General features: G+C 68.6%; 29 protein-coding genes. 11 read left to right on the forward strand and 18 right to left on the reverse strand.

The annotated features are described in order from the left end of the window. Positions 1 to 187: 187 nt before the first annotated feature. The 8 genes from ACEL92_RS27105 to ACEL92_RS27140 form a co-directional block, all read right to left on the reverse strand. Positions 188 to 382 carry a hypothetical protein gene (locus ACEL92_RS27105; protein WP_374023620.1) on the reverse strand — a complete coding sequence of 65 codons (195 nt, stop codon included), beginning with the start codon at positions 380 to 382 and terminating at the stop codon, positions 188 to 190. 659 nt (positions 383 to 1,041) lie between these two features. Then, entirely contained in the window at positions 1,042 to 1,602 is a 561-nt protein-coding gene (locus ACEL92_RS27110; RefSeq protein WP_374026410.1) for a hypothetical protein, read from the reverse strand. 703 nt (positions 1,603 to 2,305) lie between these two features. Continuing rightward, entirely contained in the window at positions 2,306 to 17,503 is a 15,198-nt protein-coding gene (locus tag ACEL92_RS27115; RefSeq protein WP_374023621.1) for an amino acid adenylation domain-containing protein, read from the reverse strand. A 101-nt stretch (positions 17,504 to 17,604) separates the two neighbouring features. Continuing rightward, entirely contained in the window at positions 17,605 to 19,083 is a 1,479-nt protein-coding gene (locus ACEL92_RS27120) for a DHA2 family efflux MFS transporter permease subunit (RefSeq protein WP_374023622.1), read from the reverse strand. Positions 19,084 to 19,104: 21 nt separating this feature from the next. Continuing rightward, the gene (locus tag ACEL92_RS27125) at positions 19,105 to 20,043 is read right to left on the reverse strand and encodes a methionyl-tRNA formyltransferase (RefSeq protein WP_374023623.1); all 939 of its coding nucleotides are present in this window, start codon (positions 20,041 to 20,043) and stop codon (positions 19,105 to 19,107) included. A gap of 271 nt (positions 20,044 to 20,314) precedes the next feature. Then, the gene (locus tag ACEL92_RS27130) at positions 20,315 to 20,644 is read right to left on the reverse strand and encodes a DUF2563 family protein (RefSeq protein ID WP_374023624.1); all 330 of its coding nucleotides are present in this window, start codon (positions 20,642 to 20,644) and stop codon (positions 20,315 to 20,317) included. A 112-nt stretch (positions 20,645 to 20,756) separates the two neighbouring features. Beyond that, complete coding sequence (locus ACEL92_RS27135; protein WP_374023625.1) at positions 20,757 to 21,266, reverse strand: pullulanase; 510 nt, start codon at positions 21,264 to 21,266, stop codon at positions 20,757 to 20,759. A 24-nt stretch (positions 21,267 to 21,290) separates the two neighbouring features. After that, entirely contained in the window at positions 21,291 to 22,727 is a 1,437-nt protein-coding gene (locus tag ACEL92_RS27140) for a CCA tRNA nucleotidyltransferase (RefSeq protein ID WP_374023626.1), read from the reverse strand. 142 nt (positions 22,728 to 22,869) lie between these two features. Between ACEL92_RS27140 and ACEL92_RS27145 the strand changes: the two genes are divergently transcribed. From ACEL92_RS27145 to ACEL92_RS27195, 11 genes are all read left to right on the forward strand, one after another. Continuing rightward, complete coding sequence (locus ACEL92_RS27145; RefSeq protein WP_374023627.1) at positions 22,870 to 23,931, forward strand: hypothetical protein; 1,062 nt, start codon at positions 22,870 to 22,872, stop codon at positions 23,929 to 23,931. A gap of 504 nt (positions 23,932 to 24,435) precedes the next feature. Further along, positions 24,436 to 24,762 carry a hypothetical protein gene (locus ACEL92_RS27150; protein ID WP_374023628.1) on the forward strand — a complete coding sequence of 109 codons (327 nt, stop codon included), beginning with the start codon at positions 24,436 to 24,438 and terminating at the stop codon, positions 24,760 to 24,762. 11 nt (positions 24,763 to 24,773) lie between these two features. Further along, positions 24,774 to 25,073 carry a hypothetical protein gene (locus ACEL92_RS27155; protein ID WP_374023629.1) on the forward strand — a complete coding sequence of 100 codons (300 nt, stop codon included), beginning with the start codon at positions 24,774 to 24,776 and terminating at the stop codon, positions 25,071 to 25,073. Between the two features lie 84 nt (positions 25,074 to 25,157). Then, on the forward strand, positions 25,158 to 25,892 hold the full coding sequence (locus ACEL92_RS27160; protein ID WP_374023630.1) for an NUDIX hydrolase: 735 nt from the start codon (positions 25,158 to 25,160) through the stop codon (positions 25,890 to 25,892). Then, complete coding sequence (locus ACEL92_RS27165) at positions 25,889 to 28,273, forward strand: hypothetical protein (protein ID WP_374023631.1); 2,385 nt, start codon at positions 25,889 to 25,891, stop codon at positions 28,271 to 28,273. The genes ACEL92_RS27160 and ACEL92_RS27165 overlap by 4 nt, the downstream gene beginning before the upstream one ends. Continuing rightward, the gene (locus tag ACEL92_RS27170) at positions 28,270 to 31,881 is read left to right on the forward strand and encodes a lipid II flippase MurJ (RefSeq protein ID WP_374023632.1); all 3,612 of its coding nucleotides are present in this window, start codon (positions 28,270 to 28,272) and stop codon (positions 31,879 to 31,881) included. The genes ACEL92_RS27165 and ACEL92_RS27170 overlap by 4 nt, the downstream gene beginning before the upstream one ends. 63 nt (positions 31,882 to 31,944) lie before the next feature. After that, complete coding sequence (sigM, locus tag ACEL92_RS27175; RefSeq protein WP_374023633.1) at positions 31,945 to 32,556, forward strand: RNA polymerase sigma factor SigM; 612 nt, start codon at positions 31,945 to 31,947, stop codon at positions 32,554 to 32,556. After that, complete coding sequence (locus ACEL92_RS27180) at positions 32,549 to 33,277, forward strand: hypothetical protein (protein ID WP_374023634.1); 729 nt, start codon at positions 32,549 to 32,551, stop codon at positions 33,275 to 33,277. Before sigM ends, ACEL92_RS27180 begins: the two co-directional genes overlap by 8 nt. A 90-nt stretch (positions 33,278 to 33,367) precedes the next feature. Beyond that, a complete protein-coding gene (gene trxB, locus ACEL92_RS27185) occupies positions 33,368 to 34,375 on the forward strand; it encodes a thioredoxin-disulfide reductase (protein ID WP_374023635.1) in 1,008 nt (335 codons plus the stop codon). Beyond that, positions 34,372 to 34,725 carry a thioredoxin gene (gene trxA / locus ACEL92_RS27190; protein WP_374023636.1) on the forward strand — a complete coding sequence of 118 codons (354 nt, stop codon included), beginning with the start codon at positions 34,372 to 34,374 and terminating at the stop codon, positions 34,723 to 34,725. Before trxB ends, trxA begins: the two co-directional genes overlap by 4 nt. A 132-nt stretch (positions 34,726 to 34,857) precedes the next feature. Continuing rightward, on the forward strand, positions 34,858 to 36,078 hold the full coding sequence (locus tag ACEL92_RS27195) for an N-acetylmuramoyl-L-alanine amidase (protein ID WP_374023637.1): 1,221 nt from the start codon (positions 34,858 to 34,860) through the stop codon (positions 36,076 to 36,078). Here the strand turns inward: ACEL92_RS27195 and ACEL92_RS27200 are convergent. From ACEL92_RS27200 to rpmH, 10 genes are all read right to left on the reverse strand, one after another. After that, positions 36,075 to 36,827: an acetyltransferase gene (locus tag ACEL92_RS27200; RefSeq protein WP_374023638.1), complete on the reverse strand. Its 753-nt coding sequence runs from the start codon at positions 36,825 to 36,827 to the stop codon at positions 36,075 to 36,077. The genes ACEL92_RS27195 and ACEL92_RS27200 overlap by 4 nt on opposite strands. 149 nt (positions 36,828 to 36,976) lie before the next feature. Beyond that, positions 36,977 to 37,054, reverse strand: a complete 78-nt coding sequence (locus ACEL92_RS27205; RefSeq protein WP_374026411.1) for a phage DNA packaging protein J — start codon at positions 37,052 to 37,054, stop codon at positions 36,977 to 36,979. Between the two features lie 27 nt (positions 37,055 to 37,081). Beyond that, entirely contained in the window at positions 37,082 to 38,065 is a 984-nt protein-coding gene (locus ACEL92_RS27210) for a ParB/RepB/Spo0J family partition protein (RefSeq protein WP_374023639.1), read from the reverse strand. A 22-nt stretch (positions 38,066 to 38,087) separates the two neighbouring features. Then, complete coding sequence (locus ACEL92_RS27215) at positions 38,088 to 39,089, reverse strand: ParA family protein (RefSeq protein WP_374023640.1); 1,002 nt, start codon at positions 39,087 to 39,089, stop codon at positions 38,088 to 38,090. Next, positions 39,086 to 39,823, reverse strand: a complete 738-nt coding sequence (gene rsmG / locus ACEL92_RS27220) for a 16S rRNA (guanine(527)-N(7))-methyltransferase RsmG (RefSeq protein WP_374023641.1) — start codon at positions 39,821 to 39,823, stop codon at positions 39,086 to 39,088. The genes ACEL92_RS27215 and rsmG overlap by 4 nt, the downstream gene beginning before the upstream one ends. 61 nt (positions 39,824 to 39,884) lie before the next feature. After that, positions 39,885 to 40,448, reverse strand: coding sequence for a protein jag (locus ACEL92_RS27225; RefSeq protein WP_374023642.1), 564 nt, complete (start codon positions 40,446 to 40,448; stop codon positions 39,885 to 39,887). Between the two features lie 81 nt (positions 40,449 to 40,529). Beyond that, a complete protein-coding gene (yidC, locus tag ACEL92_RS27230) occupies positions 40,530 to 41,630 on the reverse strand; it encodes a membrane protein insertase YidC (protein ID WP_374023643.1) in 1,101 nt (366 codons plus the stop codon). After that, complete coding sequence (yidD, locus tag ACEL92_RS27235; protein WP_374023644.1) at positions 41,614 to 41,949, reverse strand: membrane protein insertion efficiency factor YidD; 336 nt, start codon at positions 41,947 to 41,949, stop codon at positions 41,614 to 41,616. Before yidD ends, yidC begins: the two co-directional genes overlap by 17 nt. Further along, positions 41,946 to 42,308, reverse strand: coding sequence for a ribonuclease P protein component (gene rnpA / locus ACEL92_RS27240; protein WP_374023645.1), 363 nt, complete (start codon positions 42,306 to 42,308; stop codon positions 41,946 to 41,948). The genes yidD and rnpA overlap by 4 nt, the downstream gene beginning before the upstream one ends. Before the next feature lie 23 nt (positions 42,309 to 42,331). Then, complete coding sequence (gene rpmH, locus ACEL92_RS27245) at positions 42,332 to 42,475, reverse strand: 50S ribosomal protein L34 (RefSeq protein ID WP_073880743.1); 144 nt, start codon at positions 42,473 to 42,475, stop codon at positions 42,332 to 42,334. Between the last annotated feature and the right edge of the window lie 603 nt (positions 42,476 to 43,078).

Here is a 43,078-nt window from a genome sequence, read left to right on the forward strand (position 1 = left end):
CAGGTCGTCCGCCGTGTGACCCTGGTTGCTCGCCGCGACCATCATCCACTGACTGCGCAGATTCTGCGAAAATAACTGCTGCTCTGCGCATGCTTGACTCCAATGCTGAGCGGCGCCGCGAAGGCCCGTTGATGGCATCGGCCACCACGGTCCGATCAACGCCGCTGTCCACTTACCAGGCGGAAGGTCAACCGCCACCGCAAACCTTTTTCACAGCCGCATCTTTCGAAATTGCGTCATTAAGTGCCGACTGATATTCGGCATCGGTTGCCACCCCAGCGCTGCCCTTTGCGGTAAGGGTGCCGTATGCCATCGCTAGTGCGTCCGCCGCGTCTCGGTGTTTCGCGTCGATAATCGGATTAGCCGCCGCCATCTCGAGCAACAGGGCACCATTAGTTGTAGCGATGCGTGCTAGCGCCTTGTCGGTTCCGGCCGTGTCGACCTGGGCCGCCTGAGCCGCCAGTTTGTAGACGTCACAAAGCTGCTGTTGAGCGGCGGCGATTTCCGTCGGGTCAGGCGTGGGCGCTGTAACGGTGGCAGACGGGCTCGTGGCCGGAGGGTGCGTTAGGGCAAGGATTAGAGCACCCACCGCTACGGCGGCAGTCAATGCTAAAGCGATCGCCTGCCATCGGCGTGAGCGTGATGCAGGCTGCCAGTCACTCGGTGGCCAATTCCACCAAGGTTGGCGGGCCGTCGGTCCATGAGCGGTACCGCCGGGCCCGTTTCCCACAGTGCGTCCTCCTCACAGCCGCTATACGTTAGAGACTCTGCAAAGACCGCTTGTATCTCCCCGCTCCATACTGAAACAGCGGACTGCTAGACGGCAATTCACCAGTATCGCGACCTGGTTCCAAACCTCCGTGCCCAGAGTCGGCATGCGGATTGCTTGATGGGCCGCCAGCACCGGGCGCTGGCCGCAGCATGACACCACCCGCCGTCCACGGCCGCTTCTCCGCCGGCTTCTACTCCTTGATGAGATGCCGAAAACCTCAGACTCGCAGTACAATTGGTATCACCGCCGCCCACGCCATCTCTGGAATCTCATGTGCCACCGCAAATTCTCTGCATGGCGGCGTCCTTCCCGTTCGCGTCGCTGAGCGCTGCTTGCCAAGCGGGGTCGTCGCTTCCCGTCGCCAAACTCGATACGGCTGCAACATTGCTGTACGACTCAGCCAGCGCAAGGGCAGCAATGCGATCCGCGGGTGCGGTCGCCGGATTCGCATTCACCGCCTCTTCGAGCATCACCGCCCCGTTCACGGTCGATATACCCGCGCGCTCCGGGCTTTTGCCGTTTGTGTCGATTTGGACGGCACGACCTGCCAGCCTGTAGGCGTCACACAGCTTCTGGTGCGCAGCCGCAGTTTGCTCCGCGGTGTACGCAGGTGTCGTTGGTGTGGCGGTGGGCGGACCGGATGAGCCACTTGTCGGCCGCGTCATCGCAACAACCAAGGCGGCGACGCTGAGTGCGGCGGCTACCGATGCCAGGGCGATTGCTGGCCATGTGCGTGCAGGCTTGATGGGTTGAGGTGGGTAAGCAGGCCGCCACTGCACAGGTGGCGGGCCCGCTGATTCCCCGCTGAAGTTTGAAGGCGGATCTCCCATGAAGCCCTCCTCATTGCCCATACCCCGGGACATATTCGCTTGGGGCATCCGAGCGTGTCGCGCTACAACCTCGAAAAGGTACCCCCGAGGCGCGCGGACCTCACTCACGCGCCCACCCTAAATCTAGTAACCAATCGTTCGATTGAAGGGCTTAATCCGGGATTCTGGCGCATCTGCCGCTCGGAGAGGTCCTTTTGACGCCGGCTCACCGTGGGCTGGCGGCGCCAACGTTGACCGCCAGCGGCAGGTCCTTGGTGCGAGTTCCGTTATCGATGACGAAGAGGATTCGTCGTGGTCGCAGGTCGCTGAGGTTGCGAATGTCATGCACTCCTGCGTATCGCATCAGTTCCCCGCGCCGCACGAGTTCCGCGGTAGTCCATGCCGGCCAGTCGGTGGCGTCCTCCGGGCATCGCTGGTGGCGTTTTCTGCCATCCCGGCACGAAGGATGGTGGCGTCTACGAGGAGGCAGTGTTTTCTGGTCGGGAACCGTGCCGGCGACTGCCACCTGCAGGTGGTTTTCGCCGTTGTGAAGCCGCCTGCGCCTCCATCGCAGCATCTCTTCCGACTCGCATGCCGCATCATCTCTTTGCGGGCCTGTCACGCGCAGCGCATCGCTCGCCCTCACCGGCGATCTTCTTCACGAATCATCTACTCGATCACCGTGTTCGATACGATCAGTTTCCGGCCGAACCAGACCTAGATCCTAGAGCAGCCCCAGCCGCTCCAAGCCGAGCACGTAGTGCACGACGACCGCCGGCGTCACATGCGGAATGTCGTTGTCAGGGCCCACTTTCGCGTCTTGCACAGCCGCGCGGAATCGATCAGTGGACGCGAAGCGGGAGTGCGGATCGGCCGGCTGCAGCGCGGTGCCGTTCGCCGCGAGCAGCACGCCCAGAACGGAGTGCTCACGCACGCGGTCCGGCAACGCGCGCAGCCTCTCCTCGAACACCCGCAGCCACTCATCGAAATCGTCGACGCGCTCGATCGGATAGCCCGCCTCGATCAACCAGTCGACATATTCGTCCAGCCCGACGCCGTCATCGTGCGAGTTCATGACGTGATAGGTCTCGACCCCGTCGACGACCTGAGCACCCAGCGTTGCGATCGCCTCGGCGACGAATTCCACGGGCAGACCGTCGTAATGTGCGCGCTGCCGGTTCCCCTGCGAGTCAAGGCGATAGAACGACTTGGGCGCGAGCCCGGTCGCCACGACGCTGAGCACCATCCGGGTGACCAGATCCGACAGGTTGAGCTGGCCCACGTAGGTGGTGTCGGCCAGGATCATTCCGCTGCGGAATACGGCAACCGGTAGGCCGCACTGGTCGTGCGCCTCGCGCAGCAACACCTCCCCGGCCCACTTGCTGTTGCCATAGCCGTTGACGCGGCTGCCGTCGTTTTTGCGCGTGGGGCTGATGACCCGGATGTCGGCGTCTTCGAGGAACGCCGACGGTTCGATCGGGTCGCCCACGTTGGCCGTCGACACGTAGTTGACAGGCTTGAGCCTGGTGGTCAGCGCCAACCGGATCAATTCGGCGGTTCCGACCACGTTCGGGACGAAAAGTTCGCTGTAGGGCAACGCGCCGTTGACCACCGCCGCCGCATCGACGATCAGGTCGACGGTGTTGGCCAGGCGTTGCCAATCCTGCTGGGACAGGCCAAGGTTGGGTTGGCCCTTGTCTCCGGCGATGACCTCGAGGTGATCGGCGGCCAACTCGTGGAAGTACATAGCCAGCCGCGGATCCCCGCTGTCGAACGTCTGCTCCAGACGGCGCCGCGCGTCCTCGTCCGACGCGGCCCGTACCAGGCAGATCAGCTTCCCGTCGGCCAATTCCAGCCGTTCGAGCCACTGCAGCGTCAGATACCGCCCGAGGAATCCAGTTGCCCCGGTTAACAACACCGTGCGCACGTGGGCGCTGGGTCCGGGCAGTGACGACGCACCGGCCAGCGTCGTGGCGTCGAGGAACTTGTCCAGCGTCAGGTCGCGCGCGTGCACCTCCGCTGCGGCGCAGCCGTGCACGGCCACGAAGCGCGGGTCTTCGGCATGATGGTGCACGCGCTGGCTCAAGCCGGCGACCGTAGGGGTGTCGAACAGCGTGCGTACCGTCAGATGGGTGTTGAGGGTCTTGTTGAGGGTGGCGATGAGGCGCATCGCGGACAGCGAGTCGCCGCCGAGGTCGAAGAAGGAGTCGTCGATTCCCACCCGATCCAGTCCCAGCACCTCGGCGTAGGTGTCGGCGAGCAGGCATTCGAGGTCGTTGCCGGGTGCCCGATACTCGGCGTCGCGGTAAGCGGGCACCGGCAGCGCGCGGGTGTCTAGCTTGCCGTTGACCGTCAACGGCAGCGCCTCGATCACCACGAGCGCAGCCGGAATCATATAGGGCGGCAAGCTTTGTCGTAGCTGTGCCCGGGCGGCCGCGACGTCGAGCGCGCCCGGCGAAGACTCCGTGACGTAACCGACCAGACGCTTGTCATCGCGACGGTCCTCGCGAACGATGACCACAGCCTGGTCGACGGCATCCACGGCGGCCAACGCGGCCTGGATCTCACCGAGCTCGATACGGTAGCCGCGGATCTTCACCTGTTCGTCGATGCGGCCCAGATAATCCAATTGCCCGTCAGCGCGCCACCGCACCAAATCGCCGGTGCGATACATCCGCTGACCGGGCATGCCGAACGGGCACGCCACGAACCGCGACGCGGTCAACCCCGGGCGGCGCAGGTAGCCCGCCCCCAATCCGTGCCCGGCCACGTACAACTCACCGACGGTGCCCATCGGCACCTGCCCTAGCCACGGATCGAGGACGAAGAACGCCGCCCCGGGCACCGGCGCGCCGATCGGCGGCGTTCCCGTCCCGGCGCTCAACGGCGGGCTGACCGCCACACACATCGTGGTTTCGGTTGGGCCGTAGGCGTTGGTCATCACCCGGCCCGGCGCCCACCGATCGACCAGCTCCGCCGAACACGCCTCGGCAGCCACCACCAACGCCACCGACTCCAGCACCCGCGGGGACAGCGCCGAGACCGCCGAAGGGGTCTGGTGCAACACCGTGACGCCTTCGTCGATCAGCAACGCTTGCAGGTCGTCCGGCAGCGCGGCGACCGTTTCGGGCACGATCACCAGTCGCGAGCCATGCAGCAGCGCCCCCCAGATTTCCTCGACGGAGGCGTCGAAGGCGTAGGAATACCATTGCGACCACGCCTGATTCGTCCCCGAGGGCAATCCGGCGTGCAGCGAGCCGAGCAGCTGGGTCACGTTCGCGTGCGTGGTGGCCACGCCCTTGGGCACACCGGTCGTGCCCGAGGTGTAAATGATGTGCGCGATGTCGTCGGCGGCCGGCGGCGGTAACGCGTTCTCGGGCATGGCCCGGACGGCGGGGGCGTCGGCATCGATGACCGGCATGCCGTGGCCGGCGAACCGGGACGCCAACGCGGCTGTGGTCAGCGCCGCGACCGGGCCGGCGTCGGCGATCACGAAGTCGACGCGCGCGTCGGGCACCGCCGGATCGATCGGCAGGTACGCCGCCCCGGACTTCAGGACCGCCAGGATCGCCACGATCGCCGCCGCCGAGCGCGGGAACGAGATCGCCACGCACTCCCCCGGCCCTGCGCCCAGCCCGACGAGGTGATGCGCCAACCGATTTGCGGCCACGTCCAACTCGCGGTACGTCATCGTCGCGCCGGTCACGCTGAGTGCCACCGCGTCCGGGGTGCGGGCCACCTGGGCGGCGAACAGCTCGGGCACCGACGCCGCGGGCGCCGGCTGGCCGAGCATGGCCCGATTGCCGATCAGGTCAAGGCGCGGCCGCTCGGTGTCGTCGAGCACGTCCACCGACGACAGCCGTCGCGTCGGGTCGGCGGTCAGCCCCGTCAACACGCGCTCCAGCCGGTCCACAAGCAGCGCAACGGTTTCGGGGTCGAACAGATCCGTGCGGAACTCCACTCCACCGCCGATGCCCGCGGGTTCGCCGTCCGCGCCGAAGCGTTCGCCGAGCGAGAACGTCAAATCCATGCGGGCCGCGTGGCTCTCGAGCGGTAGCTGGGCGACGCGCAGGTCGCCCAGGTTCAGGCCCGCGGCCGGGTCGTTGCCGTGCTCGCGTAGGTTCTGCCAGGTCACCGACACCTGGACGAGCGGGTGGTGGCTCAGCGACCGGATCGGGTTGAGCCGCTCGACGAGCAACTCGAAGGGCACGTCCTGGTGTTCGAGGGCCTCCAGGCTGCGGGTGCGGACCTGGGCAAGAAAATCGGAGACCGTGGCGTCTCCGGTGGCGTTTACGCGCAGGATCAACGTGTTGACGAAGAAGCCCACCAACCGATCCAGCGCGGCGTCACGTCGGCCCGCGACGGCGAAACCCACCGAAACATCTTCGGTCGCAGTGACTTTGGAAAGCAGCAGGGCCAGGGCCGCCTGGACCACCATGAAGCTGGTCGCGTTGTGCTGACGGGCCGCCGCGCGCACCTGCCGCTGCAGCCGCGCGGGCCAGTCCACGGCCACCCGCGCCCCCCGGTGGTCGGCGGTCGAGGGATAGGGCCGGTCGGTGGGCAGCTGCAGCCGCTCGGGCATTTCCGCCAGCATGCCCTGCCAGTACGCCAGCTCGGTCGCGAGGTGGCTGGTGGGGTCGTCCAGATCGCCGAATTGCGCGCGCTGCCACAGCGTGTAGTCGGCGTACTGCACGGGCAGCGGCGCCCACTGCGGGGCGCGCCCGGCGCACCGGCTGGTGTAGGCCGCCGCCAGGTCGCTCACCAGCGGGGCCACCGACCAGCCGTCGGCCGCGATGTGGTGCACCACCGCCACCAGGACGTGCTCGTCCTCGGACACCGCGAAAAGCTGTGCATATAACGGCATTTCGCGCGACAGGTCGAAGGTGTGGCGCGCGACGGCGCCGATGCTCTCGGTCACCCGTTGCTGCGGCCATGCGGTGGCATCGACGACGCCCCAGCCGAAGTCCGCGTGCTCGGGCGCGACCACGTCCTGATAGGGCACGCCGTCGCGGTGGGGAAACACCGTGCGCAGCGATTCATGGCGGCCGACCACGTCGGCCAGGGCCGCGCCCAGCGCACCGACGTCCAGGTGGCCGGTCAGTTCGAGCGCCACGGCCATGTTGAATACCGCTGAGGGGCCGGTAAATTGGTCCAGGAACCACAACCGGCTCTGACCAAAGGACAGCGGGATCACGGCGGGCCGATCACCGGCCACCAGGGGTTGCAGCGCACCACCGTCGGTGTGGACTCTGGGTGCCAGCCCGGCAATAGTGGGCGTGTCGAACAGGGCGCGTACGCCCAGGCGCCCGTTCAGGGACTTGTTGACCGCGGCGATCAGCCGCATCGCGGTCAGCGAGTCGCCGCCGAGATCGAAGAACGAGTCGTCCACGCCGACCCGCTCCAGGCCGAGGATATCGGCATAGGTGTCGGCCAGGATTTCTTCGATGGCGTTGCCGGGGGCGCGATAGGGGGCGTCGCGGTACTCCGGCGCCGGCAGCGCCCGGCTGTCCAGCTTGCCGGTGATCGTCAGAGGCAACGCGTCGAGCGCCACGATCGCGGCCGGCACCAGATAAGCCGGCAACTGCTTTGCCAGCTCCGCCCGCACAGCCAGCGGATCGGCGGTGCCGGTGATGTAGCCCACGAGGCGCATGTCACCGGGCCGGTCCTCGCGCGCGATGACCGCCGCGGCGTCCACACCCGCCAACGCGGCCAGCGCGGAGCGGATTTCGCCCAGTTCGATGCGATAGCCGCGGATCTTGACCTGCTCGTCGGCGCGGCCGACGTAGTGCAGTTGCCCGTCGGCGCGCCACCGCACCAGGTCGCCGGTCCGGTACATGCGGGCGCCGGGCGCGTCCGCGCCCGCGAACGGGCACGCGATGAATCGGGAGGCGGTCAGCGACGCCCTGCCCAGATAGCCCAGGCCGACACCGCGACCCGCGACGTACAACTCACCGACCACGCCCCGCGGCACGGGCCGCAACCCCGCGTCGAGCACGAACAGCGCGGCGCCCGCGACCGGTTTCCCGATGGGTACCTCGTCGGCGCCCGCCTCGAGCGGGGAGCTGACGGTCACGTCGACCGTGGTTTCGGTGGGACCGTAGGCGTTGCGCATCACGCGGCCCGGCGCCCACCGCTGCACCAACTCGGCCGGGCACGCCTCGCCACCGACGATCAGTTCGGCCGACTCCAATCCCTCGGGGGACAACGCCGCCAACGCGGACGGTGTTTGGCTCAGCACACCGACCTGCTCGCGAATCAAGAGCGCGCGCAAATCCTCCGGCGATCCGGCCGCCGCCTCGGGAACCACGACCAACCGCCCGCCGTGCAGCAGGGCACCCCAGATCTCCCGCACCGACGCGTCGAACGCGTAGGAGTGCCACTGCGTCGACACCTTGGCTGGGCCCGGTGGGGCCAGGCCGGCATCCAGGCCTTCCATCAGTTGGGTGACGTTGCGATGCGTGACCGCAGCGCCTTTCGGGGCGCCGGTCGTGCCCGAGGTGTAGATGATGTGGGCGAGGTTGTCGGCGCCCGGCGCCGGTGGCGCGGAGCTGGGATAGGAACCCAACGGCGCGTCGAGGTCGATGACCCGCAGGTCGTATCGGTGCAGCCGGCCGGCCAAGCCCGCGGTCGTGATCGCGACGACGGGGTCGGCGTCGGCGACGAGGAATTCGAGCCGGGCGTCCGGCACGGCGGGGTTGATCGGCAGGTACGCCGCCCCGGTCTTCAACACGGCCAGGATCGCCACGATCGCGTCGGCCGAGCGTGGGATGAGCAGCGCGACAACGCGGCCCGCCCGCGCACCGTGGCCGGCCAACAGGTGCGCGAGGCGATTCGCGGAGCGCTCCAGCTCGCGGTAGGTCATCGAGCGGTCCGCGCAGCACAACGCGGTTGAGTCGGGAGTGCGAAGCACTTGTGCGGCAAAGAGTTCCGGTATGGAGGCGCCGCCGTCGGCGCGCGTCAAGACCGCGCGGTTACCCGCCTCGTCCAGCCACGCGTGTTCGCGTTCGTCGAGCACGTCGATGGTCGACAACCGGCGGGCGGGGTCGGCGGTCATGGCGAGCACGACCCGCTCCAACCGCGTGATCAGCGCCTCGACGCTGGCGGCGTCGAACACGTCGGTGCGGAATTCCACCGCCCCGGTGATGCCCGCGGGCTCACCGCCCTGGGTCCACCGTTCGGCCAGCGAGAAGGTGAGGTCCATCCGCGCGGTGTGGGTGTCCAGCGGGATCGGGGTGATCTGCAGGTCGCCCAACCTCAGCCCCGCGGCCGGGTCGTCGTGCTGTCCGGGCAGGTTCTGCCAGGCCAGCGCCACCTGAACCAACGGGTGATGGGCCATCGATCGGGTTGGATTAAGCCGCTCCACCAGGACATCGAAAGGCAGATCCTGGTGCTCGTAGGCCGCAAGGCTGCGAGCGCGCACCTGGGCCAGCGTCTCGGCGATCGTGGGATCACCGGCGAGTTCGACCCGTAGCACCAACCTATTGACGAAGAATCCGACCAGCTCGTCCAACGCGGGATCGGGGCGTCCGGCGACCGGGAACCCCACCGCCACATCGGCGGTCGCGCACAGCTTGCTCAGCAGGACGGCCAAAGCGGCCTGCAGCACCATGAAACTGGTCGCGTCGTGGTCACGGGCCAGCGCGCGGATCCGGCGCTGCAGCTCCGCGGGCCACTGCACCACGGCGGTGGCGCCCCGGTAGTCGGCGACGGGCGGGTACGGCCGGTCGGTCGGCAGGTGCAACCGCTCGGGCATCCCGGCCAACGCCTGCCGCCAGTACGCCAGTTGGGCGGCGATGGGGCCGTCGCTGTCGTCGATGTCACCGAATCGGGCGCGCTCCCAGAGCGCGTAATCGGCGTATTGCACCGCCAAGGGCTCCCAGTCGGGGGCGCGCCCGTCGCACCGGCTTGCGTAGGCCACGCCTAGGTCGCGCACCAGCGGGGTCACCGACCAGCCGTCGGCGGCGATGTGGTGCACGGTCGCCACCAACACATGGTCGTCGTCGGCAACGGTGAAAAGCATTGCGCGTAGCGGGGTTTCGGTCTCTAAGTCGAACACGTGACGCGCCACGGCGTCCATGGCGTCAGCCAACTGGGCTTGCGACCACCCACGGGCATCGACCGTGCCCCAGCCCAGTTCCACCTGGTCGGCCGGCACCACGTCCTGGTAGGGCACCCCGTCGATGTGGGGAAACACCGTGCGCAGCGATTCGTGGCGGCCCACCACATCCGTCAGCGCGGCGCCCAGCGCCTCGGCGTTCAGGCGACCGCGCAGCCGCAGACCCACCGTCATGTTGTACACCGGCGACGGGCCGTGCAACTGGCCGAGGAACCACAGTCGATTCTGCGCGAACGACAACGGTATTCGCGAAGGCCGCGTAACGGCGACCAGCGGCGGGCCCTCGCCCGCGCTCGGGTGGAGCCGGGGCGCGAGCTGGGCGACGGTGGGCGCGGCGAACAAGGTGCGCACCGTCAGATTTGTGCGCAGCGTCTTGTTGACGGTGGCGATGAGGCGCATCGCCGACAGGGAATCCCCGCCGAGGTCGAAGAACGAGTCGTCGACGCCGACGCGCTCCAGCCCGAGGATTTGGGCGTAGATCCCGGTGAGGATGTCCTCGGCGGCGTTCGACGGGGCGCGATACGCGGCGTCGCGGTAGTGCGGCTGCGGCAGGGCGCGGGTGTCCAGTTTACCGTTGACCGTCAGGGGCAGCGCCGGGACCGCCACGACGGCGGCCGGCACCATGTAGGCCGGCAGCCGCTCGGCCAGCCGGGTGCGTGCCGCGGCGACATCGACTGCGCCGGGCGCGGTTTCGGTGACGTAGCCGACCAGGCGTTTGTCGCCGGGGCGGTCTTCACGAACGATGACCACCGCCTGTTCGACGTGCTCGACGTTGGTCAGCGCAGCCTGGATCTCGCCTAGCTCGATGCGATAGCCGCGGATCTTGACCTGTTCGTCGGCGCGGCCTAGGTAGCGCAGCTGGCCGTCGGCGACCCAGGAGACGAGGTCCCCGGTGCGGTACATGCGCTGTCCCGGCGCGAAGGGACACGCTACGAAGCGCGACGCCGTCAGCCCGGGTCGGCGGACATAGCCGACGCCGACCCCGCGTCCCGCCACGTACAACTCCCCGACCACACCCGGCGGCACCGGGCGCAACCACCCGTCCAGCACGAACAGTGCCGCACCGGGTATCGGCACACCGATGGGCGCCACCCCGGCGCCGGCCGCCAACGGCACGCTGACCGTGACGCATAGCGTGGTTTCCGTCGGTCCGTAGGCGTTGGTCATGATCCGGCCCGGCGCCCATCGGTCCACGAGTTCCACCGCGCACGGCTCGGCGGCCACCACCACGGCCGTCGACTCCAGGCCCTGAGGCGACAGCGCCGCGAGGGCCGACGGCGTCTGGTGCAGCACGCTGATCCGCTCGTCGACGATCAGCGCCTGAAAGTCCTCCGGCACCGCGGCGACCGACTCGGGCACCACCACCAGGCGGCTGCCGTGCAGCAACGCGCCCCAGATCTCTTCCACCGAGGCGTCGAACGCGTACGAATACCATTGCGTCCACACGCCGTTCGGCCCCGACGGCAGTCCCTCGTGCAGCGGCTCCAGTAGCTGGGTCACGTTGTGGTGGGTGGTCGCCACGCCCTTCGGCACTCCCGTGGTTCCCGACGTGTAGACGATGTGGGCGATGTCGTCACCGGCCGACAACGGCAGCGCGACTTCTGCGCCAGGAGCGTCGGCGTCGACGTCGACGTCGACGTCGACCACGGTGATCCCGCGGCCGGCGAAGCGGGGGGCCAGCTCCGGTGTGGTCACCGCCGCGACCGGTGTGGCGTCGCCGAGTACGAAGTCGATCCGCGCGTTGGGGACGGCGGGGTCGATGGGCAGGTACGCGGCCCCGGACTTGAGCACCGCCAAGATCGCCACGATCGCGTCGGCGGACCTGCCGAACATCACCGCGACGCATTGCCCGGCGCGCGCGCCTTGGGCGATCAGCTTGCGCGCCAACCGATGTGAATCCCGGTCCAGCTCGCGGTAGGTCAAGCTGCGGGCACCACACGTCAACGCCACCGCCTCGGGGGTCCGGTGCACCTGCGCGGCGAACAGCTGCGGGATCGACGCCCCGGTCGCCGGTTGCCCAAGCACCGCGACGTTGCCGAACCGTTCGAGGCGGGCACGCTCGTCCGCGGCCAGCACGTCCACCGCCGACAACCGCCGCGACGGGTCGGCGGCCATGGCCGACAAGATTCGCTCCAGCCGGTCGGCCAGGGCCGCAACGGTTTCGGGGTCGAACGCGTCGCAGTCGTACTCGATGGCCAGCGCCAGCTCGGGGCCCGGCGTCGCCTGCAGGGTCAGCGGGTAGTGGGTGGACTCGTGGCTGGTGAAATCGGTGATGGTCAGCTCGCCGAGTGTCATCGAGGCCGCCGCGTCAAGCGGGTAGTTCTCGAAGACGAACAAGGTGTCGAACAGCTGATCGTGCCCGGTGACGCGGTGAATCTCGTTGAGCGCCAAGTGTTCATGATCCAGCGTCTGCTGATAAGAGCGGTGCAGCTGATCGAGCAGGTCGGCGACCGTGGTCTCCGCGCTCACCCGCGCCCGGACCGGGACGGTGTTGATCAGCAGACCCACCATCGATTCAATGCCCACGATATCGGCCGCGCGGCCCGAGACCGTGGCGCCGAAGACCACGTCGTGTTGCCCGGTCAGCGACACCAGCAGCTGCGCCCACCCGGCGCGCAGCACGGTGTTGACGGTAGTGCGGTGCGCGCGGGCCAGTCGTTGGAGCGCCTCACTGGCCCGCTCGGAGAGCCTGCGCGACTGCACGCCGCGCTGCCCTCGCTGCTGCCGGTGTGGCGATCCGACGAGCGTGGGAGTGTCGAATCCGGCCAAGGCTTCTCGCCATGCCGCGTGGGCGGCGACGAGGTCGCGCTGCGCGTGCCAAGTCACGTATCTGTGGTACGGAACGGGCGCGGCGAGGCGCTGCGCGTGGTAGGCGGCGAAGATCTCCTGCAGCAGGATCGGCAGCGACGAGCCGTCGAGCACGACGTGGTGGTTGGTCAGCACGAGTCGGTGGTGGTCGGGGGCGGTGCGGATCAGCGCCACCCGGAACAGCGGCGGGTCGCTCAGGTCGCAGACCGCGGCGCGTTCGGCCGCGCACAGCTGCCGGACCTGTTCGCCGAAATCGGGGTCGGTGGCGTCGAATTCGGCGTCGCGCCAAGGCACTTCGGCGACGGAGGGGATGACCTGCATGGGCGGGTCGATCTCCGGGCAGAACCGGGCGGCCAGGTTGGGGTGCCGGGTGACGACGGTGCGCGCCGCCGCACGCATCCGCTGCGGGGCGAGGGGGCCGGCGATGCCGATGGTCAGCTGGACGGCGTAGAGGTCGACGCCCTCGGCAAGGGCGGCCGTGGCGTGATAGAACAGCCCCTGCTGCAACGGGGTCAGCGGCAGGACGTCGGCCACGCGACCGTGCTGTTCCAGATCGTCGAGCTGCGCCTGGGTCAGGCGCGCGGGGAGGACGTCCGACGGGGTCAGGCCACCGCCGCCGCCGCGCACGTGCGCGCAGATGCCCCTCAACGCCTCGAGCCACAAGTCGCTCAACCGCTCGAGCTGATCCGCGTCGAACGCGGAGGTCGCCCACGTCCATTCGGCGTGCAGGTGGGGACCGTCCTCGTCGTCGAGGATGCCGGCGTTGAGCGCTACGGTGTGGGTCAGCGGCGTGGGCACCGCGGTCGCGACGGCGCTGGCCGACACGCTGTCGAAGTCCGGGCGCCAGATGTCGTCGGGCAGGCCGGCGGTGCCGGCCAGTCGGCCCAGGTAGTTGAACGCAACCGTCGGGTCGCGATCGTCCAGTTTGGGGTTGAGGTAGCGCAGCAGTCCGTAGGTGAGGCCGGCGGGCAGGGCGCGCAGTTGCTCCTTGGCGGCCTTGACCACCGTTGCCACGGCGGCCCCGCCGTCGAGGACTCGCGCCCAGTCCAGCGCGCCCACCGTCAGGGCGACCGGGTATTTGGCCGTGAACCATCCGACGGTGCGCGACAGGTCGATGCCGGCGCCCCAATCCGCTTCCCGCCCATGGCTTTCGACGTCGATACCGACGGCCGTGCGAGGACTGCCGGTAAAGTTTGCGATCGCCATGCCGAATGCGATCAGGAGGATGTCCTGCGTGCCGGCGTGAAACGCCGCGGGCACGTCGCCGAGCAGCATGCGAGTGGTGTCGGCGTCCAGTCGGGCCGACCTGCGTCCGGCGGTGGCGTAGGTGTCGACGGTGCCGGGCGCCGGCAGTGCGGCGGGTGTGGCCGCCACGCGCCGCCAAGTCTCGGCTTGGGCCAGCACTTCGGGGCGGCGCGCGTACTCGTCGAGCAGGAAGGACCAGCGGGCGAACGAGGTGCCGCCCGGCGGCAGCGTCACGGGTTGACCGGCGCGACGCGCGGCCCACGCGATGTTGAGGTCCTCCACCAGGATTCGCCAGGAGACCCCGTCGACGGCGAGGTGGTGAACGATGAGCGCCAATTGTCGGGCCGGCGGCACCCACAGCGCACTGAGCAGCACCCCGGCGCCCGGGTTCAGCCGCGACCGGGCGCCGATCAGCGCCTGCTCGGACAGCACGGGCGACACCTGCAGGCACGCGGAGGCGTCCACGGTGCCGGCCTCCGGCACGGCGAGCGACCACCTTCCCGCGCCGTCGTCGTCGACCCGCACTCGCAGCATGGCGTGCCGATCGAGCAGGGCCTGCAGCAGCGCTACGACATCGTTCTTCTCGACCCCGGCGGGGGTCTGCAGCACCATGGTCTGGTTGAACTGGTCGACCGGTCCGTCGATGCCGTGCAGCCACCGCATGATCGGGGTCGCCAGCACCTCGCCCACGCCCGCGTCGTCCGGGCGCTCGTCGCCGACGGCCACGGTGGCGGTGCTCGCCAGGCGCGCCACGGTCTGCTCGACGAAAATGTCTCGCGGACGGACGATTACGCCGGCGGCACGCGCGCGGGACACCACCTGCAGCGACATGATGCTGTCGCCGCCCAGGTCGAAGAACGAGTCATCGGCGCCGACCCGGTGCAGGCCCAGGACTTCGGCGTAGATCCCGGCCAGCACCTCTTCGAGGGCGCCGGATGGTGCGCGATAGGCGCCGGCGGCGAATTCCGGTGCGGGCAGGGCCCGGACGTCGAGTTTGCCGTTCGGGGTGAGCGGCAGCGCGTCGAGGACGACGATGGCCGCCGGCACCAGGTAGGCGGGCAGGCGCTCGGCCAGTCGGCCGCGCAGTTGCGCGGGGTCGGCGGTTCCGGTGACGTAACCCACCAGGCGCCTGTCGTGGGCGGCTTCCCCGCGGGCGACCGCCACCGCGTGCCGCACGCCGTCGCATGCGGCCAAGGCGGCCTGGACTTCGCCCAGTTCGATGCGGTAACCGCGAATCTTGACCTGGTCGTCGGCGCGGCCCACGAAACGCAGCTGCCCGTCCGGGTCCCAACACGCGCGGTCGCCCGTGCGGTACATCCGCGTTCCGGCCGGCCCGTAGGGGTTGGCCACGAAGCGCTCCGCGGTCAGGTCGACCCGGCCCACATACCCGCGCGCCAGCGCGGGGCCGCCAAGGTACACCTCGCCCACCACCCCGATGGGCGCCGGGTTCAGCCGGGCGTCGAGCACGATCGCGCGCATCCCGGGAATGGGCGCACCGATGCGCACCGCGTGCTGCGGCGACAGCGGCGCGCTGCAGGTGGCCCAGATGGTGGCCTCGGTTGGCCCGTAGGCGTTGAGCATGCGGCGGCCCACCGACCAGGCGGCCGCGAGCTCCGGAGGGCAGGCCTCCCCGGCGGTGAGCAGCGTGTCAATCCCCTGCAGCCACACCGGGTCCAGCGAGGCCAGCACCGTCGGCGTCAGGACCGCCGCAGTGACCCGGTGAGCCGCCAGCAACGCGGTCAACGCGTCGCCGGCGTACACGTCGCGCGGCGCCACGACCAGCGCCGCCCCCGAACCCGCCGCCCAGAGCAGCTCGAAGACCGACGCGTCGAAGATCGGTGCGGCCACCATCAACACCCGCGCGTCCGCACCCACGCCGAGCAGCGAGCGCTGCGCCGCGGCCACCCCGGTCAGGCCGGCGTGCGTGACGGCCACCCCTTTCGGGGTGCCGGTGGACCCGGACGTGAAGATCACGTAGGCGGTGGTGTCCACCCGCAACGGCGCCAACCGGTCCGCGTCGGTGATGGGGTCCGCCCGCCGACTGGACAGGTCCACGGTGCCCAGGTCCAGCGTGGGGCGATCCGCGGTCCCGGCGAGAGTGCCGCCGCCGCAGGTCAATACGCAGACGGCGTCGACCGCGTCCAGCACCGTCGTGATGCGCTCGACCGGCTGGGAGCGATCGACCGGCACGTACGCCCCGCCGGCCTTGGCCACCGCCCACCACGCGACCACCAGTTCCACGGATCGATCCACCGCCACCGCCACCGCGCGCTCGGGGCCCACCCCGGCGTCGATGAGTACCCGCGCCAATCGCGTTGACCAGTCGTCGATCTCGCGGTAGGACCATTCCCGGTCGCCGTCGACGACGGCCGTCGCCGCGGGACGTGCCTGGGCCGCCGCGGTCAGCAGCGGCGGCGCCCCCACCGGTGCGGCCGCGTCGGCACCCGACCACCGGGCCAGCAACAGGTCGCGCTCGGCGCGGTCCAGCAGCGGCACCTGGCTCAGCGGCAGCGACGGGTCCGCCATCAGGATGCGGTCGAACAGCGATTCCAGGCGGGCGAGGTGCCGGTCGATCTCGCCCGCGCTGTATCGCTCGGGGTTCCACGCGAACTGGATTCTGGGCGTGCCGCCGCCCAGGGGCGGATAGATGTTGACGGCGACGTCCTGGATGGGCAGGGTCGTCAGCACGGTGCACGTCGGCTCGGAGGGCCCGAAACGCAGGGGTTCGGCGAAACCGAAAACGTTGACCACTTGGCCGAATTCGAGGTTGGTGTCGACGGGCGTCGCATCCCCGACGAGGCCCGGCCAACCCCGGAACTGTTGGTGCCGCAGGGCGCCGATCACGGCGGTGCCGACCCGGTCGGTGAGCTCTGCGACGGTGTCGCCCTCCTCGACGGTGACGACCAGCGGCACGAGGTTCGACACCATGCCGGCACTGTTCTTCAGCGCGGCGGTGGTGCGCGCCGACACGGGCAGCGACAACGAAACCCGCTGCCGGCCCGTGGTCTTCGCGATGAATGCGGCCATCGCGGCGACGACCCTGGCCACGTCGAACCGGTCCTGCCCCGTCTCGAGAAGGCGGTGCGCGCAGCGCAATTCACGCACCAGCGGGTGCCGCGGGGGCACCGACCGCTGCGTGCCCGCCAGGTCGGTGACCGCCACCGGCTCGCGCAGGACCGTCTTCCAGTACGCGGCGTCGGCGGCGCTGCGGGACGACTGTTGATACTTCGCGTCCGCATCGCGGATGAGCGCGAACGCGGAGAAGTCGACCGCACCGGTGTGGGCGTCGGCGCCGGAGTAGACGGCCGCGACATGCCGGATGATGTTGTGCGCGCCGTAGCCGTCGACGAGCACGTGGTGCGTGCGCAGGTAGAAGTAGGACAGGTCGTCGGCGAGCCGCAGCAGGGCGAAGTTGACGAGCCGGTCGGCGAGTAGGTCGAGCGGTCGGCGATAGTCGTCGTCGATCCAGCGCAGCGCGGCGCCGCGCGGGTCGGCTTCGGCGCGCAGGTCCACACAGCACAGGGTCAGCGGGAAGGAGCGGTCCACCACGAAGACCGGTTCGCCGTTGTCGAGGGCCAGCCGCGCACACGGTGTGCCGAACCGGGCGACCGCCGATTCGCAGGCGGCCATGAGTCGGTCGGCGTCGACGTGGTGGTCGATCGCCAGGTAACCGGCGAAGTTGTACGGGACGTCGGGCCGGAGCTGCTGCGCGGCCCAGATCGCGCGCTGGGCCGCGGTGAGCGGTCCCAACATGTCCGGTTGAGTACCGTAATCGAGCATTCGACGACGAACTTTCTAGTCAGGCGGGCGCCGCCACGCCCGCGAGGTTGGCCTGCATGCGTCACAACCGGCCGTCAAAGTGGTTGCGCCGCATCGCGTTTGTCCGGTGGGGTCATCGGCAGGAACGCCGCCGCGATGCTTGCGCCGATCGCCAGCACGGTGGCCACGGCGAACACCGCCGTGTAGGCGTGGGTCAGGTGCTGGGCGGCCCTAGTGCGATCCGTCAGCAGCACCGTCATCAGGGCGGCCCCGACAGCTCCGCCCAGCTGGTTGTTGACGCTGCGCAACGTGGTGCCGCGGGCGATCTGGTGCGGGGCCAGCGGTTGGACGCACGCCGCGGAAACCGGTGTGGCGGCACAGCCCACCCCCATGCCGACGACCAGGAGGCCGGCCAGCAGTGTCGGCGCATAGCCGGCGTGGTGGGCGACTCCGAACGTGAATACGCCCAGGCCCGCCGCCATCAGGGGGAAGGCGATCAGCACGATCTTGCTCGGCCCGTCCTTGTCCATCAGGGCCCCGGCGAACGGCGTCGTCACCGCGATGCCGATTCCCATGGCGACCAAGTGCAGTCCCGATTGCAGCGGCGTCTGATGAAGCGCCACCTGCAGGTAGCTCGGGATGAGCAGCAACACCCCGATGTAGGTCACGGCGAAGATCAGCAGCGTCACGTTGGCCTGCCTGACGACGCGGTTCTTGAGCAATCTCAGGTCGATCAGCGGGCCTTCCGCCCGGCGCCAGGCGTGCCGGACGAAGCCCGCGATCAATGCCGCGCCGATCAGCGTCGGCAGCAGGACATGACGGTCGGCGACGGTGCCCCGCCCCGGCACGGACGACAGCCCGGCCAGCAGGGCCGCCATGCCGGGTGACAGCAGCAGCATGCCGGTGACGTCGAGCCTCTCCGCCGGCGCGGGCCGATCCTTCGGGAACATCAGGGCGGCGAGCGCGACGGTGCCGAGCCCGATCGGCACATTGATCAAAAAGATCCACCGCCAGCCGTAAGTGCCGATCAACCAGCCGCCCAAAATCGGTCCACCGATCGGGCCCAGCAGGAAAGGCACCGCACCTACGGCGACCAACCGGCCGAGCCGCTTCGGGCCGGACTCGCGGGTCAAGACCACGAAGCTCAGCGGTGTCATGATGCCGCAGCCGCAGCCCTGGACAACCCGGAAGACGATCAGCCACCACATGTTCGGGGCCACGGTGCACAGCACGGACGCCACGGTGAATACCAGGACACCGCCGGCGAAGAGCCGCTTGGTGCCGAATCGGTCTGCGGCCCAACCGGTGACCGGGACCACGGCGGCGAACGCCAGCATGTAGCCGGCCATGGTCCACGACACGACGGCCTGCGTGGACCCGAACTCGGCGAGGAAGGTCCGTTGCGCGACGGCGACCGCGGTGCCGTCCAGGTGGCCCATCATGCCGGCCAGGCCGCAGGTCGCGCCGATCCACAGCAGCCGGGCGTCGATCTTGTCCGGATAGTCGAGCGGCCCCGGTTCCGGTGGCGCAACGGCCGGCGCCGGGGCCGGCGGTACGCCAGAGGCGTTATTCATAGCGTTACCCGACGCGGCCGCTCACGGCTGGCTGGTCAGGTAGCCGCCGCGCCGGAAGAATTTTTCGCCGTTGCACTCGACGCCGTCCGCGGAGCGGACGCGGGTGATCACCAGGCCCCGGTTGCCGCCGCGATGTGGGTCGGCGCCGCAGACCACGACGCCGCCTTCCTCTTGGACGATCACGCGGCCCGGAGTGCCACCGTAGCCGGCGTCGGAGACGTGTGCCTCGAGGACCTCGATCCGCTCGCCGCGGTAGAACGTGAAGGCGCGCGGGTACGGATCGGACAGCGCGCGCACGAACCGCGCGAGGGCCGCCGCCGACCAGCTCCAGTCGAGCAGGCTGTCGCGTTCCGAGCGCTTGTGGAAGAAGGTCCGCTCGGCCTTGTTCTGGGGCCGCCAGATCGCGGTGCCGGATTCCAGCGCGGTCAGGGCCTCGGTCAGTACGTCCGGGATCAGGTCCATTCCCCGCAACACCAATTCGGTGCCGGTGTCGGTGGGGCCGATCGGCACCGACCGCTGCACCAGGATGTCCCCGGTGTCGAGGCCGTCGTCCATCCGGTGCACGGTCAACCCGAACTCGGACTCGCCGCTGATCAACGCCCACAGGACCGGAGAGAACCCGGTGAACCTGGGCAGCAGCGAATCGTGGAAGTTCAGGGTGCCGTGCCGCGGCAGGTTATACAGCTCCGCCGGCATTCGGTAATACCAGCTGTTGACCACAATGACGTCGGGTTCGGCGCGCTTGACCAGGTCGATCGTCTCGGCGTCCACCCGCTCGGTCAGGTGCAGCGGGATACCGTGCTCACGCGCGAGCTCGTCGACCGGCGCCGCCCAGATCGCCTTGTAGGACTCGTCGCTGAAGGGGTGGCTGACGGCGAGGACCACCTGGTGATCCGTGTCGATCAACGCCTGCAGCGTCTTGTAACCCCACGTCTGGAACCCGAAGAAGACGACGCGCATACGTCAACAACCCCTTTGTTTCATCGACGGTCAACGGCCCGTGCCCGGCCACAGCAAACCTCACGCGCAGCTGACCTTACGGTAGCCTTACCTAAGTTGCATAATTGGGCGGGTGCTGAAGCCCACGCCGTGAGGCGTTGATGATGTTGTCGCCTACACGTTTGGCTCTAGCGCCGCGCAACACCGCGGAAGCCGCCGGCGGCCCCGCTCTCCACTCGGCGAGGTCTTACGCCGCAGCGCACTCGCTGGAAGGAAGCGCCTGGCTAATTACTCACACCCGCGACGTCGAAGGCCCGGCCCCCGGGCGCACCGCCTCCATGTCACCGGCATTCTGTTGGTCCATGCTGGTGAAGCCTTTGGCCGCGTGATGGGCTTTGGCGCCGACATCGGTCAGCGTCTGCCGGTGACCCTGCAGGATCTGCACGTGCTTCGTGTGCGCCGCGGTGACCGCCCCGTGGAATGCGTCGGCGGCGGCGAAGTCACCGAACATCCCCGCCGCCAGCGGCCCCCGCGCCAGCTGGTCGGCCCCCTCTTGCGCGTGTCCCCCGGCCCGGTGCGATTCGTTGCCCCCGGAGTGCAAAAGCTCGGTGTCGACGAACATAGCCACCCCTTCCCGATCGACCGCGGCGACGACTGCGTGGACCAGTCGGGCCGTTATTGGCCAGGCTAAATACGCCAGGCGTGGCGGTCAATTCACTTCGCCTCGACTGCCGCTATAGCGCGCTGGCGCCGTCGGCAAGACCGTCACCGTCCGAATCGGTCAGCCGCACGTTCCACTTGCCGTCGCCGTCGGTGTCGACGTATGCCGTCGCGCCGCCGTCACCGGTGGACAACACCCGGTCGGCCAGCCCGTCGCCGTCGGTATCGAATAGCCGGTCGTCTGCACCGCCGTGGCCGTCAAAGTCGACCAGCGGGCCACCGGTGTGCTCGACACCGTCGAGGCCGAACCAGCGCAGTTGTCGGCCCTGCTCCGTCGCCACGCCCCACGTCCCCGATCCGTCATCGGTGAAGTACGCCTCGGGAGAGCCGTCGTTGTCGAGATCGAGCACCGCGTGGTCGGCGATGCCGTCGCCGTCGAGGTCCGCGAATGCGTCGTCGCGCAGCCCGTCACCATCGAAGTCCAGCCCGAAAGCGTCGAGCCGGCCGTCGCCATCAAGGTCGAGATCGAGGTCATGCTGCCAGATGGAAGCCGTGCCGTCGTCGCCTGCCGCGCAATAGTCCATGCACGATCCGACGCGCGATCCTCGCTACGGGTTCCCTCGCGAGCGCCACCAGTTCAGCAGTTCCGCGGTCGCCTCGTCGGTCGTCAACGGCCCGCGCTCCAACCGCAGCTCTTTGAGGAAACGCCACGCCTCACCGACCTGCGGGCCAGCCGGAATGTCGAGCAACTCCATGATCTGGTTGCCGTCGAGGTCGGGCCGCACCCGCGCCAGATCCTCCTGCGCGGCCAGCTCGGCGATCCGCGCCTCCAATCGGTCATAGCTCGCCTGCAGCCGCGCGGCCCGGCGCTTGTTTCGGGTCGTGCAGTCGGCCCGCACCAGCTTGTGCAGCTTCGGCAACAAAGGCCCGGCGTCGGTGACGTAGCGGCGCACCGCGGAATCGGTCCACTTGCCGTCACCGTAGCCATGGAACCGCAGATGCAGATACACCAGCTGCGAGACGTCGTCGACCATCTGCTTGGAATACTTCAACGCGCGCAACCGCTTTCGGGCCATCTTGGCGCCAACCACCTCGTGATGGTGGAAACTCACGCCACCGTTCGGCTCGTGCCGCCGGGTGGCGGGTTTGCCGATGTCGTGCAGCAGCGCGGCCCACCGCAGCACCAGATCCGGGCCGTCGTCCTCCAGCGCGATCGCCTGCCGCAGCACCGTCAGCGAATGCTGGTAGACGTCCTTGTGTTGGTGGTGTTCGTCGATGGCCATCTGCATGCCGCCGACCTCGGGCAGCACCACCTCACCCATGCCGGTCTGCACCAGCAGGTCGATGCCGGACACCGGGTCGTCGCCGAGCAGCAGCTTGTCCAGCTCGGCGGCCACCCGCTCGGCGCTGATCCGGCCCAGCTCGGGGGCCATCTCCTCGATCGCGTCACGCACCCGCGGGGCGACGGCGAAGCCGAGCTGCGAGACGAACCTTGCCGCGCGCAGCATCCGCAGCGGGTCGTCGCCGAAGGACACCTCCGGGGCGGCCGGGGTGTCGAGCACCCGCTCGCGCAACGCGGCCAAACCCCCCAGCGGATCGAGGAATTCACCCGGCCCGTCGGGAGTGATGCGCACGGCCATCGCGTTGGCCGTGAAGTCGCGGCGCACCAGATCGTCGTCGAGCTTCGAGCCGAACTGCACCTCGGGCTTGCGCGAGACCCGGTCGTAGGCGTCCGCGCGGAACGTGGTGATTTCCAAGCGGTGGCCGCCCTTGCCGACGCCGACGGTGCCGAACTCGATGCCGGTGTCCCACAGGTTGTCGGCCCAGCGCCGCAAGATCTGTTGAACCTGCTCGGGGCGCGCGTCGGTGGTGAAATCCAGGTCGGGACTCAGCCTGCCCAGCAGCGCATCTCGCACCGAACCGCCGACGAGATACAACTCGTGGCCGGCCGCATCGAACGCCGACCCCAGCTCGCGCAGCATGGGCGCGTGTTGATTCAGGGCAACCGCGGCGGCGGCAAGCAGCTCGACATCGGCTTCGGACACGTTCGATCAGCGTAGTCGGCCGGGACCGGAAACCTTGTGTGAGGAGCCTCGCACCCGCTGCGGGCGGCATCGGCGACAAGCAAGAAAAGGTGAATTGACCGTCCGACGTGCGCTAGTAGCGTTACGCGCGACGAGAAGGGGTGTGGACGGCGGGGGCGGTGCGGTGCATCTCCGATACATAAGCAAGGCCGCGCTCATCATGTTCGCCGGCGGAGATCCGTGGCAGATCAACGGAACATTGCAGAGCGGCCGCCCGGGACAGATTTCCACGCTTGCGCAAGCGTTTCATGACGCAGGCCAGTCCACGACGGAGGCCGAGGCGTCTTTCCGTCAGGCACGGGACCGCTTCGATAAGGCCTGGATTCAGGAGAACGGCGAGAATCCGATGAACAACTCCGCCGAGGTGCAGCGGGCCACCAAGTCGCTCGGCGTGCAAGCTGCTCAGTTGCCCCAGGTCGCGGCCGATCTGGAAACTGTTGCGGCCGCGTTGGCCGAAGCTCAACGATCCGGGCGAGCCGAAATCTCGGCGCTGGAAGAACAACTGCAGGGTATCGACGATCAGATTGGCGAGGCCGTGGAGCTGGAGAAAAGCCCCGATCTCGCCGCGTCGGAACGAAAGCTCCTCGACCACTACATCGACGGCCTCGAGAGGCATGCGATCGGCGACACCAAGGCCTCGCTAACTAAGGTCACGCGAATCCGTGATCAGTATTCTCAACAGCTGCAAGCATCGTTGGCCAACCTGCGTAAGTACGACCGATATGAGCCACCGATTCAGGCTTTCGACGGCAACATCTCGCAAGCGCCACCAGCTAACGCAGAGGAACGGCGCAACCAAATTGAGGCATTCAAACAAGTCTTTGGCCGCGACCCGACATCCGCCGCCGACTGGGAGACGGCGGCGGCTCTCGACCCGCAAACGTACGATCCGAAGTTCAACGGCGCCAAATCGGAGGTCCGGGTTGTGAAGATTGGACCCGTCCCCGGCCAGGGAGTGGTGCGTGTCTCGCAGTGGATCGAGCAACGCGACGTGACGGGCTTTCCTTTCTGGAAGCGAGATCTGGGAAACAATCGGGGTCCCAATCCTAATTTCGACCCGGAAGACACCAAAGTAACAACGTATATCGACTACGAGAATGGCATCGTCGTCTTAAGGCAGAATCCGTCAGTCGAGGAAAACTCGACCGGGGGCCAGGTCAGGTGAAAGTCGGCATACCAAAAGGCAGCGTCACCCAACTTCCAGACGGATCGGTCCGGATCAAATACGACGCGGGAAACCCTTTCGCACCGGGCATTACGGCGGATCCCAACGGGCCGTTTGCGGACCACACCGTAACGGTCAACGGCGACCTCGTTTTCACACCAGGGCCAGGAGGCGTGCGAGTCAACGGCACGCGCACCGACTACCCTTCCTTGGAGATTTATCAGGACTTGCCCAACGCCGGCACCCGCACAGTGCTTATCGATCCCGCCCAATCGGGCCGATCGTGGGGCCCGGCATTCAATCTGCCTGGCCACCACGACGTCGGGCCCATCGGCGGCAAGGCGTTCGCACCATTCGACACCGGTGGGTGGGACCCGAAATACGACGTTCGGGCACCGCTGCCAGCCACCAACTTCGGCCCAGTCACCGACATTCCTTCCGTGCCGCCCTTGCCCACAGGCAGTGCAGCTCCTGCATAAGGTGAACAACTGAAGGAAGCGACAGATGCCATTTCGAATTCGTGACCTGGATGCCCAAGCCTGGCGCACGGCGACCTTGTTGGCGCCGTGCGTCGTGCAGATCATCCTGGGTTTGCTGCTCGCAACCATGTGGGCGCTAGGCAAGGCGTTCTTTGCCACCGAGAGTGGCCGCGGCGAACGCGGATGGATGCTGACCGCCACTGTCATCACAACGTTGGTGTCTATTGCGCTCGCCGCCGCACTCTTGCGTTCGCGCGCCCCGCGTAATCATGGTCTTGCGCTTAGCATTGCGGGATCTTCTGGGGTTGTTCTTATCGGCGGGATTGTTTACGCCTACTTGGTCTTGCGCTGAAAGGTGTTGTGATGGCCGATCAGTCGGTGGTCCGCAAGTCAAACTCTCCCTATGGCCCCATTACGTTCCTGACGGCGGTGCTACATATCTTCGTCGTCGAGTTCGCCACTTGGCTCTTCATGCCGTACTCGATCGTGTTCGTGCTTCCGGTCGTACTCGTCTATATGGCAGTCTCGGCGCTCGTGATGCGGGCTCCTGGGCGGATTGGCCAGATCGGCCGTGGGATGCTTTTCGGCAGCCTGTCCGGGCCGCTCTCACTCCTTATCTTTGGTGCGGTATGGGCTGTCGCCAAAGCGATCGGCCCGATCTGAGCAGATCAGTCCTGATCCATCGCAGGGCCGGCTAGCGGCGAGTATGTCCAGGGAGACTATGCCGTGCCAGCTACTATCGCTTGGGTGTCGGACGGCGAACAGGGCAAGCCACGTCGGCGCCGGGGGCGGCGGCGCGGTCGTGGCGCTGCGAGTTCGACCGAAAGCCCGACCAACGGCCAAGCGCCCGCCGACTCGACGGCGACGAAGTCGCGCCGATCCCGCTCGCCTCGTCGCGGGCCGGATCGGCTGCGGACCGTGCACGAAACATCCGCTGGTGGACTGGTCGTCGACGGCCTCGACGGGCCACGCGATTCTCAGGTCGCGGCACTCATCGGCCGTGTCGACCGGCGGGGGCGGATGTTGTGGTCGCTGCCCAAGGGGCACATCGAAATGGGCGAGACCGCCGAGCAGACCGCGATAAGAGAGGTCGCCGAGGAGACCGGCATCCGCGGCAGCGTGCTGGCCGCCCTCGGCCGGATTGACTACTGGTTCGTCACCGACGGCCGCCGGGTGCATAAGACGGTGCACCACTATTTACTGCGCTTCTCCGGCGGCGAGTTGTCCGACGAGGACCTCGAGGTCGCCGAGGTGGCCTGGGTTCCGGTGCACGAGCTGCCGTCGAAGCTCGCCTACGCCGACGAACGGCGGCTGGCCCGGGTGGCCGATGAGCTGATCGACAAGCTGCAGACCGACGGACCCGCCGCCCTGCCGCCGCTGCCACCCACCGCTCCGCGGCGCCGCCCGCAAACCCATTCGCGCACCCGGCACGCCGACAAACCGGCCACCAGCCGCAAGAACGGCCACGGGCCAGGGCCGTGACGACATCCCGGCTCTGCTTGTTGCGCCTCGCGGCAGTGATCGGCATTGTGGCCGGGTTCGCGGTGCTCACCTGGCCCGCCACGCCGCGCGCGGCCGCCGGCGAACCCGGCGTCACGCCGTTCGTCCGGGTACGCATCGACCAAGTCACGCCGGACGTGGTCACCACGTCCAGCCAGCCCGTCGTCACCGTCACCGGCATGGTGGCCAACATCGGCGACCGCCCGGTCCGGGACGTGATGGTCCGGCTCGAACACGCGGGCGCCGTCACCGCATCGGCGGGCTTACGGACCGCCCTGGACGGCGACACTGACCAGTACCAACCGGCCGCCGACTTCCTCACGGTCGCTCCCGAACTGCAGCGCGGGCAACAAGTCGGCTTCACCCTGTCGGCCCCGCTGCGCTCGCTCACCAAGCAGTCGCTGGGAATCGACAAGCCGGGCATCTACCCCGTCCTGGTCAATGTGAACGGCACACCGGACTACGGCGCCCCCGCACGGCTCGACAACGCGCGCTTCCTGCTGCCGGTCGTCGGGGTGCCTCCCGACCAGGGCGGCGATCTGGGCTCCGCTGTCGCGCCCGACACCTCTAAACCCGTGTGGATGACCATGCTCTGGCCGCTGGCCGACCGGCCGCGGCTGGCGCCCGGCGTGCCCGGCGGCACCATCCCGGTCCGCCTTGTCGACGACGACCTGGCCGCCTCGTTGGCCAGCGGCGGTCGCCTGGACATTTTGCTGTCGGCGGCCGAGGTGGCCACCAGCCACGACGTCGACCCTGATGGCGCGGTGGGCCGAGCGCTGTGTCTGGCCGTCGACCCCGACCTGCTCGTCACCGTCAACGCGATGACCGCCGGCTACGTGGTGTCCGACTCCCCCGACGGGCCAGCGCAGCTTCCCGGAACTCCGACCCACGCCGGCGCCGGGCAGGCCGCGGCCGTCGAGTGGCTCAACCGGCTGCGCGCCCTGGCGCACCGCACCTGCGTGGCACCGCTGCCGTACGCCCAAGCCGACCTGGACGCCCTGCAACGCGTCAACGACCGCGGCCTCAGCGCCACCGCGACCGCCGGCGTCAACAGCATCGTCGACCGCATCCTCGACGTCGCTTCCGTCCGCGGCGCCACGCTGCTCCCCGACGGCCCGTTGACCAGCCGCGCGGTCAACCTGCTCGGCGGCAACGAAAGCACCGTCGCGATAGCCGCCGCCGAACTGTCCGCCCCGGACGGGCAAGCTTCCTCCGACATCACCGTCGACACCGCGCCGCGGCGGCTCTCCCCGCAGGTCGTGCTCGCACCGTTCGACCCGGCGGTGGGCGCGGCGCTGGCCGGGGCGGGCAGCTCGCCTTCCGTCCCCACCTACCTGGATTCCTCGCTGACCGTCCGGCTTGCGCACGACTCGGTGACCGCACGCCGCCAGGACGCGTTGGGGTCCATGTTCTGGCACGCCTTGCAGCAGGACGACACGCCCCGCACACAGGTCCTGGTGCCGCCGGCGACGTGGAACCTGCAGGCCGACGACGCGCACGTCATCATGACCGCGCTGACCACCACCATCCGGTCCGGCCTGGCGGTCCCGCGACCGTTGCCGGCGGTCATCGCCGAGGCCGCGGCCCGCACCGAGCCGCCATCCGAACAGGTGGGCGCCTACACCTCCGCCCGCGGCCGTTTCGGCGACGACATCACCGCCCTGGTAGCCGGCCAGGTGGGTCGGCTATGGGGGCTCACGTCGGCGCTGAGCACCGACGACCGCACCGGGCTGACCGGCATCCAGTACACCGCCCCGCTGCGCGAAGACATGCTGCGCGCGCTGAGCGAGTCCCAGCCCCCGGACACCCGCAGCGGGATGGCCCAGCAACGCCTGGCCGTCGTCGGCAAGACGATCAACGACTTGTTCGGCGCGGTCACGATCGTCAACCCGGGCGGCTCCTACACCCTGGCCACCGAGCACAGCCCGCTGCCGCTGGCGCTGCACAACGGCCTGGCCGTCCCGATCCGGGTGCGGCTGCAGGTCGACGCCCCGCCGGGCATGACGGTCACTGATGTCGGCCAGATCGAGCTGCCGCCCGGATACCTGCCGCTGCGGGTGCCGATCGAAGTCAACTTCACCCAGCGGGTCGCCATCGACGTGTCGCTGCGGACCCCCGACGGCCTGCGGCTGGGCGACCCGGTGCGGCTGTCGGTGCACTCCAACGCCTACGGCAAGGTGCTGTTCACGATCACCATGACGGCCGCGGCCGTGCTGGTGTTGCTGGCCGGACGGCGCCTGTGGCACCGCTTCCGCGGCCAACCCGACCCCGCCGACCTGGACCGGCCCGACCCGCCCCGCGCCCGATCCGCGGGGGTGGACGCCGGGGCCGATGACCGGGTCCAACAAGAGCATCGAGTATGAAGCCCGCCCACCGGCAGGCCGCACCGCAGTCCCACCGCCTGCCAGAGCCGCCGCGGCGACACCGCAACCCCGGCTCGCCCCCCACGGGTCCCCTGCCGCCGGTCCCCGCGGGGATCGACCGCCGACGGCCCGAACTCTCCGACGCCGCCCTGGTGTCGCGGTCGTGGGCGATGGCCCTCGCCACGCTGGTCAGCCGGCTCACGGGGTTCGCCCGGGTCGTCCTCCTGGCGGCGATCCTGGGTGCCGCGCTGTCGAGTGCGTTCTCGGTGGCCAACCAGCTGCCGAACCTGGTGGCCGCGCTGGTGCTCGAAGCGACCTTCACCGCGATCTTCGTGCCGGTGCTGGCCCGCGCCGAGCAGAGTGACCCCGACGGCGGCACGGCGTTCGTGCGGCGCCTGGTCACCCTGACGACAGCGCTGCTGGTGTTGGCGACGGCGTTGTCGGTGCTCGCCGCGCCGCTGCTGGTCCGGTTGATGCTGGGCCGGGTTCCGCAGGTCAACGAGCCGCTGACGACCGCGTTCGCCTACCTGCTGCTTCCCCAGGTGCTCGCCTACGGCCTCACGTCGGTGTTCATGGCAATCCTCAACACCCGGAACGTGTTCGGGCCGACGGCGTGGGCGCCCGTCGTCAACAACGTCGTCGCGCTCGCAACCCTGGCGGTGTACGCAGCCGTGCCCGGCGAGCTGTCGGTCGACCCCGTCCGGATGGGCAACACCAAGCTGCTGGTCCTCGGCGTCGGCACCACGCTGGGCGTGTTCGCGCAGACCGCGGTGCTGCTGGTGGCGCTGCGCCGGCAACGCGTCGACCTGCGCCCGCTGTGGGGAATCGACGAACGCCTCAAGCGCTTCGGAACCATGGCCGCCGCGATGGTGCTCTACGTGCTGATCAGCCAGCTCGGCCTGGTGGTCGGTAACCAGATCGCCAGCACGGCGGCGGCGTCGGGCCCGGCGATCTACAACTACACGTGGCTGGTCCTGATGCTGCCGTTCGGCATGATCGGCGTCACCGTGCTGACGGTCGTGATGCCGCGGCTGAGCCGCAACGCCGCCGCCGACGACACCAAGGCGGTGCTCGCCGACCTGTCGCTGGCCACCCGCCTGACCTTGGTCACGCTGATCCCGATCGTCGCGGTCATGACCGTCGGCGGCCCGGCGATCGGCAGCGCGCTGTTCGCCTACGGCCACTTCGGCGGCGTCGACGCCGGATACCTGGGCGCCGCGATCGCCCTGTCGGCGTTCACGCTGATCCCCTACGGGCTGGTGCTGCTGCAGCTGCGGGTCTTCTACGCGCGCGAGCAGCCCTGGACGCCGATCGTCATCATCCTCGTCATCACGGCCGTCAAGATCGTCGGATCCGTCCTGGCGCCGCACCTCACCGACGATCCCAAGCTGGTGGCCGGTTACCTGGGGCTGGCCAACGGCATCGGTTTTCTGGCGGGCGCGATCATCGGTTACCTGCTGTTGCGGCACACCCTGCTACCCGCGGGCGGCCAGTTGATCGGCAGAGGCGAGCTCCGCACGATCCTGGTGACGATCACCGCCTCGATGCTCGCCGGTTTGGTGGCCCACGTGGCCGACCGGCTGTTGGGGCTGGACGCGCTGACCGCGCACGGCGGCGGCGCGGGCTCGCTGCTGCGCCTGCTGATCCTGGCGGCGATCATGCTGCCGATCCTGGCCGCGGTCATGCTGCGCGCCCGTGTCCCGGAGGCACAGGCCGCGCTGGACGTCGTCCGCCGGCGCTTCGGCGGTCGCGCGGCGATGCCCCGCAAACCGGCGACGAAGGACCGATCGTCTCGCCGGGCCCCCGTCACGTACCCTGAGCAGAGGAATTCGTCCCCGCCTGGGGTAAATGCGGTCCAGGAGCCGATCCGGCGCAGACCTCCGGAGCGGGCAACCCAAGCCCGGCTAGCGAAAGGACCGGAGGTGACCGACCGCCCCATCGAGAGTGCCGCGTCGGATGCCGAGCTGCCACGACCGGTTGCCGACGACTTCCAGCCCGACATTCCGGCCGAGCGCGCGCCGGCGTCCCCGGCCGCGCGCCCCTCCAATGGCGACCTACCCCCGGAGTCGCGGCGCGCTCCTGCCCCGTTCGACGCCCCGCGGGACCGCGGCGGGGACCCGTCCAGCGACGACGTCCACTTGGTTCCCGGCGCCCGCATCGCCGGCGGCCGCTACCGGCTGCTGGTCTTCCACGGCGGGGCGCCGCCCCTGCAGTTCTGGCAAGCGCTGGACACCGCGCTGGACCGGCAGGTGGCGCTGACGTTCGTCGACCCGGACGGGGCATTGCCCAACGACGTGCTGCAGGAGATCCTGTCCCGCACGCTGCGCCTGAGCCGGATCGACAAGCCCGGCATTGCCCGGGTGCTCGACGTGGTCCACACCGGGCACGGTGGCCTGGTGGTCTCCGAGTGGGTGCGCGGCGGTTCGCTGCAGGAGGTCGCCGACACCGCGCCGTCGCCGGTCGGCGCCGTCCGGGCCATGCAGTCGCTGGCCGCGGCCGCCGATGCGGCCCACCGGGCCGGCGTCGCGTTGTCGATCGACCACCCGAGCCGGGTCCGGGTCAGCATCGAGGGCGACGTCGTCCTCGCTTACCCGGCCACCATGCCCGACGCCAACCCGCAGGCCGACATCCGCGGCATTGGGGCCGCGCTGTATGCCCTGCTGGTCAATCGGTGGCCGCTCGCGGAGTCCAGCGTGCGCAGCGGGCTCGCCCCGGCCGAACGCGATTCGACGGGCCAGCCGGTGGAACCCATGATCATCGACCGCGGCATTCCGTTCCAAATCTCCGCCGTGGCGGTGCGGGCGGTTCAGGAGGACGGCGGGATACGCAGCGCCTCTACGCTTTTGAACTTGCTGCAGCAAGCCACCGCGGTGGCCGACCGCACCGAGGTGCTTGGTCCGATCGACGATTCGCCAGCGCCGCCCGCCGCACGTGAATCCGCGGCCCCGGACGAGGCGGCGTTCGCGCGCAGGCGCCGCAACCTGCTGATCGGTATGGGCGCAGCCCTTGCCGTGATCATCGTGGCCCTACTGGTTTTGGCGTCGGTGGTGAGCAAGATCTTCGGCAACGTCGGCGGCGGCCTGAACAAGGACGAGCTCGGGCTCAACGGCCCGTCGTCTTCCACCTCGGCGTCGGCCACCAGTTCCGCGGTCGCCGGCAGCGTCGTCAAGCCGACCAAGGCGACGGTCTACTCCCCCGACGGTGACGCCGACAACGCGAGCACGGCCGGCCAGGCGATCGACGGCGACCCCTCCACCGCCTGGGCCACCGAGGTCTACACCGACGCCGTCCCGTTCCCCAGCTTCAAGCAGGGCGAAGGGCTCATGCTGCAGCTGCCGAGCGCGACGGTGATCGGCCAGGTCGCCATTGACACACCCAGCACCGGCACCAAGGTCGAGATCCGCTCGTCGGCCACGGCGTCGCCGGCATCGCTGAACGACACCACCGTGCTGGCGCCGGCGTTCACGCTCAAGCCCGGCCACAACGTCATTCCGGTGCGGGCCGGTTCCCCGACCTCGAACCTGCTGGTGTGGATCTCCACGTTGGGAACCACCAACGGCAAGAGCCAGGCGGGTTTTTTCGAGATCACGGTCCAGGCCGCTTCCTGACGCGCTCACAGATCCGTCCCGTGGTGAAGTGCCGCCCCACACCGGATTGGTTACTGTCCGGCCGTGGGCTCCCGGGGAGACAGCCAGCGCGAACGCAGTGATGCCGAGCTGCTCGCAGCACATGTCGCCGGCGACCGCCACGCCTTCGGCGAACTGTTCCTGCGCCACCAACGGCAGCTGCACCGCCTCGCCCGGCTAACCACCCGCACCGCCGAGGACGCCGAGGACGCGTTGCAGGACGCCATGCTCTCGGCGCACCGCGGTGCCGGCGCGTTCCGCCATGACGCCGCCGTCGGCAGCTGGCTGCACCGCATCGTCGTCAACGCGTGCCTGGACCGGCTGCGACGCATCAAGGCTCACCCGACCGTCCCGCTGGAGGACGCCTACGCGGTGGCCGACCGGACCGCCCAAGTCGAGACAGCGATCATGGTGCAGCGCGCCTTGATGCGGCTGCCCGTCGAGCAGCGGGCCGCGGTGGTGGCAGTCGACATGCAGGGCTACTCGGTGGCCGACACCGCCGCGATGTTGGGCGTCGCGGAGGGCACCGTCAAGAGCCGATGCGCCCGGGCCCGCGTGCGGCTCGCGGAACTCCTCGGCTACCTGAACGCCGCGCCCGACCCGGCCCCACCCATCGCCGTCAAGCACCCCATGACGGACACTGGGGCGGATGGGTGAAGCCGACGACCAAGGCGACGAGCCGCCCCTGACGGTTGAGCTTCTCGCCGACCTGCAGGCCGGCCTGCTCGACGACGAATCCGCGGCCCGCGTGCGTCAACGGGTCCGCGACAACCCGGAAGCCGAGCAGATCCTGCGCGCACTCAACCGGGCCCGCAGCGACGTGGCGACGCTGGGCGCCGGGCCGGCGCCCGACGTCCCGCCCGAGGTGACCGCCCGGATCGCGGCGGCGCTGGAATCGGCGGAAGCGGGCCAGCCCGTCGCGCACTCCGCCCGGCCACGGGTTCGGCCCGCGCGGGTGGTCGCCGGGGTGGCCGGCGTCGGCGCGCTGCTCGCGGCGGTCGGCGTGGGGACCGCGGCGCTGATCAGCGCGCCCCAGCCCGCACCCAGCACCGGCGTGACCGCCGAGCACATCACGGTCTCGACGCCGCCGATGGCGATCCCGTTGTCGCAGGACGAGATCCTCGGCCTGCTTGCCCAAGCCCCGGATTACGGCCCACTGGCCGACCCGGCGCGGCGTGCATCCTGCCTCACCGGCCTCGGCTACCCGGCGTCCACGCAGGTGCTCGGCGCGCGGCCGGTCGAGGTCAACGCTCGCCCCGGCGTCGTGCTGGTCGTGCCGGGCGACACCCCTCGCAGCCTGGCGGTTTATGCGGTCGCGCTGAACTGCAGCGCCGCCGACACCGGCCTGTTGGCCAACACCGAAATCAAGCGCCCCTAGTGTGGTGCGATGGGTTGCCCGACGCCCGGGAACAGCTGTGCCTACGCTGGCGTTTGTAGGGATCCAGGGACGATTTCTTGAAAGGCTTCTATGACCGCCGACACTGTGCACGACGTGATCATCATCGGTTCGGGTCCCGCCGGGTACACCGCTGCGTTGTATACGGCGCGCGCGCAGCTGGCCCCACTGGCGTTCGAGGGAACGTCGTTTGGTGGCGCGTTGATGACCACCACTGAGGTGGAGAATTTCCCGGGTTTCCGTGACGGCATCACCGGCCCGGAGCTGATGGACCAGATGCGCGAGCAGGCGCTGCGGTTCGGGGCCGACCTGCGGATGGAAGACGTCGAGTCGGTGTCGCTGGATGGGCCGGTCAAGTCGGTGACCACCGCGGAGGGCGAGACCTTCCGCGCGCGGGCGATCATCTTGGCCATGGGCGCGGCGGCTCGGTATCTGGGGGTGCCCGGTGAGCAGGAGCTGCTGGGGCGCGGCGTGAGCTCGTGTGCGACGTGTGATGGGTTCTTCTTCAAAGATCAAGACATCGCGGTCATCGGTGGGGGCGACTCCGCGATGGAAGAGGCGACCTTCTTGACCCGGTTCGCGCGCAGCGTCACGCTGGTGCACCGCCGCGACGAATTCCGCGCGTCTCGCATCATGCTCGAACGCGCCCGGGACAACGACAAGATCACCATCCTGACCAACAAGGCCGTGCTGGCGGTCGAAGGAGACCAGACCGTGACCGGCTTGCGGTTGCGCGACACCGTGACTGGGGAGGAATCCACCCTGCCCGTCACGGGCGTCTTCGTGGCGATCGGTCATGACCCGCGCTCGGAGTTGGTCCGCGATGTGCTCGACACCGACCCCGACGGTTACGTATTGGTCAAGGGCCACACCACCGCCACGTCGATCGAAGGCGTGTTCGCCGCGGGCGACCTAGTGGACCGCACCTATCGCCAGGCCGTCACCGCCGCCGGCAGCGGCTGCTCGGCGGCCATCGACGCCGAACGCTGGCTGGCCGACCACGTCGAATCAAGCTCGGCCGCCCAAAGCGACGCAACCGAATTTCCTGGCAGTACTGAAATGATTGGAGCACCTCAATGACCGGAGCCGAAAAAGCCGGGGCCACAGTCGAAGTCTCTGACGCATCGTTCTCCACCGAGGTGTTGTCCAGCAATAAGCCTGTGCTGGTTGACTTTTGGGCCACGTGGTGTGGGCCGTGCAAGATGGTCGCGCCGGTTCTCGAGGAGATCGCCAGTGAGCGAGCCGAGCAGCTCACCATCGCCAAGCTCGACGTCGATGCCAATCCGGTGACGGCGCGTGATTTCCAGGTCGTCTCGATTCCGACCATGATCCTGTTCAAAGACGGCCAGCCAGTGAAGCGGATCGTCGGTGCCAAGGGCAAGGCGGCGCTGCTGCGTGAACTCTCGGATGCCGTTCCCAACCTGAGCTGATCCTGGATCAAACGCCACACCACGCCCCGCGTTCAGCCTGGGGTTTTCCCGATTAGGCAAACCATCTGCGACAATTGCTGTTAGCTGTTGCCCAGATGTGAGCCTGTCAATGTGTCCCGGAGGGCCTTTGGTATGTCGAGTCCGCGCCGCGAATACGGCGACGCGCTGCGCTGTGGTGACCGCAGCGCAGCTGTGACCGAGATCCGGGCGACGCTGGCAACGCTAGGTCTGCTGGACACGCCGGAGGAAGACCTCACCACCGGCCGGCTTGTGCCCCCCGAGCTCTTCGACGCCGAGCTCGACCAGGCGGTGCGGGCGTTCCAACAGCACCGCGGCCTGCTGGTAGACGGCATCGTCGGCGAGGCCACCTACCGCGCGTTGAAGGAAGCGTCGTACCGGCTGGGTGCGCGCACGCTGTATCACCAGTTCGGCGCACCGCTCTATGGTGACGACGTCGCCACGCTGCAGGCCCGGCTCCAGGACCTCGGTTTCTACACCGGACTGGTCGATGGGCACTTCGGATTGCAGACGCACAATGCCCTGATGTCGTACCAGCGTGAGTACGGGCTGGCTGCCGACGGCATTTGTGGCCCGGAAACGTTGCGCTCCTTGTACTTTCTGAGCTCCCGCGTCACGGGCGGCTCCCCCCACGCGATTCGCGAGGAGGAGCTGGTCCGCCGCTCAGGGCCCAAGCTGTCAGGCAAGCGGATCATCATCGATCCGGGCCGCGGGGGCACCGACCTCGGGGAGCTGATGCACGGTCCGTCGGGTCCGATCAGCGAAGCAGATGTGTTGTGGGACTTGGCGAGCCGGCTCGAGGGGCGGATGACCGCCATCGGCATGGAGACTTTCCTGTCGCGACCGGTCAACCGCAGCCCGTCCGACGCCGAGCGCGCCGCCACGGCCAACAACGTGGGGGCGGACCTGATGATCAGCTTGCGCTGCGAGAACCAGCCCAGCCCGGCGGCCAACGGCGTCGCTTCCTTTCATTTCGGGAACTCACACGGGTCGGTCTCCACGATCGGGCGCAACCTCGCGGACTTCATCCAACGAGAAGTGGTGGCCCGCACTGGGTTACGCGATTGCCGAACGCATGGCCGGACCTGGGACCTGTTACGCCTGACCCGAATGCCGACGGTGCAGGTTGACGTCGGCTACATCACCAACCCGCACGATCGCGCGATGCTGGTCTCCACCCAGACCCGCGACGCCATCGCCGAAGGAATTCTCGCCGCGGTCAAGCGGCTCTACCTGCTGGGCAAGAACGACCGGCCCACCGGCACCTTCACCTTCGCCGAACTGTTGGCTCACGAATTGTCGGTGGAGCGGGCCACCCGGCTCGGCGGCTCCTAGCCGATCTCGGCGCCCCGCAACGTATTTCCCGCCGCGGTCCCCGCTCCGACCGGCTCCTGCAACTGGGCGTTTTCCAGCAGTCGCTCCAAGGCCGCCTCCACCTCGGCCTTCCATCCCAGGCCCTTGTCCAACTCGAGCCGCAGCCGCGGAAAGTACGGATGTGGCGCCACCACAACGAAACCCGCGTCCTGCAAGAATTCAGCGTCCAGCACGCAGTGGTCCACCGAGCAGTCGCCGACGGCCTCCAGCACCGGCCGCACGTCCGGGTTTGCCGCCTGCGGATCCTGCAACTCCGACGCCGCCGGTGTGCGCCCAAACGCTTCCAGGGCGCGCACTCCGCGCCGGACCAGTTCGTCGATCACCCGGGCGAGGAGACCGTGCGGCAGGTCGTCGGCGGCCTGCCCCGGCTCGATACCCATCGATGTCAAAAGCACGGCATCCGCGGACACCGGCGCGGTGGGGAATCGCTGGGCGCGCGGTACCGCCCGCGGGGGCGCGTAGAAGACATAACCGAGGCACGGTGGTTCGCTTTGGCTTCGGTCGTCGGTGGCCGCGGTCGCGACCTGACCGCACGAGCCCCACTCCAGCATGACCATCGACAGCCAGGCTTCCTTCTCGAATTCGGGATCCGCGAGGTGGTCCTGGTTACCGAGGGTCGCCGGGTCGACCTCCCAGTACACGCAGCGGCGCGCATGCTTGGGAAGCTGCTCGAAGGCCTCGAGGCGCAACGGTGTGATTCGAGCGGACACTAGCCTCCTGGCTCCTGTGCGGTACTGCAGCCAATGGCACCGGCAACCCCTCCAGGATAGGAGAGTAAGTCGCCATCGGGCCAGCTTTGGCCTCGAGGCGCCGGTCACGGCGCGGGCACACGGGGTGCGTGACCGTCCCGACCGATTCGTTACCGAAAAGCCTTGAAACGCATGCCCTTCCGTAATCCCCCGGTGCCGACAGCCGGTTGTGGCCGCTCCGGTGTCACAGTGACGTAATTACAGGCTATGGCGGGTCACGCCTTCGCGGCGGTCATCATGTCGATAATGCGCTGCAGATCGTCGACGGACCCGAATTCCACGACGATCTTCCCCTTGCGCTTGCCCAGGCTGACCGTCACCCGCGTATCGAAGGCGTTCGACAAGCGCTCGGCTACCTCTTGAAGGCCGGGCATCTGGATCGGCTTGCGCCGCTGGGGTGCGGGGGTGCTCGCGTCGGCCCGGTTCGCCAGCGTGACCGCCTCCTCGGTCGCCCGCACCGAGAGGCCCTCCGCGACGATCCGGCTGGCCAGTTCCTCCTGCGCCTCGGGCCCGGCTTCAAGCGACAACAGGGCGCGGGCATGGCCGGCCGACAGCACGCCCGCCGCCACCCGCCGCTGCACCGGAATCGGCAGCTTGAGCAAGCGGATCATGTTGGTGATCAGTGGCCGGGAACGACCGATCCGCGACGCGAGTTCGTCGTGGGTCACGCCGAATTCGTCCAGCAGCTGTTGGTATGCCGCCGCCTCTTCCAACGGGTTCAACTGCACCCGGTGGATGTTTTCCAGCAGGGCGTCGCGGAGCAGATTGTCGTCGCCGGTCTCGCGCACGATGGTGGGGATGGTGGCGAGCCCCGCCTCTTGGGCCGCGCGCCAGCGCCGCTCCCCCATCACGATCTGATAGCGGGGGCCCGTCTTGGCGCCGGGGACGGCGCGCACCACGATCGGCTGCAGCAGACCGAACTCGCGGATGGAGTGCACCAGTTCGGCGAGCGCCTCGTCGTCGAACACCTGCCGCGGCTGGCGCGGGTTGGGCTCGATGTCGGACGGCGCGATCTCGCGATACACCGCGCCCGCCGGGGCCAGGTCCGGACCCGGTCCCCCGATCAACACGTCCGCCGCCGCATCCCCCATCCGCGGACCCAAGGTCGCGGGACCGGAGTCCCCCTCGGCGGGGCCCGTCGGGATCAGCGAAGCGAGGCCCCGGCCGAGGCCGCCCTTCTTGCGTAACGGCTGCGTCATCGTCGTCCCTTCACGGTGGTGGTCAATCACGTTCGGCGAGCTCGCGGCTCGCGTCCAGATAACTCATCGCCCCGCGCGATCCGGGGTCGTAGTCGATGATGGTCATGCTGTAGCCCGGCGCCTCCGAGACTTTGACGCTGCGCGGGATCACCGTTCGCAGCACCTTGGCCCCGAAGTAGCGGCGCACCTCTTCGGCGACCTGGTCGGCCAGCTTGGTCCGGCCGTCGTACATCGTGAGCACCACGGTGCTCACGTTGAGCTGCGGGTTGAGGTGTGCCTTCACCATTTCGATGTTGCGCATCAGCTGGGAGACGCCCTCCAGCGCGTAGTACTCACACTGGATCGGAATCATCACCTCGGGCGCGGCGACGAGCGCATTGATGGTGAGCAGCCCCAGCGACGGCGGGCAGTCGACGAAGACGTAGTCGAAGTCGAGATCGTCCAGATCGGCCAGGGCTGTTCGCAGCCGGTTCTCGCGCGCCACCATGCTGACCAATTCGATCTCGGCGCCGGCCAAATCGATGGTCGCCGGGACGCAGAACAGGTGGTCGTTGTGCGGGCTGCGCCGCAGCGCGTCCTTGACGGAAACCTCGCCGATGAGGACCTCGTACGACGAGGGTGTCCCGGATTGCCTGTCGGTGATGCCGAGCGCCGTGCTGGCGTTACCCTGCGGGTCGAGGTCGATAACGAGGACCTTGAGCCCCTGCAAGGCGAGCGCGGCGGCGAGGTTGACCGCGGTGGTGGTCTTACCGACCCCGCCCTTTTGATTGGCGACGGTGAGGATTCGGCGATGGCGGGGCCGGCGCAGCGGCGGATAAGTGGTGTGCAGGACACGCATCGCGCGCTCCGCGGCCGCCCCGATGGGGGTGTCGAACTCGACCGTTTCACGTGAAACATTGGCGGCCGAGTCTTCGATGGCGCCCGGCACGAGGGGCGCCGCAGCATCGGGCGCGGCGGGCGCCTGGAGGTCGGCCGCACTCGGGGACGGCCCCGCGGTCGTCGACGATTCTCCCGGAGTGCTCATCGGTTCCCCGCCTTCCCGATCCGTGCCGACTGCCGGCGCGGCCGCTCTCCGCGTCTCGCCATAACTACGGTTGCGGGGGGACGCAAATAGGTCGCGCCACATGTCACCACCCTGGCATCAACGGCGCCTGATGCTGCCATCACACGCCGGTATTGTTCCATTTCCTCGCGGACGCGCTCGCCTTTGATGGCGAGCATCCGGCCCCCGGGCCGAAGCAACGGCATGCTCCATTTCGCCAACTTGTCCAACGACGCAACCGCTCGTGACACCGCCGCATCCCTCTCTCCGAACTGGTGGCGTACCCACCGTTCCTCGGCACGGCCGCGGACCACTTCGACGGCCAACCCTAGTTGGTCGACGACCTCGGTGAGAAATTCGCTTCGGCGCAACAGCGGTTCGAGCAGAACCATCTCGATGTCCGGGCGCACGAGCGCGAGCGGGATGCCGGGCAGCCCCGCGCCGCTGCCGATGTCGATGACCCGCTCCCCCGCCTCCAGCAGGTCGGCGACGGCGGCGCTGTTGAGCAGATGTCGGTCCCAGATGCGGTCCACTTCGCGCGGTCCCAGCAGTCCGCGTTCCACTCCCGGGCCGGCGAGCAAGTCCGCGTACCGCCGGGCAAGATCGAGTCGTGGTCCGAAGATCCTCGCCGCCGCATCTGGGGTCGCGCCGGGTTGAGGATCGCGTGGCGGCTCCACCGAGGGTTCGACGGGTCGGACATGTTTCACGTGAAACATCCTCTGCTTTGCCTGACGCGTGACGGGTGCCTCGGCGCCCGAACTACACCGCTGTAACTCGCTAGTCGTGCAGAACGACGACCCGGCGCGCGGGCTCCACGCCCTCGCTCTCGCTGTGCACGCCGGGCACCGCCGCGACGGCGTCGTGAACGATCTTGCGCTCGAACGGTGTCATCGGGGACAGCTCCTCGCGCTCGCCCGATTCCAGCACACGCCGCGCGACCTTGTCGCCCAGCGCGGCCAGTTCCTCGCGGCGCCGGCGACGCCAACTGGCGATGTCGAGCATCAACCGGCTACGGACGCCGGTCTTCTGGTGCACGGCCAAGCGGGTGAGTTCTTGCAACGCGTCGAGCACCTCGCCGCCGCGGCCGACCAACTTGTTCAAGTCGTCGCTGCCGTCGATGCTCACCACCGCGCGGTTCCCCTCGACGTCCAGATCGATGTCGCCGTCGAAGTCCAACAGGTCGAGCAACTCCTCCAAGTAGTCGCCTGCGATCTCGCCCTCGGCGACCAACCTCTCCTCCAGGTCGTCGAGTTCCTCCGCGCCCGCATCGGCCCCGTTCTCGGCCTGCGCGTCCAGCTCGGCGTCGACGTCGGGTTGGGTGGTGGTGTCTGCGTCCGTCATGTCTTTCTCTCCCTCATCCATGGGTTCCTGCCAATTGGGGTCACCCGCCCGAGGCGGCCCGGCATGGCTCTGTCTCCCTCGTCAGCGTTTGCGTTTCTTGGGCCGCGCGCCCGGCCGCGGCGTCCGGTTGGCCGCGGCACTGTTTTGTCCACCGGGATTCGGCTTGTCCGCTTGCGGCTCCGCCGCCGCGCCGGCGCCGTCGGAGGCATCGGAGGTCGCGTCGCCGCTGGGCGATCCGTTGCCCGACGGCGGCCCGGCCTTGGGGCTTCGCTTGGGTTTGGCGCCCGGTGCCGGGGCATTGGCGGCTCGGCGTTCCAGCGCCTCTTGCTTCTTGGCCTCGTCCTCTTTTTCGATCATGCCGAACACGTAATGCTGCTGACCGAACGTCCAGATGTTGTTCGCGAACCAGTACAAGATGATCGCCAGCGGCAGGAACGGGCCGCCGACGACGACGCCGAGCGGAAACACGTACAGCGCAAGCTTGTTCATCATCGCGGTCTGCGGATTGGCCGCGGCTTCCGGGCTTTGCCGCGCCACCGATGCCCGGCTGTTGAAGTACGTCGCGATGCCGGCCAGGATCATCACCGGCGCTCCGACCGCGATGACGGCCGGCCGGCTGAAGAAGGTGAACGCGTCCAACCCGGTCCGCTGCGTCATGAACGCGCCGATCGGGGCGCCAAACAAGTTCGCGTCCAGGAAATGCCCGACGTCCGTGGGCGTGAACACGTAGTTTCCCGTGAGCCGGTTCTGAGCCACCGACAGGTGGGGCTGGCCAAAGCCACCGGTGGTCCGGTTGAACGACCTCAACACGTGATACAGCCCGATGAACACCGGGATCTGGGCCAGCATCGGCAGGCAGCCAAGGATTGGGTTGAAGCCGTGCTCGCGCTGCAGCTTCTGCATCTCGAGCGCCATGCGCTGCCGGTCCTTGCCGTACTTCTTCTGCAGCGCCTTGATTTGCGGTTGCAGTTCCTGCATCTGCCGGGTGGTGCGGATCTGTCGCACGAACGGCTTGTAGAGAAGCGCACGCAGGCTGAACACCAGGAACATGACCGAGAGCGCCCACGCGAAGAAGCTTGACGGTCCCAGCATCGCGGCGAAGAGCTTGTACCAAACCCACATGATCCACGACACCGGGTAGTAGACGAAGTCGAGGCTAAAGAAATCAAACAAAAGTTCCACTCTCCCCTCGCGCCGCCGGGCATGCCGACGTGGCGCTGACGTCTTCGAAGTGCGGGCGTTCCGGTATCGGATCCCATCCGCCCCGATGCCAGGGTCCGCACTTGGCGAGCCTGACCACAGCCAACCAACTCCCCCGCACCAAGCCGTACTCGGTCAATGCGTCGACCGCATACTGACTGCAGGTCGGTACGAAGCGGCACGTTGCCGGGCGCAATGGCGAAACCATGTGCCGGTACAGCTGAATAACCCGGATCAGGCTCCGGGCGGCCGCGCTTCCCGCCGTGTGGATGACGGACCGCGCCGGCGCCGCCGCAGTCACCGGTCCCGTCCCGCCGCCTCGCGCGCCCGTCGTAAACCGCGCCGCAACTCCTCTGCCAACCGCGCCGACGATGCCGTCCGACTGCCGGACAATGCCCGGATGACCACCTGGTCGGATTCGCCAAGCTCACCGAGGACGGACCGCGCCACGTGCCGGAGGCGGCGCGACACTCGGTGGCGTTCGACCGCTGAACCCACGGACTTGCCGACGATCAATCCGACGTGCGGAGCCGTGGGCGCGTCACCGTCGGTCCGGCGGCGGAAATGGACAACCACATCGGGCTGGGCCGCACGAACTCCGCGCTTCACCGTCGCGTCGAACTCCGTTGACCGCCTCATGCGGTTGCGTGCCGGAAGCACCGCCGAAAAACCCGACGTTGCGATCAGGCAGATAGCGCGCGGCGCCCCTTACGACGCCGGCTCGACACAATCGAGCGTCCGGCGCGGGTGCGCATGCGCAACCTGAAGCCATGCACGCGGGCTCGGCGCCGGTTATTCGGCTGGAAGGTCCGCTTGCCCTTGGCCACGACGTTCTCCTCGTTGTGTCTCGCATTTCCATCCGGCCGGCAGACGTCTCGCTCGGTTCGTCTGCGGGTCGGTCGGAGGTAATCTTGCTGCTGGCCGGCGCGGTCTCCAGGCAGACCTGGGTCGCAGCCGCATCGCCGACTTTCGGGCGACTGTTTGAGGGTACTGACCAGGCTTCGCCTGGTCAAACCTCGCCTGCCCCAACGGACCCGCATGATCCCCAACGCCAAACCGCGCCGCGGCGGCCGGCCCCCGCCCGCGTCGCCGCCGGTGGCGAGTCGAACCAGGCCCGACCAACCCTAAACAACCCGATTGGAATGCAGCAGAACGGTTGGCAGCCGCGCGGAAAACTGTTAGCTTCTGCCAGTGTCGTTTTAGACTGCAACGGCGCTCGACAACGAAGCGAGGATGGTGGATCGACTAGCTGCCTAGACAGCCTTCATAGGTTTTCTTCCAGCACGGAGATCGCGAGCCGTCGCCGGCAGGTTGTGGCTCGCAGACGCCCATCCTGTCCACACCTGTGTATAACTATGTGGACAGTTGCTTTGTCGGCCAGCGCGGTTGTACTTCGACCCGGGATGCTTGAGAACCAGGGGGATGCGTCG

Source organism: Mycobacterium hainanense (assembly GCF_041890355.1).
GTDB classification, from domain to species: domain Bacteria; phylum Actinomycetota; class Actinomycetes; order Mycobacteriales; family Mycobacteriaceae; genus Mycobacterium; species Mycobacterium hainanense.

What these genes read in the sequence shown, in the direction of transcription:
- ACEL92_RS27110 (WP_374026410.1), bottom strand. Translation starts at nt 1,602, where the DNA reads ATGGGAGATCCGCCTTCAAACTTCAGCGGGGAATCAGCGGGCCCGCCA.
- ACEL92_RS27115 (WP_374023621.1), bottom strand. Translation starts at nt 17,503, where the DNA reads ATGTTGGGACCGCTCACCGCGGCCCAGCGCGCGATCTGGGCCGCGCAG.
- ACEL92_RS27120 (WP_374023622.1), bottom strand. Translation starts at nt 19,083, where the DNA reads ATGAATAACGCCTCTGGCGTACCGCCGGCCCCGGCGCCGGCCGTTGCG.
- ACEL92_RS27125 (WP_374023623.1), bottom strand. Translation starts at nt 20,043, where the DNA reads ATGCGCGTCGTCTTCTTCGGGTTCCAGACGTGGGGTTACAAGACGCTG.
- ACEL92_RS27130 (WP_374023624.1), bottom strand. Translation starts at nt 20,644, where the DNA reads ATGTTCGTCGACACCGAGCTTTTGCACTCCGGGGGCAACGAATCGCAC.
- ACEL92_RS27135 (WP_374023625.1), bottom strand. Translation starts at nt 21,266, where the DNA reads ATGGACTATTGCGCGGCAGGCGACGACGGCACGGCTTCCATCTGGCAG.
- ACEL92_RS27150 (WP_374023628.1), top strand. Translation starts at nt 24,436, where the DNA reads ATGCCATTTCGAATTCGTGACCTGGATGCCCAAGCCTGGCGCACGGCG.
- ACEL92_RS27155 (WP_374023629.1), top strand. Translation starts at nt 24,774, where the DNA reads ATGGCCGATCAGTCGGTGGTCCGCAAGTCAAACTCTCCCTATGGCCCC.
- ACEL92_RS27170 (WP_374023632.1), top strand. Translation starts at nt 28,270, where the DNA reads ATGAAGCCCGCCCACCGGCAGGCCGCACCGCAGTCCCACCGCCTGCCA.
- ACEL92_RS27180 (WP_374023634.1), top strand. Translation starts at nt 32,549, where the DNA reads ATGGGTGAAGCCGACGACCAAGGCGACGAGCCGCCCCTGACGGTTGAG.
- trxB (WP_374023635.1), top strand. Translation starts at nt 33,368, where the DNA reads ATGACCGCCGACACTGTGCACGACGTGATCATCATCGGTTCGGGTCCC.
- trxA (WP_374023636.1), top strand. Translation starts at nt 34,372, where the DNA reads ATGACCGGAGCCGAAAAAGCCGGGGCCACAGTCGAAGTCTCTGACGCA.
- ACEL92_RS27195 (WP_374023637.1), top strand. Translation starts at nt 34,858, where the DNA reads ATGTCGAGTCCGCGCCGCGAATACGGCGACGCGCTGCGCTGTGGTGAC.
- ACEL92_RS27210 (WP_374023639.1), bottom strand. Translation starts at nt 38,065, where the DNA reads ATGACGCAGCCGTTACGCAAGAAGGGCGGCCTCGGCCGGGGCCTCGCT.
- ACEL92_RS27215 (WP_374023640.1), bottom strand. Translation starts at nt 39,089, where the DNA reads ATGAGCACTCCGGGAGAATCGTCGACGACCGCGGGGCCGTCCCCGAGT.
- rsmG (WP_374023641.1), bottom strand. Translation starts at nt 39,823, where the DNA reads ATGTTTCACGTGAAACATGTCCGACCCGTCGAACCCTCGGTGGAGCCG.
- ACEL92_RS27225 (WP_374023642.1), bottom strand. Translation starts at nt 40,448, where the DNA reads ATGACGGACGCAGACACCACCACCCAACCCGACGTCGACGCCGAGCTG.